Annotated in this window: 45 protein-coding genes and 2 pseudogenes (2 of these 47 cut by a window edge); 21 read left to right on the top strand and 26 right to left on the bottom strand. The window is 38.1% G+C overall.

Annotated elements, in window-relative coordinates:
- The 7 genes and pseudogenes from RQ359_RS09395 to RQ359_RS09365 form a co-directional block, all read right to left on the bottom strand.
- On the bottom strand, positions 1 to 660 hold the 5' portion of the coding sequence (locus RQ359_RS09395) for a metallophosphoesterase family protein (protein ID WP_054838709.1). The gene continues 321 nt to the left of window position 1, outside the view; 660 of the gene's 981 nt are visible here — the first part of the coding sequence; the start codon lies at positions 658 to 660; the stop codon falls past the left edge of the window.
- A gap of 375 nt (positions 661 to 1035) precedes the next feature.
- Positions 1036 to 2370, bottom strand: coding sequence for a class-III pyridoxal-phosphate-dependent aminotransferase (locus tag RQ359_RS09390; RefSeq protein ID WP_054838710.1), 1335 nt, complete (start codon positions 2368 to 2370; stop codon positions 1036 to 1038).
- 753 nt (positions 2371 to 3123) lie between these two features.
- Positions 3124 to 4719 carry an APC family permease gene (locus RQ359_RS09385; protein WP_156016701.1) on the bottom strand — a complete coding sequence of 532 codons (1596 nt, stop codon included), beginning with the start codon at positions 4717 to 4719 and terminating at the stop codon, positions 3124 to 3126.
- A 152-nt stretch (positions 4720 to 4871) separates the two neighbouring features.
- Positions 4872 to 5948, bottom strand: coding sequence for an amidohydrolase family protein (locus RQ359_RS09380; RefSeq protein ID WP_240900097.1), 1077 nt, complete (start codon positions 5946 to 5948; stop codon positions 4872 to 4874).
- Positions 5949 to 5954: 6 nt separating this feature from the next.
- Positions 5955 to 7238 carry a glutamine synthetase family protein gene (locus tag RQ359_RS09375; RefSeq protein WP_156016703.1) on the bottom strand — a complete coding sequence of 428 codons (1284 nt, stop codon included), beginning with the start codon at positions 7236 to 7238 and terminating at the stop codon, positions 5955 to 5957.
- Positions 7238 to 8217 (bottom strand): annotated as a pseudogene (locus RQ359_RS09370) (acetamidase/formamidase family protein). The gene RQ359_RS09375 and the pseudogene RQ359_RS09370 overlap by 1 nt, the downstream one beginning before the upstream one ends.
- Before the next feature lie 5 nt (positions 8218 to 8222).
- Positions 8223 to 9017, bottom strand: coding sequence for a nitrilase-related carbon-nitrogen hydrolase (locus tag RQ359_RS09365; RefSeq protein ID WP_156016704.1), 795 nt, complete (start codon positions 9015 to 9017; stop codon positions 8223 to 8225).
- Between the two features lie 90 nt (positions 9018 to 9107).
- On the opposite strand from RQ359_RS09365, the gene RQ359_RS09360 reads away from it, so the two are divergent.
- From RQ359_RS09360 to RQ359_RS09340, 5 genes are all read left to right on the top strand, one after another.
- Positions 9108 to 11039 (top strand): xanthine dehydrogenase family protein molybdopterin-binding subunit, encoded by a 1932-nt coding sequence (locus tag RQ359_RS09360; RefSeq protein WP_156016706.1) that lies wholly within the window; start codon positions 9108 to 9110, stop codon positions 11037 to 11039.
- Entirely contained in the window at positions 11039 to 12343 is a 1305-nt protein-coding gene (locus RQ359_RS09355; RefSeq protein ID WP_054838719.1) for an amidohydrolase family protein, read from the top strand. Before RQ359_RS09360 ends, RQ359_RS09355 begins: the two co-directional genes overlap by 1 nt.
- Positions 12344 to 12707: 364 nt before the next feature.
- Complete coding sequence (locus RQ359_RS09350; protein WP_156016710.1) at positions 12708 to 13904, top strand: amidohydrolase family protein; 1197 nt, start codon at positions 12708 to 12710, stop codon at positions 13902 to 13904.
- A gap of 453 nt (positions 13905 to 14357) precedes the next feature.
- Positions 14358 to 15488 (top strand): FAD-binding oxidoreductase, encoded by a 1131-nt coding sequence (locus RQ359_RS09345; RefSeq protein ID WP_156016713.1) that lies wholly within the window; start codon positions 14358 to 14360, stop codon positions 15486 to 15488.
- A 6-nt stretch (positions 15489 to 15494) separates the two neighbouring features.
- Positions 15495 to 16697 (top strand): amidohydrolase family protein, encoded by a 1203-nt coding sequence (locus RQ359_RS09340; RefSeq protein WP_156016715.1) that lies wholly within the window; start codon positions 15495 to 15497, stop codon positions 16695 to 16697.
- 290 nt (positions 16698 to 16987) lie between these two features.
- Here the strand turns inward: RQ359_RS09340 and RQ359_RS09335 are convergent, their stop codons facing one another.
- A complete protein-coding gene (locus RQ359_RS09335; RefSeq protein ID WP_054838724.1) occupies positions 16988 to 17392 on the bottom strand; it encodes an STK_08120 family protein in 405 nt (134 codons plus the stop codon).
- A 230-nt stretch (positions 17393 to 17622) separates the two neighbouring features.
- On the opposite strand from RQ359_RS09335, the gene RQ359_RS09330 reads away from it, so the two are divergent.
- Entirely contained in the window at positions 17623 to 18579 is a 957-nt protein-coding gene (locus RQ359_RS09330; protein WP_054838725.1) for a hypothetical protein, read from the top strand.
- Between the two features lie 268 nt (positions 18580 to 18847).
- Here the strand turns inward: RQ359_RS09330 and RQ359_RS09325 are convergent, their stop codons facing one another.
- Positions 18848 to 19519 (bottom strand): TIGR00266 family protein, encoded by a 672-nt coding sequence (locus tag RQ359_RS09325; protein WP_156016717.1) that lies wholly within the window; start codon positions 19517 to 19519, stop codon positions 18848 to 18850.
- Between the two features lie 171 nt (positions 19520 to 19690).
- On the bottom strand, positions 19691 to 20305 hold the full coding sequence (locus RQ359_RS09320; protein ID WP_054838726.1) for a hypothetical protein: 615 nt from the start codon (positions 20303 to 20305) through the stop codon (positions 19691 to 19693).
- Positions 20306 to 20558: 253 nt separating this feature from the next.
- Between RQ359_RS09320 and RQ359_RS09315 the strand changes: the two genes are divergently transcribed.
- The 3 genes from RQ359_RS09315 (at position 20559) to RQ359_RS09305 (ending at position 23569) form a co-directional block, all read left to right on the top strand.
- Complete coding sequence (locus RQ359_RS09315) at positions 20559 to 21779, top strand: MFS transporter (RefSeq protein ID WP_054838727.1); 1221 nt, start codon at positions 20559 to 20561, stop codon at positions 21777 to 21779.
- A gap of 217 nt (positions 21780 to 21996) precedes the next feature.
- Positions 21997 to 22743 (top strand): zinc-ribbon domain-containing protein, encoded by a 747-nt coding sequence (locus tag RQ359_RS09310; protein ID WP_156016719.1) that lies wholly within the window; start codon positions 21997 to 21999, stop codon positions 22741 to 22743.
- Between the two features lie 568 nt (positions 22744 to 23311).
- Positions 23312 to 23569, top strand: coding sequence for a hypothetical protein (locus tag RQ359_RS09305; RefSeq protein WP_156016721.1), 258 nt, complete (start codon positions 23312 to 23314; stop codon positions 23567 to 23569).
- 43 nt (positions 23570 to 23612) lie between these two features.
- Here the strand turns inward: RQ359_RS09305 and RQ359_RS09300 are convergent, their stop codons facing one another.
- From RQ359_RS09300 to RQ359_RS09280, 5 genes are all read right to left on the bottom strand, one after another.
- Positions 23613 to 25208 (bottom strand): thermopsin family protease, encoded by a 1596-nt coding sequence (locus tag RQ359_RS09300; RefSeq protein WP_457921175.1) that lies wholly within the window; start codon positions 25206 to 25208, stop codon positions 23613 to 23615.
- A 280-nt stretch (positions 25209 to 25488) separates the two neighbouring features.
- Positions 25489 to 27003 (bottom strand): MFS transporter, encoded by a 1515-nt coding sequence (locus RQ359_RS09295; protein ID WP_457921174.1) that lies wholly within the window; start codon positions 27001 to 27003, stop codon positions 25489 to 25491.
- 73 nt (positions 27004 to 27076) lie between these two features.
- Entirely contained in the window at positions 27077 to 27439 is a 363-nt protein-coding gene (locus RQ359_RS09290) for a DsrE family protein (protein ID WP_054838733.1), read from the bottom strand.
- Between the two features lie 258 nt (positions 27440 to 27697).
- A complete protein-coding gene (gene nadC / locus RQ359_RS09285) occupies positions 27698 to 28528 on the bottom strand; it encodes a carboxylating nicotinate-nucleotide diphosphorylase (RefSeq protein ID WP_054838734.1) in 831 nt (276 codons plus the stop codon).
- The gene (locus RQ359_RS09280; protein ID WP_338116975.1) at positions 28528 to 29094 is read right to left on the bottom strand and encodes a GMP synthase subunit A; all 567 of its coding nucleotides are present in this window, start codon (positions 29092 to 29094) and stop codon (positions 28528 to 28530) included. The genes nadC and RQ359_RS09280 overlap by 1 nt, the downstream gene beginning before the upstream one ends.
- A 339-nt stretch (positions 29095 to 29433) precedes the next feature.
- Between RQ359_RS09280 and RQ359_RS09275 the strand changes: the two genes are divergently transcribed.
- From RQ359_RS09275 to RQ359_RS09260, 4 genes and pseudogenes are all read left to right on the top strand, one after another.
- On the top strand, positions 29434 to 29826 hold the full coding sequence (locus tag RQ359_RS09275; protein ID WP_156016727.1) for a CBS domain-containing protein: 393 nt from the start codon (positions 29434 to 29436) through the stop codon (positions 29824 to 29826).
- 39 nt (positions 29827 to 29865) lie between these two features.
- Positions 29866 to 30519 carry a DUF5752 family protein gene (locus RQ359_RS09270; RefSeq protein WP_156016729.1) on the top strand — a complete coding sequence of 218 codons (654 nt, stop codon included), beginning with the start codon at positions 29866 to 29868 and terminating at the stop codon, positions 30517 to 30519.
- Positions 30516 to 31714 (top strand): annotated as a pseudogene (locus RQ359_RS09265) (glycosyltransferase). Before RQ359_RS09270 ends, RQ359_RS09265 begins: the two are co-directional and overlap by 4 nt.
- A 173-nt stretch (positions 31715 to 31887) precedes the next feature.
- Positions 31888 to 32217 carry a winged helix-turn-helix domain-containing protein gene (locus RQ359_RS09260; RefSeq protein WP_457921173.1) on the top strand — a complete coding sequence of 110 codons (330 nt, stop codon included), beginning with the start codon at positions 31888 to 31890 and terminating at the stop codon, positions 32215 to 32217.
- A gap of 118 nt (positions 32218 to 32335) precedes the next feature.
- Here the strand turns inward: RQ359_RS09260 and RQ359_RS09255 are convergent, their stop codons facing one another.
- The 5 genes from RQ359_RS09255 to RQ359_RS09235 all read right to left on the bottom strand — a co-directional run bounded on the left by RQ359_RS09255 (position 32336) and on the right by RQ359_RS09235 (position 37176).
- Positions 32336 to 32557, bottom strand: a complete 222-nt coding sequence (locus RQ359_RS09255) for a hypothetical protein (RefSeq protein WP_457921172.1) — start codon at positions 32555 to 32557, stop codon at positions 32336 to 32338.
- A 188-nt stretch (positions 32558 to 32745) separates the two neighbouring features.
- Positions 32746 to 34317 carry a cation:proton antiporter gene (locus RQ359_RS09250; protein ID WP_054838741.1) on the bottom strand — a complete coding sequence of 524 codons (1572 nt, stop codon included), beginning with the start codon at positions 34315 to 34317 and terminating at the stop codon, positions 32746 to 32748.
- 156 nt (positions 34318 to 34473) lie between these two features.
- Complete coding sequence (locus tag RQ359_RS09245; RefSeq protein ID WP_054838742.1) at positions 34474 to 35298, bottom strand: DMT family transporter; 825 nt, start codon at positions 35296 to 35298, stop codon at positions 34474 to 34476.
- Positions 35299 to 35566: 268 nt separating this feature from the next.
- Entirely contained in the window at positions 35567 to 36901 is a 1335-nt protein-coding gene (locus RQ359_RS09240) for a DUF711 family protein (protein ID WP_156016737.1), read from the bottom strand.
- 2 nt (positions 36902 to 36903) lie between these two features.
- Positions 36904 to 37176: an ACT domain-containing protein gene (locus tag RQ359_RS09235; protein WP_054838744.1), complete on the bottom strand. Its 273-nt coding sequence runs from the start codon at positions 37174 to 37176 to the stop codon at positions 36904 to 36906.
- Positions 37177 to 37443: 267 nt separating this feature from the next.
- Between RQ359_RS09235 and RQ359_RS09230 the strand changes: the two genes are divergently transcribed.
- The 3 genes from RQ359_RS09230 (at position 37444) to RQ359_RS09220 (ending at position 41354) form a co-directional block, all read left to right on the top strand.
- Positions 37444 to 38406, top strand: coding sequence for an alpha/beta hydrolase-fold protein (locus RQ359_RS09230; protein ID WP_156016739.1), 963 nt, complete (start codon positions 37444 to 37446; stop codon positions 38404 to 38406).
- A 5-nt stretch (positions 38407 to 38411) separates the two neighbouring features.
- Positions 38412 to 39596 carry a hypothetical protein gene (locus RQ359_RS09225; protein ID WP_156016741.1) on the top strand — a complete coding sequence of 395 codons (1185 nt, stop codon included), beginning with the start codon at positions 38412 to 38414 and terminating at the stop codon, positions 39594 to 39596.
- A gap of 321 nt (positions 39597 to 39917) precedes the next feature.
- Positions 39918 to 41354, top strand: coding sequence for an MFS transporter (locus tag RQ359_RS09220; protein ID WP_156016743.1), 1437 nt, complete (start codon positions 39918 to 39920; stop codon positions 41352 to 41354).
- Between the two features lie 122 nt (positions 41355 to 41476).
- On the opposite strand, the gene RQ359_RS09215 is transcribed toward RQ359_RS09220, so the two are convergent.
- On the bottom strand, positions 41477 to 41917 hold the full coding sequence (locus tag RQ359_RS09215; protein ID WP_156016745.1) for an NUDIX hydrolase: 441 nt from the start codon (positions 41915 to 41917) through the stop codon (positions 41477 to 41479).
- Positions 41918 to 41976: 59 nt separating this feature from the next.
- Here RQ359_RS09215 and RQ359_RS09210 point away from each other — a divergent pair, with 59 nt between their 5' ends.
- The gene (locus RQ359_RS09210; RefSeq protein ID WP_156016747.1) at positions 41977 to 42843 is read left to right on the top strand and encodes a fumarylacetoacetate hydrolase family protein; all 867 of its coding nucleotides are present in this window, start codon (positions 41977 to 41979) and stop codon (positions 42841 to 42843) included.
- A 68-nt stretch (positions 42844 to 42911) separates the two neighbouring features.
- Here RQ359_RS09210 and RQ359_RS09205 read toward each other — a convergent pair whose 3' ends face one another.
- The 3 genes from RQ359_RS09205 to RQ359_RS09195 all read right to left on the bottom strand — a co-directional run bounded on the left by RQ359_RS09205 (position 42912) and on the right by RQ359_RS09195 (position 44565).
- Positions 42912 to 43394 carry a hypothetical protein gene (locus RQ359_RS09205; RefSeq protein ID WP_156016749.1) on the bottom strand — a complete coding sequence of 161 codons (483 nt, stop codon included), beginning with the start codon at positions 43392 to 43394 and terminating at the stop codon, positions 42912 to 42914.
- 68 nt (positions 43395 to 43462) lie between these two features.
- On the bottom strand, positions 43463 to 43753 hold the full coding sequence (locus RQ359_RS09200; protein ID WP_156016751.1) for a winged helix-turn-helix domain-containing protein: 291 nt from the start codon (positions 43751 to 43753) through the stop codon (positions 43463 to 43465).
- A 167-nt stretch (positions 43754 to 43920) separates the two neighbouring features.
- Positions 43921 to 44565, bottom strand: a complete 645-nt coding sequence (locus RQ359_RS09195) for a hypothetical protein (RefSeq protein ID WP_156016753.1) — start codon at positions 44563 to 44565, stop codon at positions 43921 to 43923.
- A 36-nt stretch (positions 44566 to 44601) separates the two neighbouring features.
- Between RQ359_RS09195 and RQ359_RS09190 the strand changes: the two genes are divergently transcribed.
- From RQ359_RS09190 to RQ359_RS09175, 4 genes are all read left to right on the top strand, one after another.
- Positions 44602 to 45567: a GHMP family kinase ATP-binding protein gene (locus tag RQ359_RS09190; RefSeq protein ID WP_338116976.1), complete on the top strand. Its 966-nt coding sequence runs from the start codon at positions 44602 to 44604 to the stop codon at positions 45565 to 45567.
- On the top strand, positions 45560 to 46537 hold the full coding sequence (mvaD, locus tag RQ359_RS09185; protein ID WP_156016755.1) for a diphosphomevalonate decarboxylase: 978 nt from the start codon (positions 45560 to 45562) through the stop codon (positions 46535 to 46537). Before RQ359_RS09190 ends, mvaD begins: the two co-directional genes overlap by 8 nt.
- A 228-nt stretch (positions 46538 to 46765) precedes the next feature.
- The gene (locus RQ359_RS09180) at positions 46766 to 48040 is read left to right on the top strand and encodes a glutamine synthetase family protein (protein ID WP_156016757.1); all 1275 of its coding nucleotides are present in this window, start codon (positions 46766 to 46768) and stop codon (positions 48038 to 48040) included.
- Positions 48040 to 49041: an alcohol dehydrogenase catalytic domain-containing protein gene (locus tag RQ359_RS09175; RefSeq protein ID WP_054837963.1), complete on the top strand. Its 1002-nt coding sequence runs from the start codon at positions 48040 to 48042 to the stop codon at positions 49039 to 49041. The genes RQ359_RS09180 and RQ359_RS09175 overlap by 1 nt, the downstream gene beginning before the upstream one ends.
- On the opposite strand, the gene RQ359_RS09170 is transcribed toward RQ359_RS09175, so the two are convergent.
- Both RQ359_RS09170 and RQ359_RS09165 read right to left on the bottom strand, forming a co-directional pair.
- Positions 49038 to 49406, bottom strand: a complete 369-nt coding sequence (locus RQ359_RS09170) for a ribosomal protein L13e (RefSeq protein ID WP_083476898.1) — start codon at positions 49404 to 49406, stop codon at positions 49038 to 49040. The two genes, RQ359_RS09175 and RQ359_RS09170, sit on opposite strands and share 4 nt — an antisense overlap.
- 25 nt (positions 49407 to 49431) lie before the next feature.
- Positions 49432 to 50310 carry the 3' portion of a radical SAM protein gene (locus RQ359_RS09165; protein ID WP_157042914.1) on the bottom strand. Its footprint extends 276 nt past the window's final position, so the window shows 879 of its 1155 coding nt (coding positions 277-1155); its start codon lies beyond the right edge, outside the window — the gene reads right to left on this strand; the stop codon is at positions 49432 to 49434.

The following is a 50310-nucleotide window of genomic DNA, read 5'->3' as shown; positions in this document are numbered from 1 at the left end:
AGTTGAAGGTTCCTTGAGTTTCTCAACTTCCTTCTTTAGATAACCGTATATTTCCTCTTCTTTCATTTCCCTGGGAGTATTCCACGGAGTAGGATTTACATACCCAAAGGAGACCATCTCATGAGATCCTAGTTCCAGTATAGTGCCTTCACTTTTCTCCATCACCTCAGAAGATTCTACAACGTCAAACATAAACATGGGATCATCATTTCCCAAGTTGACGTACAACGGGATTGGGTTATCCTTCAATTTCTCTTTTGCAATTGATACCCAATCCTCAAGTACGTTCTTTATAGCTTCATTAAATCTCTCGTCCACCTTTCTTTTGTCCTCCAACATCTCCTTGTATTCCTTTTTATCAACTATCGTATAATAGGTTCCGCTTTTCTTGAATTCCTGAATTACTGTAGATAAACCTTCTTTGCCTACTTGTTCACCTTGAATTTCGTATTTGCCTTCCCCAACATCTACTATGGGAACTAGGGTCTTACCTGCCAAGTCTCCGCCTATAACCAAAGCATCAACTTTATACATCTTTGCGGCATTTAGAAATTTCCTAAAGGCTATCTCTGAGCCATGTACATCTGAAGTAAAGAGAACTTTGGTAATTTCTTTCTTTCCTACACTTTCGTTGTTTGACTTTCTTTTAAACAGACCCATACCCCACCTTAATCATTATGATATTTAAGGATAATCTATTAGAAAGTTATCAATTTTTTAAATATAAAGAGGATGCATGAAACTGTTGTTCCTCTTTCTGAAATGCTATTCCCTTACTAACTAAACTTTGTTTATTTGGATTTTGGCTAAGACTGCTTTAACTATTGAGTAACTCTGTAACAAGAGGGTGAAGATACTTGTTGTTAAGAATATAATCTTCTAACGATGTAGAAATTCTCCTCTTACTAGTTGTTATTTTATACAAGTATTTTTCTCATCAACAATAATATAAAAATTTTTACTATATATTTTAAAAATGTATGGGTTTTGTTTAACCATATAAATGTTAGGATCATTTTTTAAGTATTAAGATCTTTACTTACTCCTGTTTTCATGAAATTCCTGATCTGATATTTGGAGTGCATCGTCCAACACATTTAATCCCTTATCTATCTCTTCCTTGTTAATTATTAATGGCGGTGATATTACAAGCCATGAAGCACCTCCGAATATATAGACTCCTCTTTCCATCATGTAAGAAGTAATCTTGTCTACTGTCGTAGGTTTACCGTTATATTTGTCCTCATAAGTTCCTACAGGCGTCATCTTGTCATCCTTTATTAGTTCCACTCCCCAAAATAATCCTATTCCCCTCACATCACCAACGCTCTTATGTTTTTCCTTAATTTCGTTTAATCTCTTCTCCACATAGGAAGACATTTCCTTAACGTGACTTAACAGATCCAGTTTCTTATATTCATCTATTACAGCTGGAATTGTTGAAAGTACAACCGGATGGGCTTCAAATGTATGTCCATGAGCGAACATGTGATCCTCGAAGAAGTCTGATATCTCCTTGGAAACTCCAGTTACACCAACTGGGAGATATGAAGCCGATGCTCCCTTTGCGGTAGTTATTATATCAGGTTCAATGCCCCATAAGTTAACCGCGAACCACTCTCCTGTTCTACCCCAACCCGTCATCACTTCATCTGCTATGAAAAGCACATCATTTTCCTTAGTTATCTTTCTAATCATAGGGAGATACTCCTTAGGAGGAACCACGACTCCGTTTGTCCCAGTAATAGGCTCCATTATCACTGCCGAAACATTGCCTTCCTGTTTCAATACATAATCTACGTAATTTGCACAAGCTATACCGCAATCTGGATACTTCAGTTTCAGGGGACATCTGAAACAATAAGGCTCGGGAACTCTCACAACTCCAGGCATAGAATTAGGTTCAGTGAACCATCTCCTATAGTCTCCGGTAAGTGACATGGAAGCCAAGGTAGATCCATGATATGACCTGTATCTAGATACTACCTTATATTTAGGTGATTTTACCAGTTTAGATATCTTCACCGCTGCCTCATTAGCTTCAGTACCTGAAGTGGAAAAGAAGAACTTGTGAATACCTTTAGGCACAACCTCTAAGAGTGATTTAATTGCGTTTGCCCTAGCCTTAGTTGCGAATGCAGGAGAAACATATTGAACGTCCATTAGACCTTCCTCTATTGATTTGATGACTCTCTCGTTTCCGTGACCTAAGTTCACGTTAACCAGCTGAGAGGAAAAGTCAAGGTAGGATCTTCCCTTGTCATCGTAAAGCCAAGATCCCTTAGCAGAAATCAAATTTATCGGCTTCCACCCAGACTGTTTTCTCCAAGTTCCGAAGGAATGCTCCCTGACAATTTCAGAGTAGTCCATAATAATATGTTGCACCATGCGGTAAATAAATAGTGTAGAATACATAACAGAATAATGTTAAATCATGAGGAGCTATCTTCATGATCTAGTCTGTAACTTGAATAGAAAAAGACCATTAACATGGTAAAGTTTATCATGTTCATTAACGTCCATTGGTAACTTTTAACAGAATTATAAGATACTGGAGGAGGATCTATATCCAAAGAGGCTCCACAACAAACTATTTTTATTTTACTTATGATTATTTTTCCAAAAATCTGAAGTTCATAAATGAAAAGATATGTGCGTTCTCGCTCAAGGACCTGCCTCAAAGTGCCTTTAAAACATCTCACTTGTCCGTTCTACATGTTCATATGGTGAAGTTGATTCAATGAACTCACCCTAACGAGTGGCTTCCTGCCTCCTAGCTCTACCTTGCCAGTACCGAAGTACTGGTAGAGGACGGAGCTGCACATGCACTAAGGTTCGTCCAGATAACACGAGGAATTTTTAGAGAAGCGTTATAATCACGATCTACAGTCTAACCGCATTTACGACAAGGAAAGATACTATTAGCAAAAATTAATTCTCTCTTCGAGTGTCCACTTTAACACAGCTTCTTGAAGAGGTCGACCACGTAAAAATAGTTCGTGGTGAAAATAAGAAAGAATTAGATACATATTGAAAAAGAGAAATATCGCCTTATCCTTAGTAAAACAATAAATATTCTATAATACTACTTTAAAATTCATTTTACACAAACTTATTAATAACTTACTCTGGAGGTATCTCCTTAAATACGACTTTCAAGTCCATTCCTTCTTTCTCCCTCAGACGTTTAGACACAAAGTATGTTATCAGGCCTAATATGGGTATTATTGCTATTAGCCCTATATTAACGGCTAAGCTTCCTGACAGAACCATTGATAAGTATAATGGGTTAACTACGGCATAACCTATTGCAACCATCACGGATATAGCTAGCACTACAGAAGCTAAAGAACCATAGATTTTCAGTTCCCTCTTTTCCTTGTCAGACAAGGAAACCCCAGGAATTCCCTTGAATCCCGCAACAGTAGCGGAGATAGTTGCTTGTAGAAATTGATAAATGAAAAGAACTGCCACTAAGGCGATGGTGGATATGGATAGTCCTAGAAGAAGAATTGCAACCTCAAAGAAGACTGCAATTCCCAATGCCACTACGGAAGCAAGGAGAGGAGTCTGTAACCTTGGATTGACGTAAGCTAAACGTTCAGGTAGAATCCTATCGAAAGACATAGCTAACATTACCCTGCTTGGTATAGCCAGGGATAGAGGTCCTGCAACGAATTGTATCCCTATATTAAGTATTCCAACTAACACTGCAAGAACAGGAACACCTAAAGCCATAACTCCTGCCCATGCTATGTAGCCTTCTCCTGAAGATACTGGTATTGAGGAGCCCCAGCCGTTCATTGCAACGTAGTTAAAGAAAGGAATTCCCATTGTATCTGCCGTTAAGTAAGTTAAGGCAACTATTATTGCCGTAGCTATTCCGAAACCTGACAACATGCCTACCTTCAAGGACTTGTTAGCTTGTTTATACTCTCCAGCGAAGTAAGAAGGGCCGAAGAACCACACAAAAAGCCACATTAACATCAGAACGGAGAACACGAAGGTTTGTAATAAATTAAAGCTAGGAGAGTAAAGCGTAGCTCCTTGAGATGCTAAGGAGGAATAAGACGGTCCTCCGAACATTGTAGAGAACTTGTTAAAGTCTGCCTCGAATAGGGATCTACCTTGAGAGAACAGATAGATTACTAGAATGGAGCCAATGACCTGCATAGATGCAATTATGAAGAGAAAGTTTCCCATTACTCTTTGAGGGGATATACTTATAATCCACATGAGGAACAAGGAAATCAGGCTAGCCAAGAAGTAGTACGTTGGGTTGTTAAGTATTGAAGTTCCTAAATTCAATAGAAAGCTATTATGAAGGGATAGACCTATGATCTGTAAAGTTGGAACGATTCCTGCTGTAACCTCTATCTGAGATAGAATAGCTGCTAGCAAAGGAGTGGATATTATGTTGGCCACCCCTTGTATGGTAGCGGGGAGGGGGCCTATTATCCTTGAAATATAGATGTATTCTCCAGAGGATCTAGGTATATACTCTGCAAGCTTTAGATAAGTGAGAAATATTGGTAAGGCAATAACGGGCGATATCAATATTCCTATGTACCAATTCGCAGCAGGTAATGCTGGAGAATAAATTAGGGTATAATAGAGAGATATTGGAACTATTAACGCCAGAACCTTAGCGAAGGCATGTTTAGATCCCATCTGCCTTACTAATCCTGACGATTCCCTTATGAAAACTTTTTTAGACATAAAGGGAATTGAAATGAGCTATATTATAAAAATTAAAGGGTAATATCAGTACAGTTTTTAGTTTAAAGCATAGAAAACTAAAATGGTTACTCAGTTTACGACAGCAAAAAAGCACTATACCTTAAAAAGTTTTATACTATTAAACATGAAAATTAGACAAACCTACCGTAAAGCCTTTCGGCATTCTTATACGATATCATTTCTTCAGCTTCTCTTCTTTGACTTGAATCCAATACTCCTATTTGCTCCAGCTCGTCCATAGATTTGGAGAGTGCTCTCCGGAAGAGTTTAGCTGAAATCCACGCTATCTCTGGAAGCTCAAAGACATCGCTACCATACATCACTTTAATGAAAGGTGCTACTTCTAATACCTCAGATAGGGCATGAAATCCTCCCGTTGGAGCAAAGGGAAAAATCTGGGATAAGTCTAGGTAAACCGAAGGGAAAATGTAACTCATCCATGCAGTCTCCCTATGAAAAGGATATCCTGCGTGAACGAACACTATCTTCCCTTCGTATTTCCTTACTAGATTAGTCATGATGGAAGGCATTGAATTATTAAGTTTAATGTCGCGATCTCCTGCTCCGGTGTGCACTTGAAAGGGCACACCAAGTGACTTTGACTCCTCCATAGCAATGCAGAACAACAAGTCCCTAAAGCCCTTTGCCTTCCTTCCATACCATTCTGTCTCCCCTGAATAAAAATCTCTGGAACCTAAACCTTCCTCACATGCTTGAGGCAAACCTGTTCTATAGGCTATGATGCTCTTAAAACCCGCATAGCCTTCCTTTCTAACCTTGGATCTTAGGATTTCTTTGAAGTGATTTACTGCCTCATTAAAGGGCATGGAAAATAGGCTATTATTTATTGCTGTCTCTATTCTAAAAAGTCTCTTGAATGGTAATGGTATTTCCTGTTTCTTGTTACCGAAACCTTCGTCTATTACCAGCCCCTTAATGTTTTCTTCCTCAAACAAACTTTTAACGTAACCTTCGGCGTCGTCTTTTATTAACTTGTTTCTCTCTTCTATGAATTTGTCTCCGAACTTCTTTCTCATTTCGTTTCTAAGCAACATGTAAAATGGTCTCCAGCTATTCATTTCCACTACATCAGACTTGATCTCACCTTCGTGCCAAGACTCAGCCGAGCTCATCATGAATTCCTTCTCCTCCATTTGACTAGCGTGAAACCAATGTGCATGCTCATCTATCAATGGAATCGAGTTCAATTTGTATCACATTTTACTGTATGTTTTATATTCCCATTCGGTCACATTGCCTTCATATTCGTCGACCTCTGCCATCTTCACCTTGAGGAATTCATCAATTAGCCTTTCTCCAATCATTCCCTTTAGCTCAACGTCGTGATTCAGCTCGTTAAGAGCCTCCCTCAGATTCCTCGGTATTTCCGGTATTTCCTCTTTCAAATATGAGTTCTCGTTAACAGGGGGGCCTGGATCAAGACGCTTAGATATCCCATCCATTCCAGCTGAGATCACTGCAAGAACCAGGAGATACGGATTAACTAAGGGGTCTGGAACTCTATATTCGAGCCTTGTGTCCTTCCCCATACCGCCGCGATAAGGTGTAGGGAGTCTAATCATTGCTGACTTGTTATTTACACCGTACGTTATTTTCGTCGGAGCCCAGCTTCCTGACCTTAGTCTTTTGTAAGAATTCACAGTAGGTGCAGCGATAGCAGTAAGCGCACGTGCATGCTTCAAGATTCCGCCCAAGAACCAAGTTCCGATTTCGCTGAGTTCCTTTCCTTCTGAGTAGAAAAGGTTCTTATTACCTTCCCACATGCTCAAATTCAAGTGAAGTCCAGATCCTGCTAGATTGTTGAAAGGCTTAGGCATGAAGTTGGCTTCTACACCTAAATTATATGCCTCATTCTTAACTATCTCCTTAAACATGACGAATTCGTCAGCAGATCTCAGGGAATCCCTGTGCATCACGTCTATCTCATATTGTGCAGGACCGTATTCCTTTATAACCCTAAGTACGTCGATTCCGTTGCTCTTTAGGGACGACACTATTCTAGTTATAATGATGTCGTTCATACCTTGTGGATCAAAACAGCGGGCATCGTTGAAAGGTTTACCGTCCTTAACCAAGTAGAACTCGTACTCAAAGGACGACATGAAGCTAAATCCTTCTTTTTCCCTCAGCTTTTCCAAGTATGAACGCAACTTAGACCGAGCATCTAACTCCCATGGTCTATCACCGTCGTATAAATCGCATAAAACGGAAGCGTAAGGTGGAAGAGTAACTAACGTTGCTGGATCAGGAACTAAAAATACATCCTGATCCTCCGGTCCGAAAGAACCGTAAGGTGAAATGTAATCCATAGGAGTGAAGCTGAACATAGCCTTGGTTAATCCTATACCGCTTTTTGCCATTTCCTCCAAATGGTCTATGTGAGCACCCTTGAACCTGACGAATCCGTCTAACCCAATCCAAGTGAATCTTACAACGTCTATACCCTTTCTCTTTAATTCGTTGGAGTTAAGGGACATCACCACGACCCTCTCTCGAAGGTGCTCAGAAGTTCGTTTCTCTTTGTTTCGTCAAACACGTCCAAAGGCAAGAAAGCTGAGACTGTCCAATTAGGCACATCGACCACTTGGCTTACCTTTAAGTCCATCACTGCGCTCAAAAGCATGTAAGCATCAACTGGATCCATGAAATTAGACAGAAATGAAATTCCTTGTTTTACTGCGTCAACGGAAGCTCTCCATAAATCGCTGGAAAAACCTAAAAAGGTAATATAGCTTCCTTCATATTCCAGTTGTTTGACTTTGCTTACAAAGGCTGGAAGGGTTAACCTTTTATCTTTTATAATGCTTAATCTGATCTTAACCGTGGTCGGAGCCTCTATTGCACTGCCGCACACTTCCCCATCTCCCTGAGCTAAATGAGTATCACCAATTGACAGTAGTGCCCCTTCCCTGAAGACAGGGAAGTAAATCGTCGACCCGATGGTCATATGCTTAACGTCCATATTACCTCCATTCTCCCTTGGAGGTATGGTGCTCCATGTCCCGTTATAGGGCAATCCAGTCCCTATTACACCAGGGAATGGAAACTCCTTTACTCTAACCCTAAGATCTCCGAACTTAGCTTCAGAATAGCCATCAAGGGAATCCCATATCTTCAAGGCATATCCGTTCACACCCTCTGGCACGTCCTTTTCACCCGAGAGAAAACCGAAGCCTGAAAGTACAGCTGTCCACCCCCAACCTTCTCCCTTAATATCAAGTATTTCTACCTTTAACGTGTCACCTGGATGGGCACCTTCCACATAAATGGGTCCTGTCAAGGGATGAATCCTTGAGAAGTCCAGTTTAGTTACATCAGATATATCCGAGTCCTTCCTTATTTGACCATCTGAGGCTCTTTTACTTTCAATTCCAATATGTCTCCGTCCTTCACGAAGACTGTGGGCTTAAGCGAAGAGTTCCATCTACTATGGGTTGAATGAACGCTTATCATGATTCCACCTACAAACCATAACTGCTAAGCCTCTTCTTGAGGAACGGTCTAGATAACCTAGCTTTTATGAGTTCCTCCTTATCTACCTCAGCATAAGCTATACCCTCTCCCTGAACCTTGGAGATCACGTCTCCCATGGGTGATACAATCATTGAGTCGCCGAAGTACTCTTGGAGTTGCTCTGGATACTCCTTGCCTACTCTGTTTATCCCTGCAATATAAACTGTGTTGAAAATAGCGTGAGCCTTCAATTCCAGTTCCCAGATTTCCTTGAAGTATGCAACTGATGGCACAAAGACTATTTCAGCTCCATTAACTACCTCAGCTCTCACCGTCTCTGGGAAGTGTCTGTCATGACATATAACGACGCCGACCTTTGTATCCTCTAGCTGGAAAACCGGAAATCCAAGATCACCTATCTTGAAATAATAATATTCGTTGAAGTAGTTGTCCTGAGGTAAATGCGTCTTCCTGTACTTGCCTACAACACTACCGTTAGAGTTTATTATAAAGGCGGTATTATAGAAGCTGGTTCCGTCTCTTTCAAATATAGGAACTATGAGATTGACTCCCCTTTCTTTTGCCAGCATCCTGAAGGCTGTTATTGTAGGTCCGTTCTCGGTTTCGGCCAACGAGAAATATTTCACGTTTTGCTCGAAGGCGAAGTATACTGTATTAGAAAGTTCATCCAAAGCTACTATTTTAGCTCCGCCGTCAGCGGCTTTGTTCACCATTTCCATCTGTCTCTTAACATTATCTTCCTTGTCCCAAGTCATATGGGTTTGAACCAGAGCTATCCTCATTTCAAATCCTGTTTATATTAACGAATACCTTATTATCTTTTTCCAAGTTTAAGTGAAATGTTTTTAAGTTAAATCCTACCCTTCTTTATAATGCTCTGGAATCTAACCTATGTGGACGATATACCGGGAGATTACAAGTACGTAGGATTCAAGAGATCCACGTCAAAGTTCGCTAAGTTTTCCGTTTCGGGTAAATGTTATACAGAAGACATATTAGAAAAATATAACGTTGAGTTCGTCTTCGGAACCGAGGGTATGAAGCTACCCAAGGTAACTTTACTAGCTAAGGATCGAGCTCTCTACGAAGGACATCCCCTTTGTGCAGTAATAGCGAAGGATAGGTATCAGGTTGAGGACCAATTGGACGAAGTTGACGTGGAATATCAGGAGCTAGAGAATCAACCACTATTCCCTGAAATACCGGATAACGTAATCTATTCCAAGTCCTATGGAAACGAGGGAAAAGCAGAGATGACAGCTTCCTTTTCCTTAAGGGCTGGACGTAGTTCCCCTGCACCTATGGAACCTAGAGTGATTGCGGTAAGGCTATCTGGTGATTCCATTATAATTCATGCATCAACGCAGGCTCCCACGGTTGCTAGGTTACTCATATCTGAGATGCTTGGAGTTCCCATGCACAGAGTTACAGTTGATGTTCCTAACGTTGGAGGTGGTTTCGGAGCCAAGCAAGATCTGTCCTATGAGGAACTTTCAGTCGTGGCTTTATCTTACGAGCTGGGCGAGAGCCTAAAATGGGTGGAAACTAGGTCAGAACACATTCAAGGATCGCAAGCTAGAGATCAGATCCATGAAGTGAAGGTAGGTTTCACTTCAGATGGAAGGTTGAAGTTCCTTCATGACGACATTACCTACGACGTAGGTGCCTTTCCTTTATCTTGGAGCGGGATATCGCCCTTATTTGTTACTCTCAATACAATGACGTCAGTTTACTCGTTCGACTTTTCCTATAACGTTAAAGCTATCCTTTCTAATAAGGCTCCTCAAGGAGCGTATAGAGGCTTCGGAAGGCCTGAAGCCGTGTTCGTAATGGAGAGGATCATGGACGAGATTTCTAGAATGACTGGAGTGGATCAGCTGGAAATCAGAAGGAGGAACTTGAAGGACTTACAGGACGTTGGTAACATTAACTTGGTTTTACAAGAGCTTGAGAGAAAATACAACGACCTAAAGAGCAAATATGGAAAGGGTATAGGCGTATCGTTTTACGTTCAATACGCAGGTCCAAACTCAAAGGTCATGATAGAGGAAGAAAAATCTAGAATACCAGGTTACGACTGTGTAAGGGCGTTCCTAGATTTAGATGGTTGGGTGGTGATTAAAATATCAGCAACAAACCAAGGTCAGGGAATGGACAGAGCAATAAGGAACTTGGTGTCTAAAGAACTAGGTTATGACAAGGTTAAGGTAGTACTTGGAGATAACGAGGTCAAGGGTTACGGTGTATGGGCAAGTAGAACAATGCTCACCATGGGTAACGCTGCAGTTCTAGCTGCCAGACAGCTCAAGGAGAAGATATCCACTTTAGGCGAATGGGAGGAAGTCTCTAAAATGATGTTGACTAAGCCATGGAAAGTTATGAACGTTTCGACCGACGTATGTTACGAAACTGATGATTTCGTTGGAACGGTATCGGGTCAGATAAGCGTTGTGAAGGGAGACTGTACCGGAGTTAAGGCTGTGGAACACTTCATAGTCGCAGACGTAGGTATAGCGGGAGATGAGGAAATAGTTAAGGGACAATTAATTGGGGGGGCACTTCAGGGAATTGGGGGAGTCCTTTACGAGGACGCTAGGGAAGGATTTGAATTCTCCGTTCCAACAGCAGTCGAGGCACCTAAATTCGAGGTTAAGTTATTTCATACTCCCTCCAAAACGCCTTCAGGAGTCCGTGGTGTAGGCGAAAACGGACCTACTGGAGCATACGCTTCAGTTTGCAATGCGATAAGGGATCTGGGAATGAAGTGTGACTCCTTCCCTTTAAAATTAAGAGGTGATGGATAATGATATTTAAAAATGGAACACTTCTAACCGAAGCTGGAATTGTAAACGCAGACATTAAAGTGGAAGGAGGAAAAATAACTAGAATATCGTTCGACATTCCTACTGCAGGTGATGACGTAAAGGATGTAACCGGGCTTTACATCATGCCTGGAGCCATAGACGGGCATACCCACTTTGGGTCTAGGTTCTTGGGAGCTAAGGAACCAATACCTACAGCTGACGACTATAGTTCAGGAAGCGAAGTATGCCTAGCTGGAGGAATAACTTCAATAGTTAACTTCTTTGAGTCATCAAATAATCCAGTTTCTTCATTAAAAGAAGAAATAAACAAGGCTGAGGAATCTAAGGTTGACTTTTCCTTTCATTTCATCGTCAAGAAGAAAGAGGAAATACCTTACCTAAAGGACTTGTTTAGAATTGGAGTCAAAAGCGTAAAGGTATTCATGGCCTACGATTCCATAAGGCTAGATGACCTTTCAATTATGAATGTAATGAAAGAAGTTAGGTCTCTAGGAGGCACTGTTGCTGTACATGCAGAAAATGGGGATATTATTAAATATCTTCAAGAAAATGAAGTCGGAGAAGAACCCATATATCACGCGAAGACTAGACCTCCAGAGAGCGAAGAGGAAGCTGTTAATAGGTTCGCATCTATGGCATTCATAACCGGTGTTAGATCTTACATTGTCCACGTTTCTACACCTTCTTCACTTAATGTGGTAAAATATTGGCAAAGAAAGGGTGCAAAGGTTTATGCTGAAACTTGCCCCCATTATCTAGTTTTTAACGACGAGATTTACCTTAGAAAGGACGGAAAAAGGTTCATAATGAGCCCACCTTTGAGAAGCGAGAGCGAAAGGAAGGAAATGGTAATGAGGTTAGGTGAATTTTACACTGTTGGAAGTGACTACTCTGGTTTCTTGTCTAAGTTTAAGGATGAGCCAGCAAGCTACAGAGACGTTCCTAACGGTGTAGCGTCCACCGAGTTTCTGGTTCCTACCCTAGCATCTCTTATGTTTCAGGGTGAGCTAGATCCATCGTCATTTGTCTCCCTTACCTCTGGGAATCAAATAAGACTATATGACATTAAGGGAAAAGGAATGAAAGAGGGAGATGATGCAGATATTGTCGTCATAAAGAAAGAGGAATGGAAAGTAAAAGATTGGCATGGAAAAATGGACTATTCTATTTATGAAGGAATGACTTTCAAGGCAAAAGTTGATAAAACGTTTATACGAGGAGAACTTGTGTATGAGGAAGGTAACATAAAGGGAGGAAGAGGTAAAATGCTGAAACGATCCTAATTATTGTTTCAGTATTATAAAGCATTTCCACACGATTTCTATTTTATACCATTTTACATTTTTATTAGAATTATTACAGTTTATTTTTGTATAACAAAAATCCTATCGTATTAAAGTTAGTCTAAAAATAGGTATATTTTTAATATAAAGAAATATTTATTACAAAATAGGTACTTTAATATATTACTAATTAAATCAAGCCTTAAATTTATCTCCAATGATTAATATAAAAAGAAACATTTAGTCTCCAGCCAATTCATTTCCTTGCAAAAGGTTCTTTTAGGAACACTGTAATGTTAATTAGTTTTTAACTTTTTATGAGTTCTTCACTGCATTTTAACACTTTTCAGTGATATCTTTTTATATGATTTCTACACAATTGTTAGTGATCGTAATGGTAATGGTGATAAAAGGACTAAGCGGCATGAAGGAGTTGAGGGTTGACGGAAGGGGAACCTTCAACGCTGAAGGAAGGCTAGCTCTACCAGCCTTTTATGACATGCATTTCCACCCTGAGAACGCCTTCACTCTCGGATTAACTGGAGAGAACTCTTCATCCACTCTTAAGGAGGCGGTCACTAAATGGAGTAAGGTCAGAGATTCCATGAGCGTAGAGGAAATTAAAGACAGGATGAAGAAGGCCCTTCTTTTGGAGCTTTACCATGGTGTAACCCATGTTAGAATACACGTTGATATGTGCTCCAAGGATATCCGGTCAGTTAAGGCCGCAGTTCTGCTAAAAGAGGAAATGAAGGAAATCATGGACATACAGACCGTTGCTTTCCCAGAACAAAGCTTGTTTAAGTGTGGGAATAATTTACTTTACGCTTCCCAGTTCACTGACTTAGTTGGAGGAAAACCCGACGCAGAGGATGATGTGGAAATGTCCATAAAGCACTTGTCTCTAGTCACATCGGTTGCCAAGAAATTGGAAAAGAGCATGGATATACATATTGACCAAGACGCAAGGAGAACTAGATTTGCGGAGTACTTACTTTCAATTGCTGAGAATCACGTTACTCTGTCTCACATGTCTTCGCTTCACTATGAAGACGATGATTATGTTAGGAAAATATATCAAATGATCAGGAACAAGAAAGCCTCGGTTGTCAGCGCTCCTTTAACAGCAGTATATCTTGCGGCGGAAAAGGGATATCCAAAGGGAAGGGGCATAACTAGAATAAGGGAGATGATGAAGGAAGAAATCAACGTTTGTTTGGGCAACGACGACCTTCAGAACGTTTTCTACCCGTTTGGTGCAGGAGACATTTTGCTTTCAATGTTTATGGCAATAAACCTAGAACAATCCTTTACTGCAGACGATTGGATACCTTTGGTAACTACCAATGCAGAGAAAGAGTTCAGCCTCATTAATGTTCCAAGTAAGGACTTCGTGATCCTCGATGCCTCGTCATTCAGGGAACAGATGTCTACGATGGCTCCTAGATTCATGGTAATCAGAAACGGGAAAATATTAGCTAAGACTAACAGAGAATCAAGGTTAATAATCAACGGATCTTCGTTAAATCCGTATTTATTGATGAAGTCGCTTACAGACTAGATGAGATAGCTTATGTCGTGCATAATTACTTTCTCCCCGTATACACTACATAAATATACATAAATTAGTTTGGTACCTAACCGAGCATCTAACATAAGTCGCTCTAAACTTCTCTGTTATAATTTTTCTATTTTATTTTATCTTTATATTATTTCTATATTAATATTTTATTTTAAATTTTTTCATTAAGCCTAGATATTTAAGTATGTCATTCATAAACGGAATTAATATTTACCACATATAACTCATACGCTCAAGGCATTTCTCTATGAAGATATCTTTACTATTTCGAGAATGAAAGAGCCCCTTCAATTACTATGAAAAAATATAAATTTCCCCGTAATATGAGAAAGAGCTAACATGAAAATAATTCATGGATTATCCCTTTATTCTTGAAATCTTTTTATAAGATTATCTTTAATCTATTTATACTATTTTAGCGCTAGGGAAGACATGGACGGAAAAGCTCTTGAATTACTAAAGAAGGAATTCAATGTAAAGGATGACCCAGAGACCTTACACAAATTTTCGGTTGACTATGGCATTATGTCTCCCGTAATAGAAAAGAAAAGGAAGCTTCCTTCTGCTGTAGTCTTCTTGCGCAGAGAAGATGAGGTTGAAAGGTTAATGGAGATAGTGAGTGATTTTAAGGTTCGAGTAGTTGAACGCGGAAAGGGTACAAATACGCTAGGAGGTGCAATACCGTTAACGGAGGAGAGCATAGTAGTTGATCTAAGTGGAATGAAGGGATTTTCAATAAACAAGCAGGAAATAGTATCTTCCCCAGGAACTCAATTCGAAGAAGTCGGAGTTGAGGAATTCCCTTTAGTTCCGACCTCTTTTTATATGGCAACTATAGGAGGATTTGTATCTGGAGGTTCTTTAGGTTTGGGATCATTAAGGAACGGTGCGGTTTGGGATAACGTCAAGGAGGTAACAGTTTATACTCCGCGAGGAAAGGTAAGCTTAAGCGGAGACGACGTGAAATCTGTGGTTCAGGCAGGAGGAACTAATGGCGTAGTGACCAGAGTTAAAATCAGGAGGATCAGAAGAGGTAAGTTAGGTGTTAAGAGGACTCCATTCAATAGTATAGATAAGGCGATAGACTTCGCCTTGGATCACGAGGACGCAGAACTAGTCAGCATAAGAAATGATAAGATGATGAGAGCAATGGGTTACGAAAGCGTAGGTAAGTGGAACGTGATTGTAGGAGAGGAAGAAGGAGACGGTGAAGAAGTTCCGTTCAGGGAGCTCATAACAAACTTTGCAGGTGCGTATTATACCGTAGTTAACAAGCTTAAGGTAAAGTACTCCTCAGTTGACCTACCACTATACAAGCTATATGAATTGCCAAGTAACTGCATGGTAGATGCTGAACTCTCTAGAAGCCAAGGTATTATGTTTTCCCATACTTATTTCCTAGATTGTGATCCTTCATTGAATGGATATAAATTTGACCTCCACTCAGTCCTAATAAACGACAGAGTGGAAAGTAACAGATTATCCATGATGATAAATTTCAAGAGAAATTATGATCCAGAGGACCTAATGAATCCTGGAAAATTGATTTTTCAGGACGGGTAAATTAAATTGATACTCAGTAACCTGACAACATTGGAAGGTAAGACAATTTCCATAGATTTAGAGGAAGGAGTCCAGCACGTTACGGAAAGTAAAGGAGAAGACATGGAAGGAAGACTAGTCCTCCCAGCTCTGGTGGATTCTCATGCACATATAGATAGTAACTTCCTCCTGGACGTATGTGAGGAGGCACAGACTGAGAAGTTCACGGAGGCACTTAAAGCGTTAATACAGTGTAAGGAGAACTTGACTGAGAACCAAATATATGCACTAGCTAAGAAATCTATCGAGACTTACGCAAAACATGGTTCTTTATTCGTAAGGACACACGTTATGATTGACGGTATTAAATGGAAGGAAAGAGTTAGGTCACTAGTCAAGCTAAGGGAGGAATATAAAGGAATAGTCAACTTGCAACTAATAGGATTCGTACAGAGCTACGATTACTACGACAGTGAAATGGAGGAGAGAATATGGAAGGCTATTGATATGGGACTGGACGGAGTTGGAGGACAACCTCATCTTCAGCCATCTATGGAGGACGGAAAAAGAATGATTAAGTCAATCTTTGACCTCACTGAGGAAAAGGGTGTCTTCCTTGATTTTCACGCTGATTATGCTGATGAGCCAGACTCTAAGTTTAGCGAAATCATAGTATCTGAAACCATCAAGAGAAAAAGGAAGAGAGTCTCCCTAAGTCACTTGACTGCACTCCATTCATATTACGATGATTACGCAAGAAGGCTCATGAGATGGATAAGTGAGGCTGGTATATCTGTCATAGTTTCTCCGATTACCGTTCTAGAGGAATCTGGAGCCCATGAAAACTATCCAAAGAGAAGAGGTCTTGCCAGGGTCAGGGACCTCCTTTCCTTTAAGGTTAACGTGGCTTTAGGTCACGATGATATACAGAACCATCTAAATCCTATAGGAGTAGGAAACATGATGCACTCAGCTTTTGCATTAGTCATAGGAGAGTACATGTATTTCTCTAAATATATACCACAAATATTTTTCATGATGACGTATAATGGTGCCAAGGTTCAAGAAGTACATAATTATGGCATAGGAGATGGAAAGGAAGCTAACTTGGTAATATTGGATGCCAAGAATCCATTGGAGGCGATCAGAAAAGTAGCTCCAGTTAAGATGGTTATAAGTAAAGGAAGAATACTTTACGAAAGGGATGAGAAAGAGAAATTATTTCTCTAAATCAAGAAGATCCCATGTGCTAAATGAAAAAGTATTGTGAATGTCTACTCCTCCACATTTGTATAACCGTGTTAAAAGATTAGGATAAAATTTACCGTAATGTCCCTCATAGCTAAGTTCTTTTTAATGATAAGTTAAGTTCTATTTTACATAGTTAATAGAACTATTTCATGAATATTTTAATGACTAACTGGTAACAATATTATATTAAAGAGATCAGAATCGTCATAATAAAAAATAAATATAGACTTATCAACTTAGTGCTTTAGCCTCCTATTTATATCGCTTAACTAAATTTTTCTTCTGATTCTCTCCAATCTTATTATTTCATTAATCTCTTTCTTTAGTTTGCTCATTTTTCTATTCATTGAAAAAGACAGAACGGGATCCGTCACAATTGACGCCGAGCCGGTTATCATAATCTTTCTGTCCTCTGGTTTAATTATCATTTTTCCCACTCCTTTTGGCTTCTGAAAGTTCATGATAAGCGTTATGGATTCGCTGTTGTTAACGTATCTAACTATGGCCCTCATTTTACCTAGAGTACCAGGCATAGTTACAGAGTACAAGTTTTCCTCTTCTTTCTTAGTTTCCTTTTCCGGAAGGAAGGTTCTTATCACAAAATCAGGATCGGATAATACTGCAAGTAAAACATCCTTAGAATATTCTACATCAAGAGTGTACTGAACGTCCATAATCTACACCTATAGTAAATCATCCAACTTAGTATTTCCACGTTTACCTTTAAATTGTTATCTAATAGACGGTCAACTTTATATCTATAAATGATAGTTGGATGTAGAAAACTCAGTGACAAAAGATTTTGTGCCAGATATAATTTCAAGCATTTTTATAGATCTAAGTTCAGATGAAGATTTTACTCGATTCGAAATCTATTTAAGCTAAGCGGTTGCTTATGACACTCGTGATAAATGAATTAACAAGGGACATCATAAGGGCAATGAAGTTTCCCACTGATGAAGATAAGGCCTTCAGATTACCCTCCGATTTAAGAATAGCTGAAAAGCTGGGTACCTCTTTCTTCATAGTTAGAAATAGTCTGGAACCATTAAGGAGGATGGGTTTCGGTTTAACTGTTGTACCAAATTATACTTACATAGGACTGAAAAAAGTAAAGTTACACTTTGAAGCCGACTATCAGACAATAAAAAGCATGACCAAACAGATAAGGGATGAACTACCATATTACATTGATGAATTATCAATTCTGTCCAGCGATCCCCTAGGTAGGAACATTGGAGGGATTGGAATTGTTTATATTGATGAAGATGATTTAAATAAAATATTAGAGAATTTAATGATAAATTATCCTAAATTAAATTTTCTTGGGCAGAGAGATTACTTTCAATTTAATATTAACTTAGATCCAGATGACAAAAAGATAATTGACAACCTTTTAATTCCTAGTTCTATAGAGAGGATTATTCTTAGGGAAGTATACAAAAATCCATTCAAACATATAAAAGATATGTCAAGAAGTGTCTTTTCAAGATATACCTCAGATACCTATAGAAGGATCAAGAGAATTCTGGACGCGTTCACCAGAGCTAAGGGATTCTTCCTTGAACCTTACTTCCCTACAACCAATCTAGAAGGTTCAACTATTTTCGTTATAGTTCTTGATAAGAAATTTATAAAAGGAAATGATGAAAAAGAGAAACTAAATCAAATGAAGAGGATTCTAGGTAAGAATTATCTATTTTACAGAGAATACTATTCTAACTCGTTGAGTTTCCTTTGTTATTATAACAATAGAAAAGAGTTGATAGAATTGAAAACGAGAATGATAGACGAAGGTTACGATAAGGCAATGATATTTGAAGATTTTCAACCAATTGTCCTTAATCCTAGAATTGTATAGGAAAAATAATAAAGTAATATTCTTATTATTATATTTTCATAGTGAGATAAAGATAACCAATGGCTAACTGTGTTTAATTCGATAAAAATTTCTCTTTACCAGCCTATATCAGAGATTCCATGAAAGAATTATACTTAAAATTAGACGAATAAATGAAAGTAATGTTTTAGACTTCCTTTTGCTTTATACATGTAACACTTTTTAGTTCTCACTTTGATACTAACTCTCACGGTATAGAGAATGAAAGAAAAAGAAGAAGCTAGTATATCTATACCTTGATAACCTTCAACAGAGACGCTGCTAACTGCAACCTTGATACTGCATGCATAAATACTCTGCCTGGTCCAGTTATATTAACGAAGAATAAGCCCTCTCCCTCCAAGCCGGATAGAAGCATGGTTTTTAGTCCACCCACTCTAGTTATGCCATAAGACATGCCATCATCAAAAGCAAGGAGATGGGAAGCTTCTACTTGAACTTGTTGTCCTTGTACTAGGTTGAGTTGTACTACTCCGCCTATTGCATGTAACCAGACTACTCCATCTCCAGAAAATCTGGCCATAAATAGTCCTTCACCGCCTAATATACCAGCAGATAATCTAGCTAAGCTAGCACCATAATTTACAGAATTCTCTGCTGCTAAAAACGAGGTATGTTCTACTAGAAGTGAGTTTCCATTAAGTTCTATAGGAATTATCTTGCCAGGCATGAATCCAGTCATAGTAGCTATTCCAGGACCTTCGAGCTCGGCTACGAAGAAATCGCTACCTGTTAAAGATCTGCTTAATGACTTCAAAATTCCTCCTCTGGCTTTCATATCGAATTTGACTGAATTATCCTTGTATACCACATGCCCAGGCTCAGCATATACTTTATCTCCTTCCTTCATATTAAGAGCCAGAACCTGCATCTCATTTCCTAAAATTGTATAATTTATCATAAAATGAGGTAACATTGAGTAAGATTAAAAATTTTTTGTTAAGAATACTAACTTAAATTGATAATATGAATCATATTTGTTTTAATTAAGACTTTATAGCTAACATTTAATATTAAACAAATTATAATAGATAATATAAATAGTATCTAGATTCTAGTCTTTAAAAATAATTTATTTCATATTAGATAGAATAACAGAGTAGGGTATGAAGAATACGTTAATTATAGGAACTAAAATCAATGCAGCAGATATTATTAATATTATGCCAAATATCTGATCCTTCTGAAAGCTGTCCCTTATTCCTTCATACCCTTTCCTGAAGATCTCACTTCCGCTTCCAGACTCTGGAAGGGCTGAAACTGAAAGTATAATTGCAATCACCAATATAATTGAACCTAATGAACCTAATTTTATTGAACTAAGTAAATTGTCTATCAAATAAGCACCGACTATCATGACAGTTATGCTGAAGGAGTTATTTGTTCTGTAACTCAGAGGCCTCATTAAAGTGGGCGTAATGCCTCCTAAAGATGATCTTACCATGGATTGAGTAATCAGTAGGGTAGAAGCTAAAGCTATTCCCAAAACTAGTCCAACTATGACTGATGCCAAGATCCCGTTTCCTGATGCTATCAATGGAGTTCCTATGACGATGGGAATCAAGACCCATACTGCTAAGTAAAGTATTGAAACTATAAAGAGCACGAAGTTAGATAGTAATACATCCAGCGCCCTCATGTAGAGAGGTCTCCCTCCACCGTGTCCAAAGTGACCCATTGGGCTCATAGGACTGATGAATTGAACATAGATATTAAAATTGTTCTCTATAGAAAGGTAACTAGAGATAGACTTTTAATAATTATAACATGAGTTCAATTTTCTCCTTTTTGCATAAAGAAAAATTCTTTTAACTTCAATTATATTTAACGAAAAAGCAAATAATAGAGCTTTATAACTATATGTCGTTAGAACGTTAAAGTGACACAATGTTTAGTTTCTTTCAAAAAAATTTTATTAAAGTATACGTTTAATGTAGGTCATGAATAATAAGGCTAACTATTTCGGATCTTTCCTATCATGGATAATGGATTCATATGATCTTGGGGCAGTGGTAATAACTGCAAGTATTATAGAGAAGCTTTTCTATCCTTCGTTGGGGCTTTTGGGTGCAGTTCTACCTATAGTTTTCACCGTAGTTTCCAGACCATTAGGAGGATTCCTCTTCGGTCTAATTTCAGATCTAAGAGGTAGGAAGTCTACCTTGATCTTGACTGTGCTTGGATACTCTGGCACTATTGGTCTAACAGGTTTGCTTCCTACATTCTATCAGGTGGGAATCCTAGCCCCTATATCCTTATCTCTGTTAAGGATAGCACAGGGGATTTTCATAGGAGGAGATGTATCATCTAGCTTCACATTAGCTATGGAGAGCTCCCCAAGGAGAAGGGGAGCACTATCAGGACTCATGCAATCAGGAACCTTAGTTGGCTTCGTGATAGTCGACTTCATTTTCACGGAATTAGCTCCACAACCTTTTTTCGTAAACTATGGATGGAGAATTATCTTCTTAATAGGAGTTATTCCTGCTATTTTAGCAGTAATAATAAGGTCTAATTTAACTGAATCTAAACTTTATCAGGAAGTAGATAAACGCTCTAGGACTGCGGTGATTCAAGGTCTTAGGCCAATAATACAAACCATAGGCGTTATGATAGGATTTTGGATAATGATATATGCTGGTCCTCAATTCGTACCAGTGCTTTTAGGAACTGTAATGAAGTTGCCTCCAACTGTCTATGGTCCATTGGCTCTATTCATGAACTTAGTAGGAATACCTTCAATGGTAATTTCAGGTGCTCTGTCCGACAAAATAGGTAGAAGAAGCGTGGGAATAATAGGAGCCATGTCTTCAATAATAGTTTCAGCAATCCTCTACTTGGGCGTGCAGGCTGGTTTTCCACTACTTTACGCTATACTCATATTTGGCTTTGGAATAAATCTACCATCTGCAATATCGCCGGCTTATCTATCGGAGAGGTTCACCACAATTAGCAGAGCAACAGGAGTTGGGTTCTCCTATAACGGAGCATTCATAGTTGCTGGGTTTTCGTCTATTTACATTTCGCTGTTAAGCAGAGTTGCTTCGCCTTATGTGTCTGCATTTATAATAGTGACTGCAGGAGCTATCATATCAATCACATCCCTACTGGCAGGACCAGAAACGCTCAAGAATTCTCAACTTAAGATAGAGCAATCTTGATTTAGGTTCAATATTCCTCTTATTAACTTTTATATATGCCAGACGTTTTTCTTTATAATTTCCGCCTTTCTAGTTCAATTACTTTATCGAGATTGATAGAGAAGTTTTACAAAGATACTAAAAGCCTCTTCACGGTAGAGGGGAAATGGGATCAATAAATCATTAATTAATGTACAAACTTAAAAGGTAAGATCAATACTATTAAAAGGAAAATTACATGGTCAAGGTTTGTCCAAACTGTGGTTATAGTAACGTAGAAGAAGCTAAATTCTGCGGAAAGTGTGGCTATGATTTGCAGAACGTTAGCGTTCAAGCACATCACAGCAATCCTAATCCATTACCCTCTTCCTCTTCAGTCATAGGGCCAAAATTTCCCATTAAAGCGATTATAGGTCTCGCGGCTATAGTTGTAATTTTAATTATAATTGTTGGTTTAATTTCAGTATTTATACAGCCAAATGGAGAAATAATAACACCTTACCAAGTTTCAGCAGTAACTGGTGGAACGTGGCAATTAGAAGGTAACAACACGTTTTACATTAGCGTAAATAACAACAATGTATCTATAAATTACTTTAACGGTAGCAAGGAGTCAATACCGATCTCGTATATCACAACCGACACTCAGTTTCCTTTTGGAAGAGGATTAATATCAGGTCAGATTGAAAATATGGAAGGAACAGTAAACGGAACAAAAGCTACAATGCTGATATATAAGCTATGTTATCAAAACGAAACTTATGCTAACTATACTTTCCTGACTTTGAGCTTCCTCCTTGGAGTAGGTGGACATGAAGTTTTCAACTCTAATCATACTTGTTTTATAGATAATATTACAAGTAAAAGCACTCCAGAGTCAGTGATAAGCTCCGTAAGTAATGGCAAGCTAACCTTCGTTGGAGTTGCGGGAATATATCTAAATAAAGAAGAATTGTTAAGCCTTCTAAATGACACAGGAATTTAAATGAACAGTTTTTATTTATTACTTGATAAAATTTTAATTAGGTTTTTATATTTTTACTTTTCTAATATTTATTGATTAATCTAAAAATCTGCCATCTCTTTCCTTTTTTACGTCACATGAAATTGTGTACTTACTATATTAGAGCTTCTTAACAAGTTAGATGATAAGAAACCAAGGACTTATGCTTATCATCTAATATTTCTTGTACAGTTGCCTTGTCCTTTTATATGATGAAAATTATTATCTGTAATCTTGTTGAGTCAGAATACTGAAAGAAAGATCTAATTCTTTACAATATAAGTAAGTATATTCTACATTGTTTTCCGTGTACTGTATCTTGAATCTTGGACTAACGTATATGATCTTTCTTCAAATAGAAAAATAGATCTCTGATTATAAAAAGAGAGAAGGCAAGGCGATTGAAGTTAGCTCAGATGTACAAAAGATTTAGTATAATAAGATACTGTACACGTTTCTCTAAGCTTTGGAGAGACACTATCATAAATATACCCTAACTGCTCCTGAATTCTAATAAGAAAACTAGCTATTATATCTGAAGTGAGATGAAATGATATGCCTAAACTTCATCCTGTTATTTATTCTAGGATCGTTCTTGATAATTACTCTCTTTATTACTTTCAGAACACTGAGAAAGCCTTCATTCACAGATACTCTTGTCTTCCTTTCGTTATATATCGCGTTTTATTCGTCCATAATTATTTATTACGTTGGAGGTAGCTTAATACTTTCAATTTTAGTGTTAATTAGCATCGCTATAGTCGTAGTTGTCTTCAGGGTCTTGAAATCCTTGAAGATAATTAATTGAAGGTTTTTCTCTACTTACTTTCAAGTCAATTAGAGAGAAAAGTTCAACCCTTGGATTTCCTTTCCCTGATTACTACGATTATGGTAAGAAACAATATAATAGTTGCCACTAAGATAAGTAAGAATAAAAATTCCCCGTCTTTCAATTGAATGTAAACTTTCTCGTTTATTGGACCGTTAACCGTAACGTTGGCTCCGTTACTAACTTTATATGTACCCACCCAGTTAATGTTTGCAAATGGTATAGAAGGATAATACAACGATATTGTCTTCCCCGCTTCAACCCACTCTTTTTCAGTTCCGTTAGGCATGACCAACTTAACAAGATACTCCTTTGTATAATTTGGTGTTATATTTTCTGGAAAGTTCACTTCAAGAGTATTATTGCCGTTTAGTACATACCTTTCACTTATATTATTTATTATTGATGGGAGAGTCAAATTGCCTCCTTCTGGAATCCAATAAGTTATTGACCCGTTAGGAAGATTCACGCCTACTTTAACATACTTCTTATAAAATAGAGATATATTATAAAATGAGAAGCTATCCTTAGGATACACAGCAAAAGATTTGTTTAAAGGAATTAACCTCACTGTGTTATTATTTAATGGAGACAATTTTTCAATTAAAGGCGAAGTAATATATCCAAGGCTTTCATTCAGAAGCTTTCCATTTACCAAAGTGTTAATTTCCAGAAAAGTGAAGGGAGTATTAGGAGTGAAATTGTTTGCCAGAAACATTGGATTAGCGTTACCGACATAGACATTGATTTCTTTAGATAGAGAGACGTGGATTCCAGCAGATTTCTCAGCGGTGACTAAGCCAAAGTCGTAAATGAATGGAAAAGAAGTGACTTTTGAATTATTGTAAAAGAGAGCTAAGGAAGCATTAATCTTAGAGAAATAAGATACCGATCCACCGCCAGGACCACCGAAGACTAACTCTACATCATAAGGACGACCTTCAGGCGTTAAGGTTGGAGCAACCGTAATAAAAGACGAGGAAACATTCACGGGAATAGTTACGTTATCGAACCATATTATTTTAGGTAAATAGAGAGTACCGTTCTCAATGATCACGTAACCGAAACTAAACTTCAGGTAGTTTTCACTCCGCGATACGTTCTCTAACAAGTACCCCGAAAAAGGATACTCTAAACTTTTCCAATTAGTAGAGTAAATGTATACTTGACCTTGAGAAGAGTTATATATCTTACCAATTCCAATTGCAGTTAGGGGAGAACACAAACTTGAAAAGTTCCATACGTTATCTATAAAAGATATCTTATTGTCTGATGTGTTAAATAATATCACATTTTGTATCCAGAAAGTATAGTTTTCTATTGCATTCTTTGATAAAACAACTGAGTTTAATTGCAAAGACGCTCCATATGGATAGTCTAGACATGAGCTGTTACTACGTATTACACTAACGTTAAAGAAACCTAAGACCTCCTTTGTCTTGATCATAAAGTATCTTATATTTCCGCTATCATTAGATACGCCAAATGATGCTATCCCAAGCGGTAGGACAGAATTATGTAACGCCTTGTTTATCTCTTGAGTAACTGGTGATGCATTAACTACAGACGCAATTGTAATAACGAAAAATAGTAACACTGCCATTGCAACTAATTTCATTATAAATAATGTGTTTGCCTTATTGGTTTAAACTTATCCCTTACATCTGTCTCACTTTATTTAAATTATTTGAATAGATTAGAAAATATAACTAAATATATTTTATATTATGAAATAGAAATCATTTTATAATAGAATCTTAATTATTTTCTAAAATTTTGAGAATGATATTCATAAGACTAATATAGAATCTAAAATATTAAAATCTAAAAATAATCTATTATAGTGAAAATAATCATAATATCTTTTTTAAAATAAAAATAATTTTATGTATTTTAGTTTATCTTAATTCTTCCTTCGATTTGTGATCCTGCTGAACAATAGATGTTGTCTGAGGGGTTTTCTCCGAAAACTTGGACAAATCTATGTTCCTCGACATCAACGCTATTAATACCATAACAAACCCTATGCCAGCAGCTACAAAAAATATAGCCTCGAAGGCAAAATCTGAAGGTAGCTTTACTGTCATATAACTTGTTATTCCATTCATAGTAACTGGATATACATGATATGTATAGTAAGTCGCTAAAAGGGAACCGGCTATTGATGGACCAAAGGCACCACCTATTAACCTAAAGACGGTGTTCATACCAGTTGCTACACCTAGCGATTTTCTCTCTATTGAGAAAGTGAGTAAATTTATTAGCACTACATTAAGCATTGATGAGCCTAGCATCATCATTGCTGCCAACGTTGTGATTAAAGCTTGACCTGCATTTGCTCCATTTATAGAGACTAAACCTAAGAGGAAGTAGAATACCGAAACTAAAGCCGAAGCTCCCACTAACACTGATTTTGTACCGCTTCGTACAACGAAACGCGAAGCTAAACCTGCACCAACTATCTGCATTAATGATACAGGCAAAAGCATCAATCCGGTTCCTAATATATCTAGACCGAATCCTATGGGGACTGGAAGCTCATAAAGGTAGGATAGAGACTGGTATGCCATGAACATACTTATTCCTGCAACGAATGCAGCAATGTTAGCAACTAGGACGTTCCTCCTCTTCAATAGCTCCGTCGCAATTAAAGGGAATTTTGCCTTACTCTGATAGAATATAAAGCCTGAAAATAGAACTGCACCAAATATTAATGTACCAAGGAACTCTAAAGATGTCCATCCCCAATTAGGTGCCTCGGAGAATGATAGAGTCATCAAGCTTAGCGAAGCTCCCATCATTACTACGCCAGCATAGTCAATCTTGCTTCCCTTATTAACATATCTAGACTCTTTAATGTATTTAATTGTAAGAAAGTCAAGTAAAATTACGAAAGGAATTACCGTGTGATAAGTGTATTGCCACCCAAAATTCTGTGATACGTAACCAGCTATTGGTAAACTTATGGCAGAGCCTATTCCGAACATCGCACTAACAGTACCTTGGGCCTTAGGAACTAATCTGGGAGGAAACTCCTCACGTATTATACTAAATGCTAAGGGAAACATACCCAAGCCCATTCCCTGTAGAACCCTAAATGCTATGAAGGAGTCGAAGTTAGGAGCGAAGCCGTTCAATGTAACTGCAACTGCATAAATTGATATTATTATACTTAATATCTTCTTTTTACCATAAATATCTCCAAGCTTACCTACTATAGGATTTGAAACTACTCCACTTATTAAGTAAGCTGTTAGAACCCAGCTTACCGTGGCTGAGTTGACGTTAAAGTCACTGGCAATTGTAGGAAGTGAAGGTATCAACATTGCCTCAGTATACATTACCATAATTGCTATGGGGGCTAATATGAACAAAGCTCTCTTAGCATATTTCAGATCGTACTCATCAGACATAGTTATCAACGAGGTAGATGAATTTATAAACTTATCTAAAATTTCATTTAACGAAAAATTGGATATTTAACCTTTAAATGGTTAAGGTTTCGTAACCCTCCTTTATTCTGTTCAAAACATATATGCCTCCTACGGGAGCAAACTCATCTACAAGTCCATCTTCTATATCTTCCTTATCTAGACCTACGTTTTTCATTGCAACTTCACAAGCGATCACTTTAACTCCTCTTTTCCTGGCTTCCTTAATAGCCTCTAGAATAGGCTTGAACATAACCTGCTTTTTGTTCAGAGCTTCGACTGCAGGAGTTAAGAATATCATTTCTATATATATGTCTGGATCAGCCTCCTTGATCTTTGATGCCATTCCCACATTCGCTAATAACTTTGCCATATTCTCTCTTCCAGTCATGAATACGAAAAGTACTTTATCATTCATGAGATAAATGATGTAAAAGAAGTTTTTAAGTATAGATATTATGATTCTCTAATCATTTTATTGATATATTCCTTTTAATTTTTTAACAAAAGAGTGGCTATAAATATTTACAAGGATCTATAATTCAATCCATTTTGTTTGGAGCGATCAGTAATCGCTTTATTCTGAGTCTTTCAACACAAAAAATGCTGAACCTCTTAAAGTTTTTTATATTAAAATCAAACATCACGAAGTATTTTTATGCTATTTAAGAAGAATCTAAAATCTGAAGACGTCTAGGCTCATGTCTAATGCTTTAGAGGAATGGGTTATGAAACCGCTAGATATCACATCAACTCCTGTGGATGCGTATGCTCTAACGTTATCAGGAGTTATGTTACCAGAAGCCTCTAATATTACCTTACCCTTAAGCTCTTGTACAACTTCCCTGACCTCTTGAGGAGTCATGTTGTCCAAGAGTATGGCGTCTACTCCTTCTCTGTATGCTTTCATAGCATCTTCCAAGGAAGAGACTTCAACCTCTATTTTCTTGGTAAAGCTACTGATGGACTTTGCCTTCCTGATGCTCTCCGAGACTCCTCCTAAGAGAGAGATATGATTATCCTTAATCAAAACTGCGTCAAATAACCCTAACCTATGAGGATCTCCTCCACCAACTTCTATAGCGTATTTTTCTAGATCCCTAAAGCCAGGGGTAGTTTTTCTAGTCCCGGCTATTCTCACATGTTGATTAACTTCCCTGGCATTCTCTACCATTAACTTGGTTGCAGTTGATACACCAGATAGTCTGGAGATCACGTTTAGTACAGTCCTCTCTACTGCTAGAACTACCTCTCCGTCTCCTTCAAAAGTTAGTACTATATCGTCCCTCTTAACCTTGGAGCCATCTTCCCTGTAATTCCTCACTTGTAATCCCATGTATTTTAAGAAAGGTATTACCACTCTAACTCCACAAAGCACGCCTTCTTCCTTTAGTCTCAATTGCGCTACTGAATTAATACCTGAAGCAAGCCTACCTGTGATGTCATCAGGATAGGCATCCTCCTTCAGGAACGAGAGTAATTTTTCCACAAGAAAGGAATCGAGCATTACTTCTTAATTGCTGAGATGAAGTTCTTAAATACTAGAGTACCGTTCTCAGTATGTTTAACTTCCGGGTGAAATTGTACCCCAAATACTGTATTGTCATGGTTTACTATAGCTTGTACTTTAGAGTAATGGCTTGATGCTAGCACCTTGAAACCACTCGGTGGTTCTATCACCTCGTCCCAGTGACTCTCCCACGCATTGAACTCTTTGGGGAATCCCGAGAGTATGGTATCATTGTCTTGTATTTCCACCTTGATTAAACCATATTCTGGTGAAGTTGCCTTCTTCACCTTGCCTCCTAAGACATATGAGATGAGCTGATGACCTAGACATATACCTAGCTTAGGTATATGTGTCTCTTTCACATACAAGGGGGAATTCCCCATCTTGGAGATCTCATCTTTCACTGAGAATGGCCCGCCGCTGAAAATTATCCCGTCAAAAGAATTCAGCTCTTCCACTGGTCTATCGGTGGAAAACACAGCGGCTTCAACTCCTAGGTACTTCAGGTTCTTCAATATTAGATGATTATATTGACCACCGTAATATATTAACGCTATTTTCACGTTAGTCTTTTTGAAAACTAATTTATAAATATGAGGTTCTAGTTCATATCATAAGATTATACTGAATATAACGATTAAATGACATTATATATCATAGATTTAAGTGGTTCAAAATAAGGTACACATGCTATGAGACACTCACTAGGGAGTTCATCTTACCAGCGTAACAGTATATCATTCCTCATCCAATCCAGCTAGAGAGTGAGATTTAAACAGTATGTATACAGAACTTTTATAAAAATAATATTCATCAGATCTCGGAGACCGCTACATCAGCTTTTAGAGATTGACACAATACCAGAATAGGTTTTAAATATGTATATGATCAGATGATTATTAATGGATGTGGGAGAACTTATAAAAAGAAAACCTGTTAAGGTTACCCCCGATTCCTCCATAAGGGAAGCTTGCATCATAATGAAAAAGGAGGGAGTAGGTTCATTGCTAGTTGAGGATGGAGGGAACCCCGTAGGTTTCTTCACTGAAAGGGACGTAATAAGAGCCGTTGCAGATGGGGTTGGACTAGATGAGAAAGTATCGACGGTCATGACTCAAGGAGTCGTTACAATTCAAGCTGATAAGGACGTGTCTGAAGCAATTTTGTTGATGAATAATGAGGGAATAAGGCACTTGGTTGTCGTGGACAACCAAGGTAAGGTAATTGGTGTTATATCGATGCGTGAAGCTGCGTGGGCTTTAAACTCGATTACGTTGGACTCTTCCGCGTGGTAGACCTATATTTAAAAGGTTAGGAAGCGAAATTAATAGGAGATGATAGATCTTTACAGTAGTGGGAAAGGTATCCCTTTCGTTTTTCAGGGGGCCTATTACCCTAAAATATATTCTAAGTTGAAGGCAAGCAACTTGGTTCAATTGGCAGGTGCTATCGAGAAGGCTGACAAGTACTCCATTTTCTATCATATATTTCATCCAATATTTACGTCCCATCTGGTTGCGGAGGACTTACCTAATGACTTTGCAGTATGGATAGACCAGTCGCTTGGATTAAGGGAGCTTGCAGAAAAAATAGCTGATATCCCAGGAGCTGAACCGCGAGACGCAGAAGACGTAAGAAAGGAGCTCATAGAGATCATAAACTCGTATAAATCTGTAAGGGAAGGCTTAAGACCATTTGTCTTCGTATCTTGTTATCCAATAGTGTACGACACCGGAAGGAGGGCTTCTACTTTAGCTGAGTTCCTTGATACAATAGCTACCATAGATCCTAGGGCCATAGTTTGGCATTTCGTTTCAAAAAGAATACTTGGAATGTCAAAAAAGAACGACTTCTCAGCATGGCTAGAGGAAAACTTCGGTCTTACCGACGTTGCGTCTAAGTTGTCAATAATCGATCCTCAAACTTACACCGATGAAGAGAGGTTAAGGGATGACATAATACAAACCTTGGAGGGTGAGCTATTATGATAGAAAAATACGCTTCTGTAGTAGGAGAGCAAGAAATAGACGGCATTGTAAAGATTGCGGAGAAGCTAAAGGGAGTCTCAGTACTCCATGTGAACTCAACTAAGGCAGGAGGAGGAGTTGCCGAAATCTTAAATAGAATGGTTCCCCTTATGAAGGATCTAGGGATAAACGTCGACTGGAAGATCATTAGGGGGATTCCGAATTCTTTAATGTTACTAAATCTTTTCATAACTCTTTACAAAACGGTACGGGTAGCCTTAACGATGAACAGTTCAAGATCTATGATAAGTGGCAAGAGATAAACTCCACTGAAGTACCACTGGATTATGACGTAATGTTCATACATGACCCTCAACCTGCAGGTCTTGTGAAGTACAAGAAGAACAACACTTGGATATGGAGATGCCATATAGATATTTCAAATCCATTTCCTCCGGTTTGGAAGTTCTTGAGCCATTACGTATCTCAGTACAAAAGTATGATAGTTTCAGTTCCTTCTTTTGGTAGGGACGATCTAGATATTCCACAGTTCGTAATACCTCCCTCAATAGATCCTCTCTCGATAAAGAACGGATTCATCCATGACGTTACAGTAAGGAGAGTACTGAGAAAATATGAAATAGATGAGAATAAACCTATAATAACTCAAGTATCCAGGTTCGATCGTGCCAAGGATCCAATTGGCGTGATAAGGGCATTTAAATTGACCAGAGCTCATGTTGACTCTCAACTTGTTTACGTAGGAAGCCCCGCATCGGACGACCCTGAAGGAGAGATAGTATACAAGGAGGTAGTAAAGGAAGTTGGAGATGAAAAGGACATACACTTACTAATGTTACCTGCAGGTAGCGATCTAGAAATTAACGCATTTCAGAGGGCTTCAGCAGTGGTAATGCAGAAGTCAATAAAGGAAGGCTTTGGTCTAACCGTTAGTGAGGCAATGTGGAAACAGAGACCAGTAATAGGTGGAAACACTGGTGGCATACCGCTGCAAGTAATACACGGAATCACGGGATACCTTGTTGACAGTGTGGAAGGAGCTTCCCATTACATGACTTTCCTGTTAAAGAACAAGGAATATGGTAATGTTCTAGGCGCGAGAGCTAAGGAACATGTAAGACAAAACTTTCTCATTACGAGAGAACTTAGGGACTATCTACTCACTATTCTGTATTCAATGGGCAAGACTCTATGAATCTTCTTTTATTTTAATACATTTTTCACTATAAAACCTATATCTAGGAGTTGGTCTAATAAAAACTTTTTTCTCGATATCATATGTATATTTAAAATTATAACGTATCGCCAGTTATGGCTACTATCCATATAGTATTGATTATAAGTATTTTATTTTAATAGAGAGATTTAATGACAATTAGAAGAAGCTCTATGTGCCTCGATATGGAAATTATTTTGGCAATATATGAAGGCCAAGAAAATAGATCTATAATAATTAAATCTTTGGGAATAAATTCAATTATTTTCGATAAACATATAGAAGAATTAATAGAAAAAAATATTGTAAAAAAGAAAGAAAATGGTTATTTCGAACTTACAGAGAAAGACAAAAAGCTAGCAATAAAAATAAAAAAACTATACGAAATATCTCAGAGCATTAATTTTATAGAAGAGGAGGTAAAACAGTATTTGGAGATCAGTAATTCACAGAAGAGTCAAGGAGTTAATGGAATTACTTAACGATATGAAGTTTAACGAAAGTCTATCAAAGACACAGTTGAGAGAAAGGATAGGAAATACGCACTTTAAGTTTGTAAAAGATATAGGTTTAATCATAAGGGAAAAAAGTTATTTCAAATTAAACAAGGTCAGTATACAACTTATCTCCTTCCTCAAGTTTACCTATTACTATCGCCCTGAAAGCTGGCGTCAAAGTTGATATATAAGACATTATGTCACTATAACTCTTCACTCTTTTGATTATCCCGTTCTTTATCACGTAAACTTCATTATCATCGCTAACTTGAACTTCTAGCTCACAAAGCTGTCCACTGCCCCTTATACATTGCCTATAAACCATATATAATTACTAATAGGTAGATCTTCTTAATATTTATAACTACTAGGCTTCAGAGTCTATTTAGATCTTTTTACTTACCTCTAAAAACACCATAATCTTAAAAATTGACCTTTTCGATGCCCTCTAAAGGTCATTCTATTCCACTAGCAGTTTTTAAAAATTCTTATAAGGTACTTATAAGGTATCTGTTATCTGATCCTATTTTCTATCAAACCTTCTACTCTTTTCCTGAATATGATTGAAAATATTGCTATAAACACGAGGAAAAATAGTAACAGATATGTTCCAGGTATAGGGAGTGAGTAAACGTCGACACCGCTTACCATCCAATCTATTGAAAGCAAAGTTGATAACACGTAAAGAGTCCACCTTACCATATCTCTCAACGAAGATTCTATGTTCTGAGTTAATCTTCTTACAACGAAAAGCCAAAGTAGTGTTATAGATATCCAAGTGAAGAGAAATAGCACTGCTCTCGCTAAAATTGTAAGATAATTAGGTAAAAATAGTTCAAGAAACGTCCCTATAACGTAGGACGAGAAAAGTAATGCTATACTATAAAATGAAAATTTTGTTAAAATTAGAAGAAAATAAGGATATTTAATCTTCACTTCCTTCTTGGAAATAGAAGCTATGATGTAGTCTAACTGAGATATAAACTGGATCTGGGAAATTTTGTATATCCATTTTAGAATTCTCTTTTCAAACAGCAGTAAAATGGAGGAAATAGTAGAAGATCCAGTAATGATCAAGGTAGACACATCGTAAGCTAAAGGAACTGAATAACCTAACTGAATCGCGTTAAGGGAGAGTATCAAACCGAATTCGCTTAGGGATATCATATAGAGACCTAACCTGAAAGCCTTCAGAAACTGGTCTCCAGTTAACCACGCCCCAAAACTAAAAGCTAGATATTTGATTACCATAAGCACTATTAGAAATGGTAATGCGTCCCAGGAAAATTGAAAGAAAGTCCCAGCGATTATGAAGAAGAAAATGAGGGAAAAGTCTCTAATTCCTTTTAAACTATCAACTACCTTCTCTGCGTTTCTAACTGCACTTGCAACTGATAGACCTAAAATGAAAGATCCAAGGGAAGATGGAATTCCAACTAAACCGCTTATTAAATTAAATAGAAAAATAGATGAGATTGCGGACAGGATGATGGCTTCACTGCCCAATGACACATTATACCTTATAAAATATCTTGACAACCCTATACCGATAAGGAGGGAAGCCATAGAAAAGAACAAGGTGTAAATTACGCTCTGTCCGAGCAGTGAAGCGAACAGTACGAAAACCATGACATCTTCTAACGAGCTTACCGCTAACATGAAGGATCTATCCTTAGGATCTATCCTTTTCTCGGACAACTTGTAAACGATGCTCGTGCTTGAGTCAATGCCTATTATCCCTATCATGACTGTTTGTATCAACGAAATGTCCAATAACCTAGAGATAATGAAGACCGTAGCCATTACTATCGACGTTTCTATAATAACTGTGAGGGTGACTCTTCTACCAATAGACTGAAGATTCTTTACGTCGAGAGAAGCTCCTATCTCGAAGGATACAAGTCCTGTTGCTAAAAGAGTCAGAAAGTCAAATAGATCTGTAGGATAGGAGAAACCTAGGTACTTCCCTAAAAACCCTGCAAGCAGATATGCCAACACTGGGGATAACTTCATCCTATTTAAAAGAAGCCCTAGTATAGAAGCGATGAACAGGACCAACGTCAGTCCTGCAGTGGAATTTTCCACATATAAATGGAAAAGGAGTAGAATTTAAGACTTCCTATATTTATCTTCAAAGAAGTTAAATTCTTTATTATGTAACATTATATATGAGAAACTTCAGTTGTAATTTTGAAAATAGTTTTCTTATCTCAAAAAGATTTTTTTAGATGTTTATTCATATCACCATATTTTATGAACAATTTTTAGCTGCCTCTTGGGCTTGACCTTACCAACTCCGCCCTTTAATCTAGACACGCCAATTCCGACTGCCATTAGGGATAGACCAAAAACTGAGTAAAGGGAAGGAATATCAGATGTTATAATTGAGTCTAGTACAGTACTAAATATTGGGATAGAAAAGCTTGCTACTGTAACCTTGTTTACTTTCTCGTATTTCATCATCACATTCCACAATATGAAAGTCACTGAGCCACCTAAAGTACTTACGAAAAAGAGATCTGTTAACGTTTCAAAGTTCAATTGCATCTCTAGCCCAAACAAGGGAGAAACTATTAACATCATTATTCCACCCAACAATAACTGAGAAGTATTTACGATCAAAGGATCCATGTCCTTCATCTTCCTATAGTAAACGGTGTAAGAAGCCCAGAAGAAAGCGTTTATAAGGGTAAGCTCGCTTCCTTCTAATTCGAAACCGCTAAGCAAGGGTATGCTATATATGCTTAAACCGAACGTGGCAACCAGCAGTCCTATTATTTCTTCTTTTTGAGGTCTCTCCCTAATTAGGATAAGTGCCAGAGGGAGGGAAAATATTGGCATGGAATAGCTTAAAACTGCGGACTGAGCTGGTGACACATATAGTAGACCATATCCCCATAGCACCGAGCTTATTGAAGTAAGTATTGCCAAGATTATGGTATCCTTGTTTATTACTATCTTCTTTACTATCATTAGAAGGGGAAGCCCAGCTATAATGTATCTTATTCCCATAAATAAGACGGGAGAAGAATGTTCAACTCCATCCTTTGCAAAATAATATGACAATATTGAAAAAATAATGTAAGGAACTAAATATTTTAGTATGTTCATAAACTGGTCTTTAAATAAGCCGTCTCAGACCTTCTTTTAAAGCTATTCTATAGGTTGACTGGCATTTAGCTGTAGAAGGACAAAGAAAATCAATAACTTTTATTTAAAACTTAAGATCAATTAGTAAAAATTTATTTCAAATTCACGTGAGAATAATAGAAGAATTTTATAGAAGTTACGAGTTTAGCTGAAATCTGACGAAGTTAACCTTAGGCTATCTTTTTCAGCCAAATTCTAGCCTCTTTAAGAAGTTTGGAATGAAGCCGTTCATGTTAGATATCTGACTCTTTATCCCCTTAAGCGGCATTATGACAACCTTTCCCAAGAGTCCGCCTAAGTCCACTATGCTTCCTGGTTTACCGTCTATGGGAACTAACCTAACGCCAAGAGATTTGTTTAATGATAGACCCAATGAGAGCTCATCCAGTATGAGCGAAGTAACCTCTGACTTATCGGATTCCTTGCTCACTCCAACCATGTCTATTCCGGTATTACAGACAGCGGACATCATAATCAAGGTTTCAAACGTGAGTGAACCAGAGAGTGCTGCTTCGGTCATTCCTGAGTCTTCGCTCACCGGTATGAAGGCTCCGCTTAGACCACCTACCGATGACGTTGCCATTGCACCTCCTTTCTTTACAGCGTCCAAGAGGATTGCTAATGCAGTTAGAGATCCGAAACCTCCTACCTTTTCTACTCCCATGGACTCTATAACTCTCGCAACACTGTCCATGGTTTTAGGAGAAGGTGCAAGAGAAAGGTCTACTGCTCCAAATGGAACCCCTAGAAGGTTAGACACTTCCCTGCCGACTAACTCTCCGAGTCTTGTTACCTTAAAAGAGTACCTCTTGATTAGGTTATGTAATTCTCTTATGTCGTTAACTGAACTTTTGCGTATAGCTGACTCTATAACACCTGGACCGCTAACTGCTACATTAATTTGCGCGTCAGGCATTCCCAGTCCGTGGGTAGACGAAGGCACAAAGGGAGAGTCTGGAGGGAGGTTCACCATAACAGCGGTTCTGGATGATGCATGAGGTTCCATTTGAAATATCTGAGAAACAAACTTCCTAACAGAGTCTAAATTGATCCCGCTAAATGTAGATCCTGCAGAAAGAACTCCAGCAACTCTAGTCGTGGAGTTCATTGCTGAGGACAGCGAAGAGAGATAAACCTCCGAACTCCTGGAAGTTCCTCTGTCGGCGAAAGCTGAAAAACCTCCAATGTAGTCTATCCTTCCCTTTTCTGCCATATCCTCCAAGGTCTTAGCTAGCCTCACTGAGAAGTCAGCTTGTGGCATTGGTTCCAACATGAATTGAATTGGGGACACCGAAACCCTTTTAGTTACTATACTAATTCCATACTTCTCCTTTACTTCATCAACCGCGTCAGAGAAACGTCTTATTTTCTCAATCTTAGAGAGAAGCTTTGAGATAACGTTCTCTTCTCTTGAATCAATTGAATCCATCGTGTTTATACTAAGCGTGACTGACCTGATGTCTAGATCTTCCTCGTTAAGCATCTTTATTACTTCAGTTATTTCGTCGGGAGAGAACATGGTCACACCCTTTCCATGTATCTAAATACGTCTATGTGGTAAAGTAGAACGTCAACTTTGAGCTCCTTTCCCTTGTTCTTTAATGACTCCCTAAGCTCGCCTATCTTCAAAGAGGAGTTTGATATGTCAACAATCATGATCATGGAAAAAACTCCCCTTAGTACGGTTTGAGATATATCCACTATGTTTACATTGTTCCTTGCCAGTTCAGTGGATATACCAGCTACTATTCCAGGCTTGTCTGATCCTACTACCACGACTACTGCAAGTTCCATATTTATGGGAATATCAATTTCACATTTAAAAATTGGAATGATCAGAAAGGTATCTTCCCCGAATTTCAATCTTAACATTTAATAAACTTTTTGTAATACATTAAAAATTGAATATAGAATCATTTTTAATTATAACTAGCAAAATGTATCCGCGTAAAGCTTTCTAGTTTCTGTTTCATTATAATCATAGAATCTTATACAAGAATTTCCTTAATGAGCCGATTTCTAAGGATAAACTCTATTTAAAACAAGGAGCTAATCCATGACATGAGACTAAATTTCACAGACTTCGAAAGTGAGGCTCTTAAGGATAACCCTTTAGGAGACCTATATAGGAGGAAGATTGCTGTACTAGAGCCTAACAACCCTGAAGGAAAACCATTGATTGTTTACCTGAGCGGGTTTCTAAGCTCTTCAATAGCTATGTTGAATTACGATCCTTTCTCGGAGAACATGAAAACCAGACTTGAAAGGATGATTTCCGAGGGTAAAACTAATGGCGTGATCATGGTTCTCCCTGACACTTTCACTAAAATGGGAGGAAATCAATTCCTTAACTCCTCAGCTGTAGGTAACTATGAAGATTTTATAATTGAAATTATAAAGTATTTTTCGGAGAAATATAACACTGATAAAGTTGCTCTAATGGGAAAATCTTCAGGAGGATACGGATCCCTGATGATTGGTATGAGACATAATGAAGTTAAAGCCATAGCGGATCACTCAGGCGATGCTTACTTTGAGTATATTTACATTCCAGATTTCCCTACAGCAATAGATAGGTTGAGGAAGTTTTCCTCTTGGAGGGAATGGCTCCAAAATTTCTGGAATAGAGAGAGTAAAAAAAGAAAGGACGAACTTACTACCCTCAATATACTGGCAATGGCCGCGTTCTACTCTCCTAATGGTATTGATGTTGATCTTCCCTTCGATTTGGATACAGGAGAAATTAGAGAGGATGTATGGAAAAGGTGGTTAGAAAAAGATCCCGCAAGGGTCGTCAAAAACCACTTCAATGAATTGAACAAGAAAAGTGTAATATTTATAGACGTGGGAAGAAGAGATGAGTATAACATCCAATATGGAAGCAGGATACTTCATTCGCTACTAACTAAAGGAGGCGTACCTCACATATACGAAGAATTCGAGGGAGGTCACCATGACACTTCCTTTAGATACGAATATTCAATAGCCATCTTGGAAAAGTATTTAAACAATGCTGAAAATTAACTAGAATGGAAAGCCTGCTTCAAAGAGTTAAAGAGAAAGGAATATCTGCAGTCTACGGCTACGAGGACTTGAGAGACTTATACGAATCTTACTATATTCTGGACTACGAAGGCTATTCCCAGATTAGAAAGAGAATTGCTTGGGAACTAGCTTCAACCCTAACGAGAGAGAGTGAAGGAAAGTTGGAGAGCTTTTACATGACATTGACCACATTGATAGTTTTCTTTAGGGAAGTGTCGTTTAAGATGGTCAAACCTTCAAAGGCAATACCATTGCTTAAGGAACTTGGAACACCACTTCCCCTGAAGTTCGAGAACTCTACCTTGTCTCTTGAGACTCCAATAAGAATAGAGGCTGACTTTGACTTTCAGAGGGTTGTTGGAAGAATCATGGGTAGAAAGGTGGAGATGGACCTCTTTGACGTACAATCCAGCAGGGAGGTCGATGGATTAAGATCGGTTAGCATGAAGGGACTTACGATAATTTTGAAATTAGATTATAGTCATGGCAAGGTTTCATTGATAGCAGATCTAAAGGTTAAAGTTGAAGACAGAGGTTTGGATAGGGATATAAAGGTAGAGGAACTCAGAACTGCGGTAGGGAGAAGCCTCAAGGAGATTCTTGGAGGTTCGTTTAACATACACTCTGAATTCGAGGATATGATATCCAAGGAACTTGAAGCTATGATAGAACCAATTCTTTCCTCCTATAGAAAGAAGTTAGAGGAAGAGACCGGATTCCAAGAGGTAATCCTGATTCCTGCAGATAGAGGATACTTGATAAATGTCTTAGAATCAGGCATTCCTCAGGAAAACATGATACAGTTCGTTGACGACATTCACCTTAGGGCGCTTTCAAGATTAAGGAAAGGTATAGATGAAATAAATAATCTAGAACTGGGAGATCTTTTAGACGACAAAGTAAAAATAGAAGGTGGTATAGTTCAGTATGGAAAAAGTAGGCTCTCCAACGCTCCAGTTCACGTAAAATCGTTGGTGATTATGATAGCTTTGATAGCATCTGCACAGCCTGGCTCACTAATTCTGGTAGATGAGCCTGAAGAGCATTTAAAAGATGAAGACGTAGAGAAGGTAGGAAAGTTCTTACTTTCGATATCATCACAGAAGTTAGTTATATCTACAAGAAACAAGGCCCTATACGAGAGGATCGCTTCCATCGAAAGAAGTTGACTTTTATTTTATTAATATTCTAAAAAAATTAGAAAGTGAGCAATGGTAATAAATATTTATTCTATCTATTTACATATAAAATTTATTAAAAATAATTTTAAACTTTAGCAATACTACTGAATCTTATCATCTCCTTTTAAAGATTTTCAATTATAAAAATTAACTTTAAAGCATTTTTCAAATTAAATCTTAATTTATAAACTCGAGGCAAATGTGCATGCATCATAAACTATCTAGAAATATATAGATATAAATAGATATAGGAGAGATAAATAGAATATTTTCAAAATGTTTAAAAACTATATTATTGAATACAGCTAAATGAAAGGCAATCCCTTCAAGTCCTTAGATGAAACCAGACTAAATTTTTTCCATTTCAAGAACTTGTTTACCACTGGTATGGGAGTATTTACAGATGGATACGACTTATCGTCGATAGGAATCGTACTGGGTTTAGTACTTTCTTCCTATGGAATAAAGGAGGGTAGTTCATCATATGTCCTTTATGACTCCCTAGTAGCAGGTTCAGCGTTGGTAGGTGCAGCTATTGGAGCACTGATATTTGGTCAATTATCTAGAATGGGAAGGAAGAAATTTTACGGCATCGACGTTGGTCTCATGACTGTAGGCGCGTTATTACAAGCATTGGCTCCTAACGCAGCTACCTTAATAGCAATCAGGTTTTTACTTGGAATGGGAATAGGTGCAGATTATGTATTATCGCCTATGATAATGGCCGAGCATACCAACGCCAAGGACAGAGGAAAGATAATTGCACTAGGATTCGGAATGTTCTGGGGTTTCGGCGCTACCACAGCTGCAGCCATAACGTTGTTGTTATCTTCAATCCACATATCTCCAGACATTATATGGAGAATCGTTCTAGCAGCAGGTGCAATACCTGCAGCGTCTGTTATTTACCTAAGGAGGAAAATTCCTGAGACGGCTAGATACTTAGGTAGAATTAAAGGGGATTTGGAGGAAATGAAGGAAGTAATAAGAGAAATAACAAACAGCCAAAATGTAAATGTGGACAATGACTTAAAGGATAACAAAACCCTTAGGTATTACTTTAGAAGGAACTTCAGAACGTTCTTCGGTGCTATGGTACTATGGTTCTTATTTGACATAGCGGCCTACTCTTCAATATTGTTCGGACCAACAAGTATAGCCAAGGTATTAGGACTGACGCCCTCTTTATTTCAGTTCGTAACAGAATTTGCATTCACTGTGCCAGGCGGAATTATGGCTATTCTGCTCATAGATCGCGTTGGAAGAAAACCCCTTCAGGTAGTTGGCTTCTTAGGTATGGCATCGTTCCTATTAGCCTTCAGCACGTATCTTTCAGTTACTGGTACTACTTTGGATATAAAGACTGGTGCTCTAGTTATAGGCCCTGCTTTCTCTCCTCTTCTAGGAATATTTTTATATGGAATGTTCAATTTCATGGAACAAGCTGGACCCGGCTCTATAAGTGCCTCAGGGATGTTAGGAGTTGAATTATCACCTACCAGAGTAAGAGGAGAAGTGCAATCATTTACAGTCGCTGCGGGAAGGATAGGAGCTTCCATATCATCTTTCATATTTCCCTCCTTGATGGCTACTTACGGAATATCCTTTGCAATTACCTTCTTGTCAATACTGATGTTTACTGCTGCGATTATCACTCTGTTAGTTATACCAGAGACAAGATCTAAGCCGTTAGAGGTATCATCAGGCGAGCTGGAAACTATTGAAGGTGAGAAAAACAAGGCTTAGAAAGAGGTAAAGAATATCTCAGCATTTTTATTTTATACGTAATTTTAAAATATTAGAAAATTATATATATATTTTCACATATAATAGAACTTATTTAATACACTACTCTTTACGAGGAAAGGTTAATTCACCTTTTTTCCTTCTTTCCTTTTTTGGAAAGCCAGCCTTAATATCTTCCTAACATTTTCATACGTATCTATCTTATCTAGATCCTCGCACGAAAACCAAGAGCCGTCAAGAAGATCTCCACCTACCTTTTCAACTAGAAATATTAAATCGTAATGGTAATGGATTTCATTGGGATAGTTGACAGTTTCCATGGATATAGTTAATGGCATCGGTTCCGGAGAGACCAGAGGATCCATTGTATCAAATTTATCTCCAATAACCTTAACCTTAATACCAGTCTCCTCTTGGAATTCCCTTTCAGCGGCCTCCCTAGGGGTTTCATTGACCTCTACATGACCTCCAGGGTAAAGCCACTTATTGAGTTTCTTGTGTTTTATAAGTAGAACTTTTTCTCCTTCTATAAGAATTCCTCCCGCAACAATGCACTTTTTCATAGTTTAGCAACTAACTACATTGATTCTAAACTTATAGGGATTACAGAACACTCTAATTTATGAAGATTGGTTACGCTATTTTAGGCCAAGGAACTAAGGCAACTGTAATAATTAGGGAAGGAAAGGCTCTATATCCTCAAAATAACGCGTTTTCTTGCCTCTTTGAGGATTCATCAAAAGTAATATCTGCAATAGATGAAATCTCATCTTTAAAAATGAAAGAAGTCCAAATAAAGAAGTTTTTAGCTCCAGTTTATCCTGAGAAGATATTTCTTCCAGCCGTTAACTTTAGATCACATTCCAAGGAATCTTCCATGAATCCTCCTAAGGAACCTTACTTTTTCACCAAGTTTAGAAACACGTTAGTAGGAGTAGGCGACCCAATAATTATTCCTCCTTATCTTAACAAGGTTGATTATGAAGGCGAAATAGGAGTCGTGATAGGTAAGAGATGTAGGGACGTAGATAAAGAGAGGGCTATAGACTGTGTGTTTGGTTTCACAATAACCAACGACGTTAGTTTTAGGGACTATCAATTCCCCGGAATTCAGCCATATGGACTAAATTGGGTAAAGGGAAAGGGCTTAGATTACGGTATGCCCATTGGACCTTGGATTGTAACTAAGGACGAGATCGACCTCAATTCCCTCAGGATTATTACCAGAGTGAATGGAAAGAAAGTTCAGGATGGAGCAATAGACGATATGATATTCGATATCCCATCCTTGATATCTTACATAAGTAAAGGGATAACGCTGAAGCCAGGAGATATAATAACCACAGGAACTCCTGCAGGCGTAGGGGAATTCGGAGATAAGAATTACCTTAAACATGGAGATATAGTGTCGGTAGAAGTTCCACAAATAGGCGTACTATGGAACAAGATAGAAGTTGAACCCTTAGAAAGTATGAAAGAACTTACGTGAAATTAGGTACGTTTCTAAGACATTAAGGCGTTTTAGTCCTAAAACATGAACGTAATTGAACTATTAATCTAGTAGTATTTAGAGTAAACCTTAAAATACTCCGAGAAACCGTCAATCATTTTCTTTTCGTAATATATTGAAATTATAACTACAGCAGTTGAAAGACCAGCTACAAACATTGAACTAAAATCAAAGCCTAAGGCGTACATAAGAAGGCTCACAGTTGTAAGCAACATGGAGCTGGAGGACGAGATTAAAACATAATAATAGCTATTTTCAAACGTCCTTAATAGGAAGCCTATCTTCCTCTCTACGTTTATAATAGAAGACAAGCTGTTCAACTTCATCCTAACCTTTGGCCACTGCTTCTCCAATTGCTTCATAAAAACATCTCCATTTATCTTCATGCTAGCTCCTATTATTGATTCCTCAATTAACGAGGATGCCTCCTCTGAGGAGAGGAAGTTAATAAGGCTCTTGAAAGCCAGAAAGATCAATCGATCCTCTAATTTCTCGTTTTCCTTCCTTACTACATCTAGCCTAGCCCTCACATAATATTAATGAAATTGAAGAAGCAACGGTAAGCAGCGTAGGTATTAAAAGGAACGCTAATTCAGTATTAACCATTAACTAGATCTTCATTTATAGAGTTTAAAAGCGTTACTAATTCTGTTTCTAATGACCTTATTCTTCTCAAATTCTCCAATAACCTCCTTCCTTTTTCAGTTATTTTATACTCACCATCTACCTCCTCTATTAAGCCGTTGCTGATCATCATGTTTATGTATTTCTTTGTTAGTGTAAAACTAAGATTTGCATTTTTCATCAGAGAAGATGTCTTATTATATCCTCTGTCTATAACCTCCAATATATCTCCTATTATTTCAGCATTTGACCTCTTAACTCTCATCGTTATCAGATCATACTATCTTCTTTGTCTTTATTAATCTTTTCTATATACGTATAAACTTTCTTCTATATACAACCTTCTATTCTACATAATAAAACTTCACTAACTTTTATATAGACTATTAATAAGGTAAAAGACTTGTACAGTTAAAATACTTTTTCCCAAAATTAGGAGGAATTATTTGTCTCTTTATTCTCCAGATCCTGAGTTTTGCTCTGCTGAACTTGTCTAGCTTGGCTTATCTTCTCTAAAGCTAGCTTCAATTTCTCAGCGTCCTTTTCTCCACGATACTTTGATACTAGCCCAATTAGAATTTCCAGCTCTCTTTGGGAAGGTTTTTCCTCCAGTAAAGGTACAATCTTCGAAAGGAAGTCCTTGTTTATAATATCTATAGATTCCATATATTCTGGAATGGTCAAGGAAGGAGAGTTCTTCATTAAACTAATTATAGACGTGGAAATTGAAACACTTATGCCTTTTATCTCGTTTAGGAGCAATTCGGCCTTATCTTTTCCCTCGTTCTTGGAGGCTTCCTTTAGTTTCTCCAATTTTCCAGCAAGTCTAAATCTCTGAAGCTCCAATGCTATCATGGACTCTCTAATCTCCTTTGAGGCTAGATACCTAATCTCATTACCATCCCTAAGAACGTTAATATCTCCGCTAAAGTAAAGATCTTCCAAAACTGCCGATAGTGTGTCTTTACTCATGACTAGCTTCATGTTTTGAAATAGCTCCTCCCTGGTTACTCCTGCAGGTCCTCCTTGAGCTACAGCCATCAATACTATTCTGTGCTTCTTATCAAGAAACTCCATCGTTTAATTATTAAGGGCTTGACTTAAATTATTGTCGTGAAGACATTAACTTTCTCATCTCCAGGTAAGATTCTTTGGATAGGAAGTTACACTGTTGTTTTCGGAGGCATATCCCATTCAATAGCCATAGATAAAAGAGTCAGGTGTAGCATTCTAGGTGAGGGAAATGGCGTTCGTTTCCACACTTCTTACGGAGATTTTCTGCCTGGACAAAACAAGTTGATTGATTCAGTGATCTCCGTTATTAAAGAAAAAGTAGGGGATGTGAAAAACTTAGAAATCAGCTTGATTAACGATACCGAATTCTTGATAGAGGGAAGAAAAACTGGTTTAGGAAGCTCCTCAGCTGCCACGGTCTCTCTGACAGCATGCCTATATTACTACTTGACTGGAAAACTTGACCTGAATGAGATACATTATCTTTCTCAGAAAGCTAACATTTTTAGACAAAGGGGGATTGGAAGCGGCTTTGACATAGCCACAGCAGTTTACGGAAGCGTAGTTTATAGACGTTTTTCTGATGTAGAAAGTAAGGATTGGTCAATAGAAGTTACTCCTATTCCAGAGGGATACGAAATGATCATGGGGTTTACTGGAAGGAGTGCAGATACAGTAAACTTAGTAACTGAATTCACTAAGATTAAAGAGAAACCCGAGTTCAAAGAAATTTTCGAGATGATAGAACAAGAGAACGAGATGGCTGTCAAATACATTAAAAGGAAGGATATGATAAGTGCCTATCCTCATATAAAGCTGGCTAGAAGCTACCTTGAGCTAGTTGCCAAAAGAACTGGTTTCCCATTGATGAGCGAGAATGAAAAGAGGATAATAAAAGAAAGTGAAAAAAGGGGAGCTCTAATAGCCCTTTCCCCTGGCGCTGGGGGTGGAGATTCCATATTCGCTATAGGTGAGTGCTTAAATGAAGTTTCAACGTTGTGGGAGAGAATTGGCATCAAGGTTATAAAAGTGAAAGAAGATATGGGTTTGAAAAAGGATGCTTGAAGGGGAGGCAGAGGCTCCATCTAACATAGCTATCGTCAAATATTGGGGTAAAAGAGGTGACCCGAAATTAAATTTACCACTTAACGATTCTTTCTCTATTTCCCTTGATGCTTTGAAAGTTAAAACTAGGGTTACGTTCGACAAGTCATTGATGAAAGACGAGGTTATAATTAATGGAAAAAAGTTGCCCGAGGACAAAACCGTTGAATATGCTGGGAAGGTCCTCAACAAGCTAAGGGAGATATCTGGAACGAAAATTTACGCTAAAGTAGAATCTTACTCCAACTTCCCAGAATCAGCTGGATTAGCCTCCTCAGCTGCAGGAATAGCTGCCCTTACTCTTGCATCGGCTAAGGCGTTAGGTCTATCCCTAGACACTAAGGAGTTGTCCATAATAGCTAGAATCGGATCTGGAAGTGCGTGTCGGAGCGTTTTTGGAGGATTCGTAATCTGGCATGCTGGGACTTCTGATAAAGGAGATGATTCTTTCTGTGAAAGCATGTTTCCTTATGACCACTGGGAGGAACTCGTAGATATCATACCTATATTCAGCGAGGAAAAGAAGCAAGTTTCCTCCAGACAAGGAATGAAGCTAACCACCACATCTTCAGCCTTGTTGAAATGTAGGCTAGACTTCGTCAATAACACTTTCACAGATGTAATTGAATCAGTTAAAAATAGGAATCCACAGAGATTTTTCCAGCTTACAATAAGACATAGTAACAGTATGCACGCAGTTATGCTGGACTCATTTCCTCCTTTAATCTACCTAAACTCCTTCTCACTTGACGTAATAAGGGCTTTCGGAGATGGAAACATAGCAGGTTACACTTTCGATGCAGGACCAAATCCTCACATCTTTACGTTAAGGAAAAACTTAAACGTAGTAAAGGAAACGTTAGACAAATTGGGTGCAAAGAAAATAATCATCTCTGGAATATCTCCCGGACCTAGGCTAGACGGTTTCTAGAACATTTAAGAAGAATAGTTATAAAGGCTAATTTTACCTCCTCATGCCCTTTCATAAAAGATTATAAAGCCTCCTCTCTGTTCTAGATGATGAGATTATTAATAATAAAAATAGATTTTATTCTATTTTTATTTCTTTTTAATTACGATAATGACAGATGTGTATAGATTTAAAATCCTATTTATTTTTAAGTGAATTCGAGTGAAACTCTCGGATGGTGCGTGAAAGTTGTCGAGAAGTGACATTTTAGACCAATTAAAGAGTGGCAACATAGATTACGTTAGAGTAGAGTTCATAGATATTTTAGGTAACACGAGGGCTAGATCCCTTAGGAGAGCTGAATTCGAAGAAATATCAAATGGTCTTAAGGGAGTTCTGTTCCCTGAAAGCTTGCTTATTCTAGATTATCAAGATAGACCAATTAAATCTAAGTATGATGACGTAATTGCCATACCCGATCTGAACACTTTCGTAATGATACCGTATCTGGAAAGAACAGCAAGGGTTCTATCATTCATGAACATGCCTGACGGTACGCCTTCACCTTACTGTTCCAGAACTATATTGAAGAAGGCTACCCAGTCCTTGGAGGAATTGGGATTTAGAATGCACGTTTCATTTGAACCTACTTTCTATCTCTTGAAAGAGAACACTATGGAACCTGCGGACTCAGCTAAGGCTTTCTCGCCGGAAGGCCTTATGGAAGAGCAAAACTTCCTGAGGAACATGATTAAGAATTTGGAAAACGTTGGCGTTCAAGTGGAACTCATTAACAAACATTATGGACCAGGACAGTACGAGGTGTCATTTGCTAAAATGGAAGCTATGGAATCTGCGGACTCACTTATAGCAGCCAGAGAGGTTATAAGAGATACAACGAGGCTCTTCCACATGTATTCTACGTTCATGCCGAAGCCATTCAAACAGCACCCTGGAAGCAGCATGGACGTATACTTCTCTTTGACGTCCCTAGATGGAAAGGACGTCCTTTACGACCCCAATGACAAGAACGGATTTAGCTCAATTGCTTATTCATTCCTAGGGGGGATAATGGAACATCTTCCTTCAATCATGGCTTTCGCTGCCCCCACCGTTAACTCATACAAGAGATTTAGGGAAGTATTCACGCCAAGCGTACCCGGAGTCGGAAGTGAGAGACATTTCATGATAAGAGTACCTAGCAACTTTAGAGACGCACGTAGTCTGGAGTTCAGGTTAGCCGACCCATTAACTAACTCTTACCTATTCCTGGCTTCCATGATTTTCGCTGGAATAGACGGAATTAAGAATGGGCTTTCGGTCGACGTTAATACGTACACAAACCAGCTTCCATCTACGTTGAAGGAAGCGTTAGAAAAGTTAGAAAACGATAGCTACATGATGTATTCCTTAGGTCAAGAAATTCACACAGCTTACTTAGAGCTTAAAAATTCGGAAATAGAAACCTACGAAAGAGAAATTACACCTTGGGAAATAAATACATATCTCAAGGCAGGATGGTAATGAGGGCAGCGGTGTTCAAAGAGGAAGGAAAACCGCTTTCATTAGAGGAGGTTCCTTTTCCCCAGAGAAATGATGGAGAAGTAATACTTAAGGTAAGAGCTGCAGGGATTTGCCACGGTGACGTTCATCTCGTCCTAGGAGAATGGAACGGAGACTTATCAATTAAACTACCAGTTATATTGGGACATGAAATAGTAGGTGAATTAGTAGAGGACGGCAAAAGGTTCAAGAGAGGAGACCAAGTAATACTTTATAGCAACATAGGATGTGGAACTTGCAAGTATTGCAGAGCTGAAAAACCTCAGTATTGTGAAAATGTAAAGGTAGTAGGTGTACAGATGAATGGCGGCTTCGCCGAATATGTCTCGGTACCAGAATCTTATCTCTTTAAAGTTGAGGGAGATCCAATCAAGTTAGCTCCTCTTGCTGACGCAGGGATAACTGCCTTTAATGCAACTAATGGAATAGGTATGGGAGACTCTGTTGCCTTGTTGGGAACGGGGGCAGTAGCTTTTATTGCAGCCCAAATACTCAAGAGCAGAGGAGCCGAAATACTCATGGGGGGTAGAAACCCAGCCAAACTAGCTAAAGCGGAGGAATTAGGAATACCAACTGTATTAATGAAGAGAAAGGACAACATGAACATGTCGCAAACTCTTTTCTCGTATAGTCAAAGGAAGTTTGATTATGTATTAGACTTTGTAGGTGCAGAGTCAACCTTACAAGATTCAATGTGGTTACTTTCCAGGGAAGGAGAACTTAGAATAGTGGGAGAATTCGGGGGATTTCTTAACGTTCCTGAACAATTGATAGTCCTAAGAGGACTGAGAGTAAGAGGTATTTTATACGGGAGCATGAACGACATGAAGGGCGTAATTAAGGCTTATGAGCAAGGCAGTTTTAAAACATTACCAGTACCTTACAAGCTAGATGAAATTAACGAAGCAATAAACGACATAATTGAAGATAAAATAATTGGAAGAGCTGTAGTTATACCTTAAGCCTTTGTCTCGCTTGACTTACTATTATCGCTGTGTTTCACTGACTTGTTAGATTTGTTCTTTCTTTTTTCAGCCTTCTTCTTGTTTTCCTCCATCTTCTTTCTCTTAGCTTCCTCCAACATGTCTTTCTTCTCATTCTTTAACTTCTTTAATGCTTCTACATTTGAATCATAAACGGACTTCCTCCTTATGTCAACTCTCACGTTAAGAATCCTTATCTCGCTTTTAGTTAAACCAGCTTTAGATATCTCACCTAAACTAAATCCTCTTCCTTCTTTTTCCTTGTTTACCCTATTTGGGTTCTCGAAATGATAATATGGCCTCTTGACTATTGCCTCCATATCTATCGGGTTATGAAATTGCATGAACGTTAAAAAAGTAAACTCAGAATCAAGAGGTTCTGAGTCTTATAGAATTTATGAAACCTTCCAGTATAATTGTTACCAAGTTAAGAGATCCTAACCCTCTTATATTCAATTTCCTTAAGTATTCTCCCCTGGTTTCTTTAGCCTTTTGAAGGATAACGTCTATAAGGGAGGAAAAGGGAATCTTCAGGAATTTCTTTTCAACAAGCCACACTTTATATAGAACATCGAAGTAGTTTTCAGTTGAGGGTATAGGTACTACAATAGCCTTGAATTGTAGGGCCTCTTCTGCCATTTCTTCCTTCACGAACATGATAGGGTAAATGAAATGATAATTCAGAATCTTAATCACGTCGGGAACTCTTTGCAGAACACAACCATTAGACGCTAATACGGGAGATCTCCAATTATTTTCATTTAAATTAAGCTCTTCCTTAATCGTCTTGACTAAGTCTTCAGAGAAACGTTCTGAAGATATCTGCGAGAAGGTTACCTTTTTGCCTAATTTTGCTAGTCTCAGTAATGGCTTGAGCTGTTCTCCCCAGAGAAGTATGTCGTCAGTGATTAGGTTAATGTCCCGATGTTTTCTTAGCTGTACTTTTATTTCTTGTTCTATCACATTTAATGGTATTCTCCTCCCTGTCCTACTTATCTCGACGTCAGGAGAGGATGATGGTTTAATGATAGACACGAACTCTTCCTCCTTGGCCCTTCTCGTTTTCACTACTTTACCTCCCTTTAATATGTCGCAAATAGAGAGCGTTTCAGCTTCCCCTAAAACCACGGTGTTAACCCATGGCGCATCCCTCATAGCAATTTCCCACGCTCCCGGACCTCCCACTACGACTCTGATGTTTTGACCCTCATCCTTTCTCCTTGAGATCATAGCTGAAAGCTCTGTGAA

Origin of the sequence: Sulfuracidifex metallicus DSM 6482 = JCM 9184 (assembly GCA_032834875.1) — an archaeon.
Taxonomy (GTDB): Archaea; Thermoproteota; Thermoprotei_A; order Sulfolobales; family Sulfolobaceae; genus Sulfuracidifex; species Sulfuracidifex metallicus.
The sequence above is the reverse complement of the archived record's forward strand: the minus strand, read 5'-3'. Positions and strand labels throughout refer to the sequence as shown.

Excerpts from the sequence above, each read along its gene's own strand:
- RQ359_RS09345 (WP_156016713.1), top strand. The coding sequence starts at position 14,358 with ATGGACGGAAAAGCTCTTGAATTACTAAAGAAGGAATTCAATGTAAAG.
- RQ359_RS09240 (WP_156016737.1), bottom strand. The coding sequence starts at position 36,901 with ATGTTCTCTCCCGACGAAATAACTGAAGTAATAAAGATGCTTAACGAG.
- RQ359_RS09360 (WP_156016706.1), top strand. The coding sequence starts at position 9,108 with ATGCTCTGGAATCTAACCTATGTGGACGATATACCGGGAGATTACAAG.
- RQ359_RS09290 (WP_054838733.1), bottom strand. The coding sequence starts at position 27,439 with ATGAATGATAAAGTACTTTTCGTATTCATGACTGGAAGAGAGAATATG.
- RQ359_RS09325 (WP_156016717.1), bottom strand. The coding sequence starts at position 19,519 with ATGATAAATTATACAATTTTAGGAAATGAGATGCAGGTTCTGGCTCTT.
- RQ359_RS09200 (WP_156016751.1), bottom strand. The coding sequence starts at position 43,753 with ATGAGAGTTAAGAGGTCAAATGCTGAAATAATAGGAGATATATTGGAG.
- RQ359_RS09300 (WP_457921175.1), bottom strand. The coding sequence starts at position 25,208 with ATGAAATTAGTTGCAATGGCAGTGTTACTATTTTTCGTTATTACAATT.
- nadC (WP_054838734.1), bottom strand. The coding sequence starts at position 28,528 with ATGCTCGATTCCTTTCTTGTGGAAAAATTACTCTCGTTCCTGAAGGAG.
- RQ359_RS09270 (WP_156016729.1), top strand. The coding sequence starts at position 29,866 with ATGATAGATCTTTACAGTAGTGGGAAAGGTATCCCTTTCGTTTTTCAG.
- RQ359_RS09390 (WP_054838710.1), bottom strand. The coding sequence starts at position 2,370 with ATGGACTACTCTGAAATTGTCAGGGAGCATTCCTTCGGAACTTGGAGA.
- RQ359_RS09310 (WP_156016719.1), top strand. The coding sequence starts at position 21,997 with ATGGTCAAGGTTTGTCCAAACTGTGGTTATAGTAACGTAGAAGAAGCT.
- RQ359_RS09375 (WP_156016703.1), bottom strand. The coding sequence starts at position 7,238 with ATGTCCCTTAACTCCAACGAATTAAAGAGAAAGGGTATAGACGTTGTA.
- RQ359_RS09385 (WP_156016701.1), bottom strand. The coding sequence starts at position 4,719 with ATGTCTAAAAAAGTTTTCATAAGGGAATCGTCAGGATTAGTAAGGCAG.
- RQ359_RS09305 (WP_156016721.1), top strand. The coding sequence starts at position 23,312 with ATGATATGCCTAAACTTCATCCTGTTATTTATTCTAGGATCGTTCTTG.
- RQ359_RS09320 (WP_054838726.1), bottom strand. The coding sequence starts at position 20,305 with ATGAGCCCAATGGGTCACTTTGGACACGGTGGAGGGAGACCTCTCTAC.
- RQ359_RS09210 (WP_156016747.1), top strand. The coding sequence starts at position 41,977 with ATGAAGATTGGTTACGCTATTTTAGGCCAAGGAACTAAGGCAACTGTA.
- RQ359_RS09195 (WP_156016753.1), bottom strand. The coding sequence starts at position 44,565 with ATGGAGTTTCTTGATAAGAAGCACAGAATAGTATTGATGGCTGTAGCT.
- RQ359_RS09295 (WP_457921174.1), bottom strand. The coding sequence starts at position 27,003 with ATGTCTGATGAGTACGATCTGAAATATGCTAAGAGAGCTTTGTTCATA.
- RQ359_RS09260 (WP_457921173.1), top strand. The coding sequence starts at position 31,888 with ATGACAATTAGAAGAAGCTCTATGTGCCTCGATATGGAAATTATTTTG.
- RQ359_RS09175 (WP_054837963.1), top strand. The coding sequence starts at position 48,040 with ATGAGGGCAGCGGTGTTCAAAGAGGAAGGAAAACCGCTTTCATTAGAG.
- RQ359_RS09315 (WP_054838727.1), top strand. The coding sequence starts at position 20,559 with ATGAATAATAAGGCTAACTATTTCGGATCTTTCCTATCATGGATAATG.
- RQ359_RS09215 (WP_156016745.1), bottom strand. The coding sequence starts at position 41,917 with ATGAAAAAGTGCATTGTTGCGGGAGGAATTCTTATAGAAGGAGAAAAA.
- RQ359_RS09365 (WP_156016704.1), bottom strand. The coding sequence starts at position 9,017 with ATGAGGATAGCTCTGGTTCAAACCCATATGACTTGGGACAAGGAAGAT.
- RQ359_RS09355 (WP_054838719.1), top strand. The coding sequence starts at position 11,039 with ATGATATTTAAAAATGGAACACTTCTAACCGAAGCTGGAATTGTAAAC.
- RQ359_RS09225 (WP_156016741.1), top strand. The coding sequence starts at position 38,412 with ATGGAAAGCCTGCTTCAAAGAGTTAAAGAGAAAGGAATATCTGCAGTC.
- RQ359_RS09255 (WP_457921172.1), bottom strand. The coding sequence starts at position 32,557 with ATGGTTTATAGGCAATGTATAAGGGGCAGTGGACAGCTTTGTGAGCTA.
- RQ359_RS09220 (WP_156016743.1), top strand. The coding sequence starts at position 39,918 with ATGAAAGGCAATCCCTTCAAGTCCTTAGATGAAACCAGACTAAATTTT.
- RQ359_RS09275 (WP_156016727.1), top strand. The coding sequence starts at position 29,434 with ATGGATGTGGGAGAACTTATAAAAAGAAAACCTGTTAAGGTTACCCCC.
- RQ359_RS09335 (WP_054838724.1), bottom strand. The coding sequence starts at position 17,392 with ATGGACGTTCAGTACACTCTTGATGTAGAATATTCTAAGGATGTTTTA.
- mvaD (WP_156016755.1), top strand. The coding sequence starts at position 45,560 with ATGCTTGAAGGGGAGGCAGAGGCTCCATCTAACATAGCTATCGTCAAA.
- RQ359_RS09230 (WP_156016739.1), top strand. The coding sequence starts at position 37,444 with ATGAGACTAAATTTCACAGACTTCGAAAGTGAGGCTCTTAAGGATAAC.
- RQ359_RS09235 (WP_054838744.1), bottom strand. The coding sequence starts at position 37,176 with ATGGAACTTGCAGTAGTCGTGGTAGTAGGATCAGACAAGCCTGGAATA.
- RQ359_RS09350 (WP_156016710.1), top strand. The coding sequence starts at position 12,708 with ATGATTTCTACACAATTGTTAGTGATCGTAATGGTAATGGTGATAAAA.
- RQ359_RS09170 (WP_083476898.1), bottom strand. The coding sequence starts at position 49,406 with ATGCAATTTCATAACCCGATAGATATGGAGGCAATAGTCAAGAGGCCA.